Source organism: Qipengyuania sp. CAU 1752, assembly GCF_054482615.1.
Genome location: NZ_JBTLRE010000001.1, coordinates 2331939 through 2385899 on the forward strand (window position 1 = coordinate 2331939; position 53961 = coordinate 2385899).

The 53961-nt window shown below is 62.8% G+C and carries 59 protein-coding genes, 1 tRNA gene and 1 pseudogene (1 of these 61 cut by a window edge); 31 read left to right on the forward strand and 30 right to left on the reverse strand.

Annotation, left to right across the window (positions count from 1 at the left end):
- From ACXYL9_RS11395 to ACXYL9_RS11430, 8 genes and pseudogenes are all read right to left on the reverse strand, one after another.
- Positions 1-482, reverse strand: a pseudogene (locus ACXYL9_RS11395) (SO2930 family diheme c-type cytochrome); the annotation flags it as partial.
- On the reverse strand, positions 479-1693 hold the full coding sequence (locus tag ACXYL9_RS11400; protein WP_459039610.1) for a parallel beta-helix domain-containing protein: 1215 nt from the start codon (positions 1691-1693) through the stop codon (positions 479-481). The pseudogene ACXYL9_RS11395 and the gene ACXYL9_RS11400, both read right to left, overlap by 4 nt.
- A gap of 91 nt (positions 1694-1784) precedes the next feature.
- Positions 1785-2210 carry a hypothetical protein gene (locus tag ACXYL9_RS11405; RefSeq protein WP_459039611.1) on the reverse strand — a complete coding sequence of 142 codons (426 nt, stop codon included), beginning with the start codon at positions 2208-2210 and terminating at the stop codon, positions 1785-1787.
- The gene (locus ACXYL9_RS11410; protein ID WP_459039612.1) at positions 2207-3082 is read right to left on the reverse strand and encodes a DUF2391 family protein; all 876 of its coding nucleotides are present in this window, start codon (positions 3080-3082) and stop codon (positions 2207-2209) included. The genes ACXYL9_RS11405 and ACXYL9_RS11410 overlap by 4 nt, the downstream gene beginning before the upstream one ends.
- Positions 3082-4524, reverse strand: coding sequence for an NAD(P)(+) transhydrogenase (Re/Si-specific) subunit beta (locus tag ACXYL9_RS11415; protein ID WP_459039613.1), 1443 nt, complete (start codon positions 4522-4524; stop codon positions 3082-3084). The genes ACXYL9_RS11410 and ACXYL9_RS11415 overlap by 1 nt, the downstream gene beginning before the upstream one ends.
- Entirely contained in the window at positions 4524-4811 is a 288-nt protein-coding gene (locus tag ACXYL9_RS11420; RefSeq protein WP_459039614.1) for an NAD(P) transhydrogenase subunit alpha part 2, read from the reverse strand. The genes ACXYL9_RS11415 and ACXYL9_RS11420 overlap by 1 nt, the downstream gene beginning before the upstream one ends.
- A gap of 3 nt (positions 4812-4814) precedes the next feature.
- Positions 4815-5927, reverse strand: a complete 1113-nt coding sequence (locus ACXYL9_RS11425; RefSeq protein WP_459039615.1) for an NAD(P) transhydrogenase subunit alpha — start codon at positions 5925-5927, stop codon at positions 4815-4817.
- A 4-nt stretch (positions 5928-5931) separates the two neighbouring features.
- Positions 5932-6054 (reverse strand): aa3-type cytochrome c oxidase subunit IV, encoded by a 123-nt coding sequence (locus ACXYL9_RS11430; RefSeq protein ID WP_459039616.1) that lies wholly within the window; start codon positions 6052-6054, stop codon positions 5932-5934.
- Between the two features lie 190 nt (positions 6055-6244).
- On the opposite strand from ACXYL9_RS11430, the gene ACXYL9_RS11435 reads away from it, so the two are divergent.
- Positions 6245-7663 (forward strand): sigma-54-dependent transcriptional regulator, encoded by a 1419-nt coding sequence (locus ACXYL9_RS11435; protein WP_459039617.1) that lies wholly within the window; start codon positions 6245-6247, stop codon positions 7661-7663.
- A gap of 19 nt (positions 7664-7682) precedes the next feature.
- Entirely contained in the window at positions 7683-8444 is a 762-nt protein-coding gene (locus ACXYL9_RS11440) for an SDR family NAD(P)-dependent oxidoreductase (protein ID WP_459039618.1), read from the forward strand.
- Here the strand turns inward: ACXYL9_RS11440 and ACXYL9_RS11445 are convergent.
- Both ACXYL9_RS11445 and folP read right to left on the reverse strand, forming a co-directional pair.
- On the reverse strand, positions 8441-9655 hold the full coding sequence (locus ACXYL9_RS11445; RefSeq protein WP_459039619.1) for an alkaline phosphatase D family protein: 1215 nt from the start codon (positions 9653-9655) through the stop codon (positions 8441-8443). The genes ACXYL9_RS11440 and ACXYL9_RS11445 overlap by 4 nt on opposite strands.
- A gap of 74 nt (positions 9656-9729) precedes the next feature.
- Positions 9730-10854 carry a dihydropteroate synthase gene (folP, locus tag ACXYL9_RS11450; protein WP_459039620.1) on the reverse strand — a complete coding sequence of 375 codons (1125 nt, stop codon included), beginning with the start codon at positions 10852-10854 and terminating at the stop codon, positions 9730-9732.
- 270 nt (positions 10855-11124) lie between these two features.
- Between folP and ACXYL9_RS11455 the strand changes: the two genes are divergently transcribed.
- Positions 11125-11859, forward strand: a complete 735-nt coding sequence (locus ACXYL9_RS11455; protein ID WP_459039621.1) for a hypothetical protein — start codon at positions 11125-11127, stop codon at positions 11857-11859.
- Positions 11860-12015: 156 nt separating this feature from the next.
- On the opposite strand, the gene ACXYL9_RS11460 is transcribed toward ACXYL9_RS11455, so the two are convergent.
- Both ACXYL9_RS11460 and ACXYL9_RS11465 read right to left on the reverse strand, forming a co-directional pair.
- Positions 12016-13155, reverse strand: coding sequence for a DNA methyltransferase (locus ACXYL9_RS11460; RefSeq protein ID WP_459039622.1), 1140 nt, complete (start codon positions 13153-13155; stop codon positions 12016-12018).
- Between the two features lie 212 nt (positions 13156-13367).
- Complete coding sequence (locus tag ACXYL9_RS11465; protein WP_459039623.1) at positions 13368-14003, reverse strand: ribonuclease HII; 636 nt, start codon at positions 14001-14003, stop codon at positions 13368-13370.
- Here ACXYL9_RS11465 and ACXYL9_RS11470 point away from each other — a divergent pair.
- The 6 genes from ACXYL9_RS11470 (at position 14002) to ACXYL9_RS11495 (ending at position 18855) form a co-directional block, all read left to right on the forward strand.
- Positions 14002-15204, forward strand: a complete 1203-nt coding sequence (locus ACXYL9_RS11470; protein WP_459039624.1) for a PQQ-dependent sugar dehydrogenase — start codon at positions 14002-14004, stop codon at positions 15202-15204. The genes ACXYL9_RS11465 and ACXYL9_RS11470 overlap by 2 nt on opposite strands.
- Positions 15205-15264: 60 nt before the next feature.
- On the forward strand, positions 15265-15786 hold the full coding sequence (locus ACXYL9_RS11475) for a GNAT family N-acetyltransferase (RefSeq protein ID WP_459039625.1): 522 nt from the start codon (positions 15265-15267) through the stop codon (positions 15784-15786).
- Positions 15787-15847: 61 nt separating this feature from the next.
- Complete coding sequence (locus tag ACXYL9_RS11480; protein WP_459039626.1) at positions 15848-16396, forward strand: DUF1285 domain-containing protein; 549 nt, start codon at positions 15848-15850, stop codon at positions 16394-16396.
- Complete coding sequence (locus ACXYL9_RS11485) at positions 16393-16995, forward strand: CoA pyrophosphatase (protein WP_459039627.1); 603 nt, start codon at positions 16393-16395, stop codon at positions 16993-16995. The genes ACXYL9_RS11480 and ACXYL9_RS11485 overlap by 4 nt, the downstream gene beginning before the upstream one ends.
- A 62-nt stretch (positions 16996-17057) precedes the next feature.
- A complete protein-coding gene (locus tag ACXYL9_RS11490) occupies positions 17058-18239 on the forward strand; it encodes a CCA tRNA nucleotidyltransferase (RefSeq protein ID WP_459039628.1) in 1182 nt (393 codons plus the stop codon).
- Positions 18240-18465: 226 nt separating this feature from the next.
- Positions 18466-18855, forward strand: coding sequence for a hypothetical protein (locus tag ACXYL9_RS11495; protein WP_459039629.1), 390 nt, complete (start codon positions 18466-18468; stop codon positions 18853-18855).
- A 307-nt stretch (positions 18856-19162) separates the two neighbouring features.
- Here ACXYL9_RS11495 and parC read toward each other — a convergent pair whose 3' ends face one another.
- From parC to ACXYL9_RS11515, 4 genes are all read right to left on the reverse strand, one after another.
- Positions 19163-21472 carry a DNA topoisomerase IV subunit A gene (gene parC, locus ACXYL9_RS11500; RefSeq protein WP_459039630.1) on the reverse strand — a complete coding sequence of 770 codons (2310 nt, stop codon included), beginning with the start codon at positions 21470-21472 and terminating at the stop codon, positions 19163-19165.
- Between the two features lie 138 nt (positions 21473-21610).
- A complete protein-coding gene (locus ACXYL9_RS11505; protein WP_459039631.1) occupies positions 21611-21940 on the reverse strand; it encodes a 2Fe-2S iron-sulfur cluster-binding protein in 330 nt (109 codons plus the stop codon).
- Positions 21937-23013 carry a cysteine desulfurase family protein gene (locus tag ACXYL9_RS11510; RefSeq protein ID WP_459039632.1) on the reverse strand — a complete coding sequence of 359 codons (1077 nt, stop codon included), beginning with the start codon at positions 23011-23013 and terminating at the stop codon, positions 21937-21939. The genes ACXYL9_RS11505 and ACXYL9_RS11510 overlap by 4 nt, the downstream gene beginning before the upstream one ends.
- Positions 23010-24110, reverse strand: coding sequence for a cysteine desulfurase family protein (locus ACXYL9_RS11515; RefSeq protein WP_459039633.1), 1101 nt, complete (start codon positions 24108-24110; stop codon positions 23010-23012). The genes ACXYL9_RS11510 and ACXYL9_RS11515 overlap by 4 nt, the downstream gene beginning before the upstream one ends.
- A gap of 61 nt (positions 24111-24171) precedes the next feature.
- On the opposite strand from ACXYL9_RS11515, the gene ACXYL9_RS11520 reads away from it, so the two are divergent.
- Both ACXYL9_RS11520 and ACXYL9_RS11525 read left to right on the forward strand, forming a co-directional pair.
- A complete protein-coding gene (locus tag ACXYL9_RS11520) occupies positions 24172-24828 on the forward strand; it encodes an alpha/beta hydrolase (protein WP_011413405.1) in 657 nt (218 codons plus the stop codon).
- Between the two features lie 158 nt (positions 24829-24986).
- Complete coding sequence (locus tag ACXYL9_RS11525; RefSeq protein ID WP_459039634.1) at positions 24987-25667, forward strand: energy transducer TonB; 681 nt, start codon at positions 24987-24989, stop codon at positions 25665-25667.
- Positions 25668-25673: 6 nt separating this feature from the next.
- Here the strand turns inward: ACXYL9_RS11525 and ACXYL9_RS11530 are convergent, their stop codons facing one another.
- Complete coding sequence (locus ACXYL9_RS11530; RefSeq protein ID WP_459039635.1) at positions 25674-25889, reverse strand: hypothetical protein; 216 nt, start codon at positions 25887-25889, stop codon at positions 25674-25676.
- 62 nt (positions 25890-25951) lie between these two features.
- On the opposite strand from ACXYL9_RS11530, the gene ACXYL9_RS11535 reads away from it, so the two are divergent.
- Complete coding sequence (locus tag ACXYL9_RS11535; RefSeq protein ID WP_459039636.1) at positions 25952-27808, forward strand: DUF885 domain-containing protein; 1857 nt, start codon at positions 25952-25954, stop codon at positions 27806-27808.
- Here the strand turns inward: ACXYL9_RS11535 and ACXYL9_RS11540 are convergent.
- A complete protein-coding gene (locus tag ACXYL9_RS11540) occupies positions 27805-28248 on the reverse strand; it encodes a DUF4345 domain-containing protein (protein ID WP_459039637.1) in 444 nt (147 codons plus the stop codon). The genes ACXYL9_RS11535 and ACXYL9_RS11540 overlap by 4 nt on opposite strands.
- A gap of 78 nt (positions 28249-28326) precedes the next feature.
- Between ACXYL9_RS11540 and ACXYL9_RS11545 the strand changes: the two genes are divergently transcribed.
- On the forward strand, positions 28327-28707 hold the full coding sequence (locus tag ACXYL9_RS11545; RefSeq protein ID WP_459039638.1) for a DUF3597 domain-containing protein: 381 nt from the start codon (positions 28327-28329) through the stop codon (positions 28705-28707).
- 28 nt (positions 28708-28735) lie between these two features.
- Here ACXYL9_RS11545 and ACXYL9_RS11550 read toward each other — a convergent pair whose 3' ends face one another.
- Positions 28736-29092, reverse strand: coding sequence for a hypothetical protein (locus tag ACXYL9_RS11550; protein ID WP_459039897.1), 357 nt, complete (start codon positions 29090-29092; stop codon positions 28736-28738).
- Positions 29093-29236: 144 nt separating this feature from the next.
- Positions 29237-30856, reverse strand: a complete 1620-nt coding sequence (locus tag ACXYL9_RS11555; protein WP_459039639.1) for a phosphoenolpyruvate carboxykinase — start codon at positions 30854-30856, stop codon at positions 29237-29239.
- Positions 30857-31112: 256 nt separating this feature from the next.
- Here ACXYL9_RS11555 and ACXYL9_RS11560 point away from each other — a divergent pair, with 256 nt between their 5' ends.
- From ACXYL9_RS11560 to ACXYL9_RS11590, 7 genes are all read left to right on the forward strand, one after another.
- On the forward strand, positions 31113-31868 hold the full coding sequence (locus ACXYL9_RS11560; protein ID WP_459039640.1) for a response regulator transcription factor: 756 nt from the start codon (positions 31113-31115) through the stop codon (positions 31866-31868).
- Positions 31869-31904: 36 nt separating this feature from the next.
- A complete protein-coding gene (locus ACXYL9_RS11565; protein WP_459039641.1) occupies positions 31905-33494 on the forward strand; it encodes a sensor histidine kinase in 1590 nt (529 codons plus the stop codon).
- The gene (locus tag ACXYL9_RS11570; RefSeq protein WP_459039642.1) at positions 33494-33907 is read left to right on the forward strand and encodes an HPr kinase/phosphorylase; all 414 of its coding nucleotides are present in this window, start codon (positions 33494-33496) and stop codon (positions 33905-33907) included. Before ACXYL9_RS11565 ends, ACXYL9_RS11570 begins: the two co-directional genes overlap by 1 nt.
- A gap of 114 nt (positions 33908-34021) precedes the next feature.
- Positions 34022-34954, forward strand: coding sequence for an RNase adapter RapZ (gene rapZ / locus ACXYL9_RS11575; RefSeq protein WP_459039643.1), 933 nt, complete (start codon positions 34022-34024; stop codon positions 34952-34954).
- Between the two features lie 56 nt (positions 34955-35010).
- Positions 35011-35439, forward strand: a complete 429-nt coding sequence (locus ACXYL9_RS11580) for a PTS sugar transporter subunit IIA (RefSeq protein ID WP_459039644.1) — start codon at positions 35011-35013, stop codon at positions 35437-35439.
- Entirely contained in the window at positions 35436-35714 is a 279-nt protein-coding gene (locus tag ACXYL9_RS11585) for an HPr family phosphocarrier protein (RefSeq protein WP_459039645.1), read from the forward strand. Before ACXYL9_RS11580 ends, ACXYL9_RS11585 begins: the two co-directional genes overlap by 4 nt.
- A gap of 4 nt (positions 35715-35718) precedes the next feature.
- Positions 35719-36516: a TrmH family RNA methyltransferase gene (locus ACXYL9_RS11590; protein ID WP_459039646.1), complete on the forward strand. Its 798-nt coding sequence runs from the start codon at positions 35719-35721 to the stop codon at positions 36514-36516.
- A 197-nt stretch (positions 36517-36713) separates the two neighbouring features.
- Here the strand turns inward: ACXYL9_RS11590 and ACXYL9_RS11595 are convergent, their stop codons facing one another.
- Complete coding sequence (locus ACXYL9_RS11595; protein WP_459039647.1) at positions 36714-38165, reverse strand: DNA recombination protein RmuC; 1452 nt, start codon at positions 38163-38165, stop codon at positions 36714-36716.
- Positions 38166-38259: 94 nt separating this feature from the next.
- On the opposite strand from ACXYL9_RS11595, the gene ACXYL9_RS11600 reads away from it, so the two are divergent.
- Positions 38260-38661 carry a four-helix bundle copper-binding protein gene (locus ACXYL9_RS11600; RefSeq protein WP_459039648.1) on the forward strand — a complete coding sequence of 134 codons (402 nt, stop codon included), beginning with the start codon at positions 38260-38262 and terminating at the stop codon, positions 38659-38661.
- Between the two features lie 65 nt (positions 38662-38726).
- Here the strand turns inward: ACXYL9_RS11600 and def are convergent, their stop codons facing one another.
- The gene (def, locus tag ACXYL9_RS11605) at positions 38727-39305 is read right to left on the reverse strand and encodes a peptide deformylase (RefSeq protein WP_459039649.1); all 579 of its coding nucleotides are present in this window, start codon (positions 39303-39305) and stop codon (positions 38727-38729) included.
- A 62-nt stretch (positions 39306-39367) separates the two neighbouring features.
- Positions 39368-39964, reverse strand: coding sequence for a recombination mediator RecR (recR, locus tag ACXYL9_RS11610; protein WP_459039650.1), 597 nt, complete (start codon positions 39962-39964; stop codon positions 39368-39370).
- Between the two features lie 52 nt (positions 39965-40016).
- On the opposite strand from recR, the gene fmt reads away from it, so the two are divergent.
- The 4 genes from fmt to ACXYL9_RS11630 are packed head-to-tail and all read left to right on the forward strand — an operon-like array spanning position 40017 to position 43198.
- On the forward strand, positions 40017-40922 hold the full coding sequence (gene fmt, locus ACXYL9_RS11615) for a methionyl-tRNA formyltransferase (protein ID WP_459039651.1): 906 nt from the start codon (positions 40017-40019) through the stop codon (positions 40920-40922).
- Positions 40919-41296: a hypothetical protein gene (locus tag ACXYL9_RS11620; RefSeq protein ID WP_459039652.1), complete on the forward strand. Its 378-nt coding sequence runs from the start codon at positions 40919-40921 to the stop codon at positions 41294-41296. Before fmt ends, ACXYL9_RS11620 begins: the two co-directional genes overlap by 4 nt.
- Before the next feature lie 7 nt (positions 41297-41303).
- A complete protein-coding gene (gene truA, locus ACXYL9_RS11625) occupies positions 41304-42086 on the forward strand; it encodes a tRNA pseudouridine(38-40) synthase TruA (protein ID WP_459039653.1) in 783 nt (260 codons plus the stop codon).
- A complete protein-coding gene (locus tag ACXYL9_RS11630) occupies positions 42086-43198 on the forward strand; it encodes a zinc-binding dehydrogenase (RefSeq protein ID WP_459039654.1) in 1113 nt (370 codons plus the stop codon). Before truA ends, ACXYL9_RS11630 begins: the two co-directional genes overlap by 1 nt.
- Positions 43199-43207: 9 nt before the next feature.
- Here the strand turns inward: ACXYL9_RS11630 and ACXYL9_RS11635 are convergent, their stop codons facing one another.
- Complete coding sequence (locus ACXYL9_RS11635; protein WP_459039655.1) at positions 43208-44188, reverse strand: asparaginase; 981 nt, start codon at positions 44186-44188, stop codon at positions 43208-43210.
- 87 nt (positions 44189-44275) lie between these two features.
- On the opposite strand from ACXYL9_RS11635, the gene ACXYL9_RS11640 reads away from it, so the two are divergent.
- Positions 44276-44351: transfer RNA gene (locus ACXYL9_RS11640), tRNA-Val, on the forward strand.
- 18 nt (positions 44352-44369) lie between these two features.
- Here the strand turns inward: ACXYL9_RS11640 and ACXYL9_RS11645 are convergent.
- The gene (locus ACXYL9_RS11645) at positions 44370-44948 is read right to left on the reverse strand and encodes a TlpA family protein disulfide reductase (protein WP_459039656.1); all 579 of its coding nucleotides are present in this window, start codon (positions 44946-44948) and stop codon (positions 44370-44372) included.
- 16 nt (positions 44949-44964) lie between these two features.
- On the opposite strand from ACXYL9_RS11645, the gene argH reads away from it, so the two are divergent.
- The 4 genes from argH to ACXYL9_RS11665 all read left to right on the forward strand — a co-directional run bounded on the left by argH (position 44965) and on the right by ACXYL9_RS11665 (position 48700).
- On the forward strand, positions 44965-46341 hold the full coding sequence (gene argH / locus ACXYL9_RS11650; RefSeq protein ID WP_459039898.1) for an argininosuccinate lyase: 1377 nt from the start codon (positions 44965-44967) through the stop codon (positions 46339-46341).
- On the forward strand, positions 46341-46586 hold the full coding sequence (locus ACXYL9_RS11655; protein WP_459039657.1) for a hypothetical protein: 246 nt from the start codon (positions 46341-46343) through the stop codon (positions 46584-46586). The genes argH and ACXYL9_RS11655 overlap by 1 nt, the downstream gene beginning before the upstream one ends.
- Positions 46587-46670: 84 nt before the next feature.
- Complete coding sequence (lysA, locus tag ACXYL9_RS11660) at positions 46671-47933, forward strand: diaminopimelate decarboxylase (RefSeq protein WP_459039658.1); 1263 nt, start codon at positions 46671-46673, stop codon at positions 47931-47933.
- The gene (locus ACXYL9_RS11665) at positions 47921-48700 is read left to right on the forward strand and encodes a precorrin-2 dehydrogenase/sirohydrochlorin ferrochelatase family protein (protein WP_459039659.1); all 780 of its coding nucleotides are present in this window, start codon (positions 47921-47923) and stop codon (positions 48698-48700) included. The genes lysA and ACXYL9_RS11665 overlap by 13 nt, the downstream gene beginning before the upstream one ends.
- A gap of 15 nt (positions 48701-48715) precedes the next feature.
- Here the strand turns inward: ACXYL9_RS11665 and ACXYL9_RS11670 are convergent, their stop codons facing one another.
- The 3 genes from ACXYL9_RS11670 to ACXYL9_RS11680 all read right to left on the reverse strand — a co-directional run bounded on the left by ACXYL9_RS11670 (position 48716) and on the right by ACXYL9_RS11680 (position 51553).
- Positions 48716-49660 (reverse strand): winged helix DNA-binding protein, encoded by a 945-nt coding sequence (locus tag ACXYL9_RS11670; RefSeq protein WP_459039660.1) that lies wholly within the window; start codon positions 49658-49660, stop codon positions 48716-48718.
- Between the two features lie 66 nt (positions 49661-49726).
- On the reverse strand, positions 49727-50236 hold the full coding sequence (locus tag ACXYL9_RS11675) for a L,D-transpeptidase family protein (protein WP_459039661.1): 510 nt from the start codon (positions 50234-50236) through the stop codon (positions 49727-49729).
- Positions 50237-50263: 27 nt separating this feature from the next.
- Complete coding sequence (locus ACXYL9_RS11680; protein WP_459039662.1) at positions 50264-51553, reverse strand: adenylosuccinate synthase; 1290 nt, start codon at positions 51551-51553, stop codon at positions 50264-50266.
- A 130-nt stretch (positions 51554-51683) separates the two neighbouring features.
- Between ACXYL9_RS11680 and ACXYL9_RS11685 the strand changes: the two genes are divergently transcribed.
- Positions 51684-52499: an aldo/keto reductase gene (locus ACXYL9_RS11685; RefSeq protein ID WP_459039663.1), complete on the forward strand. Its 816-nt coding sequence runs from the start codon at positions 51684-51686 to the stop codon at positions 52497-52499.
- A gap of 1 nt (position 52500) precedes the next feature.
- Here ACXYL9_RS11685 and ACXYL9_RS11690 read toward each other — a convergent pair whose 3' ends face one another.
- Positions 52501-53607: an ATP phosphoribosyltransferase regulatory subunit gene (locus ACXYL9_RS11690; RefSeq protein WP_459039664.1), complete on the reverse strand. Its 1107-nt coding sequence runs from the start codon at positions 53605-53607 to the stop codon at positions 52501-52503.
- Between the two features lie 28 nt (positions 53608-53635).
- Positions 53636-53961, reverse strand: the end of a protein-coding gene (serA, locus tag ACXYL9_RS11695) for a phosphoglycerate dehydrogenase (protein WP_459039665.1). It continues 1258 nt past the right edge of the window; only the last 326 of its 1584 coding nucleotides appear in the window; its start codon lies beyond the right edge, outside the window; it ends in the stop codon at positions 53636-53638.

Here is a 53961-nt window from a genome sequence, read left to right on the forward strand (position 1 = left end):
ATAGGCAGACGCACCCCTGCCACAGCCAATCGGGCCTCGGTCTGTGCTTCGTTCCACTTGTACGGCAGGGCGAGCCAGCCCTCGGCCCGGTGCAAGAGCACGCGGGTTTCGATGAGGCGTCGCTGCGCGCCCTCTCCATAAGCAAAAGTCTTGATCAAGGCAGTGCCGATCGGGAACTGCAAAAGGCCCTCGCCATCCACCGTTAACCGCGCACCGGGGGGGAATGCGAGGAATCGCAGCTTCTCGGCTCCGTCGGAGTAAAGCGGGGTGTTGAGCCGGTAGGGTATGACCCGAACTGCGGTCCGATGCAGCCGCGTCTCGCCAACGAAGAAACCGTATTCCGACAGTGTTCGCGGCATTGCGTCGTCCAGCACTGCTGCAAAGTTTACCTGCCCGGACTGCTCACTCGGGACTGCACGCGCAGCAATCGAGCCCGCCAGTGCCAGACCGGCGGCACAAAGCAGGGCTAGCCCGTGTCTCATCCCTCCAGGCGCTTCAGCAATACTGCAGGAGCGCCAATGTCACCCAATTCCCAATTCTGGGCATAGGCAGGCAATTCCACTGGCGCAGGCTGGGCTTCAGCGAACGGCTGGCCCTGTTTCGTGAGGCCGAGAGTCCACGCGGCGATCTCGGATGTCGTCGACAAAGCGGGGGTATTGGCATCGGATTGGATTCCGTCCCACAGGATCGGCGGCAGCGCGCCGCCGAACATCTGTACCAGCGCTTCGCCGCCCTCGAGATCGGGCGCGTAGCCGCCACGGTCGACGTCGTTCTCCGCGATTACGACTTCGCGCGCATAAGGGTTGTATTTCGCGTCGTCGAATGCCTGATTGTAGGCGACGACCATGAATGGCGCTGTGGGGTTATCGCGCAGGATATTGCCTTCGACCCAGACCCTTTCATTGGCCATCACCATGATCCCGGTGCCGCGCCGCACGCCTGCGACCGGGTTGCCGGGAGGAGCGAAATTGGGCGTGGTATTGCCGACCACCAGATTGTTTCGAACCACCACATTGCCCCCGCCCATGACGGGCAGGTTTGGCAGGTCGAAAACCAGGATGCCGCCGGTATTGCGGGTCACGAAATTGGCTTCGACAATCGCATCGCGGCTGTTCTCGATCTCGATCCCGGCGACATTGTCGGTAGCAATGGAATTGCGCACGGTAATCTTCGATGATTGGCCGACATAAATGCCGGCATCGGACGCACCCGACACTTCGCAGCCGTCAACCAGTATGCCCGTGCTCTCGACCGGATAGATGCCGTAAGCACCGTTCTCGCGGCGCGGTCCGGCGGTCCAGGTCACCCGGATCTGGTGATAGAGGATGTTGTCCGCCCCCTTGGACTTGATCCCGTCACCCTTGGGGTTCTCGACCGCGAAATCGCGCAAGGTCACATTATCCGATGTCACCAGCAGTCCCTCACCCGAACCCTGTTGGCCGGTGAAATCGAGGACCGTCGCTTCCATCCCTGCACCGCGCACCGTGACGCCGTCGACATCGAGGCTGAGCCCGTCGGTCAGGACAAACCGCCCTGCCCCCAGGACGATATCGTCGCCCGGGGCCGCTAAAATCAGCGCTTCCTGCAAGCGCTCCTGCTCACCTTCACCGGGATCGACGGAAATTACTTCCGCAGCAAGCGGCGCTTGCGCCATCACCAGCGCGGTCGCGCCCACGAATATCGGTCTGATCATGCAACTCTCCCTCTGATTCCCGTTGTTAACTGAAACCGACGGAAATCGGAAATGGGTTAGCCGCGCTGAAGACAGTCTGGCGATGACGGGCCTACTGCTCGAATGAGAGAACCCGGTGCGAAACCTCGCCGCGCTCCTTGAGAGGGATGACGTATGTCACGTTCTCGCCCGGGCCAAACAGCGCGATCTCGACCGCGACCGAGTTGGGCAAGTCGGACATGAGGTCGACCCGCAAGTTGCGCACCGTCTGGGTCGAATCATTGGTCAGCTTGATCGGGACAAGCAACTCGCCATCGCGGGTCGAAGCCTTGTCCCATTGCGCCTCGATCGCCAGCCTGAAATCCTGCGCTGGCGAATTGGCTTGGATTACCAGGTAAACCAGCAAGGCTGCGATCAACAGGCTCGACGCAATGCGCAAGCCCCAGCCGATCCATGTCGGCGGCACCGGGCTCTGGTCGCCATCAGCATCGGCTTGATCATCTGCCGCCTGGCTCGTGTCACGCATGTCTTCGTTCATAGGATAAGCCTTCCCGCTGCCCCACCGAGAGTTGTGGCGTAAGCCATTGTGACAACTAGCGGAATCCAAACCGTTGGCGGATCGGACCACGCGATATAGCCGAACGCCCACAGCAACGCGAAGCTGACCAGCAATGCCAACGCATAGGAAAATGCCGTCTCGATATATGGCGTGTTGAAGATCTTGCGCTGCGAATAATCCTTCTCGTCGAACTTGGCGAGATTGACGACGAGGTAGCTGACCCCGAGCGACAGGATGACCGTTGCGATGAGCAACCACCAGTTCTGGTTCAGCGTAATGACCTTGGGCTCGATCGTCGGCGCAATGTTGAAGGCGAAAAGTACGCCGCCAAGGATACTGCCTACCACCACCGACATGTCGGACGAGAATGGCGACCGGTCCTTGTCGCTTGCGCTGTCGCCGCTACCGAGCTGGTTGCGAGCGACCGCCGCGCCCATCGAAGTCGGCACCATTTCCAGCGCCACAAGCTTGATCGTTATTTCAGGCGAGAGGCCGAAGTCGACGATGCCGGTCACCAGCAACGTCACCGCGCTCGCCACCGCCCCGATCCCCATGCAAACCAGCGCATCCCAGAAATAGCCGCTTTCCCATTGGGTCTGGCGAAAACTGGCATAGGCGCACAGGCCGACATTCACGAAGTAGCCGACCACCAGCATGGCCACGATACTCCATGGGTGCAGCGCGCGGCCATGTTCCCACATTTCAAGAGTATAGAGCAGCGGCAGTGAGACGAAGAGCGCCCCGGCAAAGCCGCGCGCCACGTCGCGTGTCTCGACCCGCCATGCCGGCTCGCAGTCCTCCCCGATCTTGATTTCCTTGTCGAGCGGGGTCATCGCAAAAGCTTGCGCCATCAGTCGAGAGCCTTGACGATTTCCTCGACCATCTTCTTGGCGTCGGACAGCAGCATCATGGTCTGGTCCATGTAGAAGACGTCATTGTCGACCCCGGCATAGCCGACACCGCCCATGCTTCGTTTGATGAAGAAGACCTGCTTGGCCTTGTCGACATCGAACACCGGCATCCCGTAAATCGGGGAACTCTTGTCGGTCTTGGCTGCGGGATTGACCACGTCGTTGGCACCGATGATGAAGGCGACATCGGCCTGCGCGAACTCGGAATTGATGTCTTCCAGCTCGAACACCTTGTCATAATCGACCGAGGCCTCGGCCAGCAGCACATTCATGTGTCCCGGCATCCGACCGGCAACGGGGTGGATGGCGAACTTCACCTCGACACCCTTTTCCTCGAGCACATCGGTCATTTCGCGCAGCGCGTGCTGCGCCTGCGCCACCGCCATGCCGTAGCCAGGGATGATAATGACCGATTCTGCCTGTTCGAGCATGAAGGCCGCATCGGCCGCGCTGCCCTGCTTGTAGGGGCGCGCTTCGCGAGCCTCGCCGTCTCCTGCTGCGCCGCCATCCGAACCGAACCCGCCCGCGATCACGCTGATGAAACTGCGGTTCATCGCCCGGCACATGATGTAGCTGAGGATCGCGCCCGACGAGCCGACCAGCGCGCCGGTAATGATCATCGCCGAATTGCCGAGCGTGAAGCCCATCGCCGCCGCGGCCCAGCCCGAATAGCTGTTGAGCATCGACACCACCACCGGCATGTCCGCCCCGCCTATCGGAATGATCAGCAAGAAGCCGATGACGAAGGCGAGCACCGTCAGCCCGATGATTAGCGGCATGGTCTCGGCTGGTCCGGCCATGGCAAACAGCGCGGTCAGGACGATAATCGCGGCCAGCGTGCCGAGGTTGATGACGTGCCGCGCAGGCAGCAGGATCGGCGAGCCGCTCATCCGGCCCGAAAGCTTGGCGAAGGCGATGACCGAGCCGGAGAAAGTGATAGCACCAATGGCGATACCAAGGCCCATTTCGACCTTGCTGACCGCGCCAATGCCGTCCCCGACCAACAGGCCGAATGCGCCCGGGTTGAGATAGGCCGCCCAGCCCACCAGCACTGCGGCCAGGCCGACCAGCGAGTGGAACGCTGCCACCAATTCAGGCATCGCAGTCATGGCGATACGCCGAGCCACGAGGAGGCCGAAGATACCGCCGACAAAAATGGCAATCCCGATCTCGACAATATTTGCGACGTCATGCGTCACTAGGGTCGTTGCCACCGCGATCAGCATACCGGCCATACCGAAGCGATTGCCCGTACGGCTGGTGGAGGGCGAGGACAGGCCGCGCAGCGCGAGGATGAAGAACACACCTGCGACGAGGTAGGCGAGCGCGACCCAGGGGTTCACTGACCCGCTATCGGCCGCCGAGGCGAGGAGAGGAAGCATCAACCCTTCTTCTCCTTCTTTTTGTACATCGCCAGCATCCTCGCGGTGACGGCAAAGCCGCCGAAGATATTGACGCTCGCCAGCGCAATGCCGACCAGCCCCAGCCACTTTGCAATGTCGCTACCCGCTTCCGCCGCCGCGATCAGCGCACCGACAATGATCACGCTCGAAATCGCGTTGGTCACCGCCATCAGGGGCGTATGCAGCGCCGGAGTGACCGACCACACGACGTAATAGCCGACAAAACACGCCAACACGAAGATCGACAGGATGGAAATGAAGTCCATGATCTATCCCAGCAGCCTTTCGTTCACGACTTTTCCGCCCTGCGTCAGTCGCACCGCGTTGCCGATCTCCTCGTCGAGCACGGGCTTACCCGCCTCTTTGTCCCAGAAAGCCGAGAGGAAGTTGTAGAGATTGCGGGCGAACAACGCCGATGTGTCGGGCGCCAAGCTTGCCGGAGTGTTGGCATAACCCATGATGGTGACACCATGACGTTCCACCAGCTCATCCGGCTGCGAACCCTCGACATTGCCGCCTTGCGCCACGGCGAGGTCGAAAATCACGCTGCCGCGCTTCATCGACGCAATCTGCGTGTCGCTGACCAGCCTAGGGGCGGCACGTCCGGGTATCAGCGCGGTGGTGATGACGATATCCTGCTTGGCGATATGGCCGCTGACCATTTCCGCCTGTGCTGCCTTCTGCTCGCCGGTCAGCTCGGCGGCGTAGCCACCCTCGCCAGAGGCCTCGAGTCCCTCGGCAAAGACGGGCTTGGCGCCCAGCGAGCGAATTTGCTCGGCCGTTTCGGGACGAACATCGGTGGCTGATACCTGCGCGCCGAGTCGCTTGGCCGTGGCGATGGCCTGGAGCCCTGCGACCCCTACGCCCATCACGAATACCCGTGCCGCTTGCACGGTGCCGGCGGCGGTCATCATCATCGGGAACGCGCGACCATATTGGTCTGCAGCCGCGATCACGGCCTTGTATCCAGCAAGGTTTGCCTGGCTTGAAAGCACGTCCATGCTCTGCGCACGGGTTATGCGAGGCATGAATTCCATCGCCAGCGCCTCGAAACCGGCCTTCGCATAGGCCTCGACCCGATCGCGCTGCTGGAACGGATCGAAAGTCGCTGCCACCCATGCGCCGGGCTTGGCATCGGCCAGCGTAGCGACATCGGGAGCCTGCACGCCAAGCACGATATCGGCATCGCGCACGACCTTTTCCGCCGGTCCGATCTCGGCGCCCGCTTCGGCGTAAGCCGCATCGGTGATCGCGGCAGTGTTGCCTGCCCCCGCCTCGACCGCGACACCAGCGCCCAATGCGATGAATTTTTTCACCGTTTCAGGCGTCATCGCAACGCGGGTTTCCCCGCCTGCGCGCTCCTTGAGGGCCGCAATCTTCAAAATATCATTCGGCGATCAGGATGACGACGATGAGAGCAATCAGCGCGATGATCGGAATCGCGATCTTGGTTGCTGAAATAAAACCGGAATAAGTCTTGCGTGCCGACTTGATGTCGTTAGCGGCCATGATGCTCAAATCCCTCGTTGCATGGGTGCGTTGTTGGCAAGTCCTATCGCCGACCCGCGCGCTTGCCAAGAGGATAGCAGACCCGGCACCGGGCAGTGGGCTCCAAACGATCCCAACAGCCTTAATCGGACCTTTACTCCTCGTCCTTATCCCATGGGCCTGTGCCGCACCGGGACGGTTTCGGGGAATCATGGCAGAAAACGACACACCACTGTTGATGCTGATCGACGATGAGCCTGCGCAAAGCCGGCTTATTTCAGCGCTCGCCGCGCGCGAGGGTTGGCGCACACTCGTGGTCAAGGATGCCGAGACCGCCATTGCCACGCTTGGCACACGGCAGGGAATGCAGCTTTCCGCAATCATTCTCGACCAGTGGGTTCCAGGTGACGATGCCTGCCAGTTGATCGAGGAACTCAAGAGCCGTCGCCCGGCGCTGCCCCTGCTGATGCTGACGCAAAGCGCCAGCCCGCTGCTGGCAGTTGAGGCGATGCGGGCAGGTGCAACGGATTACCTGATCAAGCCAGTCGCGCCCGAACGCCTGATGCGCGCCCTGCGCAGCGCAACAAAGCTCGAAGCGCCCAAGGCAGAACTCCAGCCGCTGACCGAGAAAATGCCGGTGGTGCTGGACTTCGACGCCATGATCGGAACCGCACCAGCATTCCGAACCGCACTGGCGCGTGCCGCCAAGGCGGCCCGTGGGCATGGTCATGTCCTGATCGAAGGCGAAAGCGGAACCGGCAAGGAAATGTTGCTGCGCGCAATGCATGCAGCCAGTCCCCGCGTGAAAGCGCCATTCCGCATAATCAATCTCACCGGCATACCTGCCAATTCGGTGGAATCGGCCCTGTTCGGCCATGAACAGAACGCCTTTCCCGGCGCGTTCGATCGCCAGGTCGGCGCGCTTCAGTTTTGCGACGGTGGTACGCTGGTGATCGACGAAATCGACCGGCTTACTCCGGACCTCCAGGAGCGCCTCGCCACTACTCTGGCAGAGGGCATTGTGCGTCCGGTTGGTGCCAATCATGGGTTCAAGATCGATATCCGGCTGCTTAGCGCGAGCAATCTGCCGCTGGCAGATGTTGCCAAGACCGGTCATTTCAGTGCGGCCTTGCTCGAACAGATCGGTGCTACACATATCGCCTTGCCGCCGCTGCGCGACCGGGCCGGCGACATCCCCGCGCTCGCCCGCCATTTCCTTGGTCGTATCGGCGAACAGCCGGGTCTCAAGCACCTCTCGCTTGCCGATAGCGCGCTCAACCTGCTGTCAGCTTTCGACTGGCCAGGCAATGTCCGCCAGCTCCAAGCCGTGCTGTTCCGCGCTGCCGTGTTCTGCGAGGAAGAGGCTCTGACAGCCCGCGATTTCCCGCAGATTTCGGAGATCGTCGGCGAACTGGTCGAGGGTGGGCTTTCGCTGCCCGAAGCGGTCGGCGTGATGCTCTATACCGAAGACGGGAATCTGCGTCCGCTGGAAGAGATCGAAGCTGACGTGATCCGGCTCGCAATCGGCCATTACCGCGGCCGCATGACCGAGGTCGCGCGACGGTTGGGAATCGGCCGTTCGACGCTGTATCGCAAGCTGTCGGATCTCGGCATCGACAACGCTGCCTGACGCGCCTAGCGCGCTGATCATGACAACCACCAATGAGTTCGCCGGGCGCGCAGCGCTCGTGACCGGAGCCGCGTCAGGGATCGGCGCCGCCTGCGCGCGCTGGCTGGACAGGCATGGGATTGGCACGCTGGTGCTCTTGGACACCGACAAAGATGGCCTCGAGGCACTCGACCTCTCGTGCAAGATCATCCCTGTTACCGGTTCAGTCGCCGACCGCAGTCTGTGGCAGCGGCTCGCGCAGCAGGTTCCGGAATTGCACTACGCCGTGGCCAATGCAGGTGTCGGCGGAAGCGGCACGATTACAGAGCATAGCTGGGAGAGCTGGCGGCAGGTGATGGACGTCAATTGCGACGGCGTTTTCCTGACGCTGCAATATGCCATGCTGGCGATGAAGAGGGCCGGCGGCGGTAATGCTGTCGTCACGTCTTCGGTCACCGGAATCAAGCCGGTGGCCGGGATCGGAGCCTATGGCGTGGCCAAGGCCGGTGTAGCACACCTGGCCCGGATCGCCGCGCTCGAGGGTGCGCCCGACAAGATTCGCGTCAACGCCATTGCACCGGGCGGGGTCGACACGGCGATCTGGGAAGGCTCGCCCGAATTCCTTGCCTCGGTCGCCGAGCATGGCCGCGAGGCGACGCTCAAGGGCATGGCGGCGGGCACCCCGCGCGGCCAGTTTGCGACGACTGAAGAAATCGCCGCCCAGATCGGCTTCCTGCTAGGCGAGACCAGCGCCAACATCACCGGCGCGGTGCTCACCAGCGATGGCGGCTGGTCGCTCTAGCGCACCCCGCTCGCGGCTGCTGGCTGTTCTTCCATGATCAGCGGACCATCGGAGATCGGCGGAGCCCAGAACACGGCCTCGCTCGCACGAACTTCGCCCTGGTTGCCGCGTAGTTGCAGCGTCACGGCCTGCGCGTTCCAGTCGATTTCCACCAGCCCGAAATTCTCTTCCGAGATGAAGTCGGTCAGGCGCAGCGGGTCAGGCTCGCGCGCGGTGTTGCTGGCGGTGCTGGCGAAGGAATAGTTGAGCGAGCTGCTTGTCAGCTCCCACAGCGTCTCGTCGGTGCCGGGGAGCGTGGCGGAATAGGCCCCGCCCGCATGGCGGTCACCGCTCAGGATGACCAGCCCGCTCTCCTCGCGACCAGCGAGCAGCGAATAGAGTTTCTGCCGTTCGAGCGGCAGCGCCTCCCAGCTTTCATAGTCATGCGCGTCGGTCAGCACCTGGATCGAGGAGACGAGGATGCGCAGGTCGGCCGGCCTGGCCAGTTCCTGCTCCAGCCACTGCCACTGCGCTTCGCCAAGCATGGTCTTGGCTGGATCGTCGCTCTGCACATAGGGTCCGAGCGGGGCGCGCTCGTCCTGGTAGTCCATCCGCTGGAGATCGGAGCGGAAGAAGCGCGTGTCGAGCATGATGATCTGCGTACGCCGACCGTCGCTGCCGAACATGCGGCTTTCATAGACGCCGGGCCGCGCCTTCACTTCCGGCGAGGCATCCCAGAACGTCTCGTAGATTTCTTCCGACCATTCGCGGAAAGCGAAGGCCGCGCCGCCATCGTTGAACCCGAAATCGTGATCGTCCCAGGTCACCATCATCGGCACGCGCGCACGAAACGCGGCCAGTTCGGGCGTATCGGCCATGACCGCATAGGCTTCACGCAGCGAAGCCAGCGAAGCATCGCCCGACCAGTTCTGGTCGCCGTAATTGTTGTCGCCGATGAACAGGAACAAGTCCGGATTGGTGGCCGCGATCTGCGCCCACATGTGCTGGCTGCGGCTCTGGTGGTTGCAACTTCCCACAGCAATGCGGGTCAGCGTCGCGGCGGTCGAGGGCAGCGGCACGCCAATCGGCGCAGTCGGCAGCGCGACCTGCTGGCGCAGCTGCGAATAGTATCCCTGGAGGAAATCACCCGGCCCGGCGTGGACGGTGGTGTCCTGCGCGGCCAGCGGAGCGGCGAGAGCGAGCGGCAAGGCGGCGGCGAACAGCGAACGCATGAACAGTCCTTTCGAAACGTCGGTCTGGCAGTGTCTTATGGCGTGATGGTCGTCCGCGTCCAGCCGCCCTTTCATCATTCGGCCATGTCGGAAAAGTCGGTCAGCGCCGCATCGCGCAGGCCGCGCCAGACATTGCGCGCCTGCACCGTCTCGGCGACATCGTGGACGCGCAGCAATTGCGCGCCTGCATCCATGCCCGCAACCGCCAGCGCGATACTGCCGCCCAGTCGCTGGTCGGCCGGTGCCTCGTTGGAAAGCGCGCCGATCATCCGCTTGCGGCTGGCGCCCAGCAGCAGCGGCTGGCCGAGCGCGTGGAACAGCGGTAGCGCGTTAATCAGCGCGGTGTTGTCGGCCAGGCTCTTGCCGAAGCCAAGGCCGGGATCGAGCAGGATGTTCTCGCGCGCAATGCCCGCAGCCACTGCCGCATCGCGGCGCGCGCGAAGGGCATCGAACACGTCGAAGACGACGCTGGCATAGTCGCCGCCCATGAGAGATTCCTTGGCGTGCAGGTCCTGCCCGGTCCCTGGTGCGTGCATCAGGATGACCGGACATCCGCGCGCGGCCACGGTCTGCGCGCTGCGCGGATCATATTGCAGGGCCGAGACGTCGTTGACGATATGCGCGCCACTATCGAGCGCGGCCTCCATCACCCCTGCCCGGCGACTGTCGACGCTGATCGCGGCGCCCATGGCGGCACAATACTCGACCGCCGGGATGACGCGGCGGATCTCTTCCTCTTCCCACACCTGCTCGGCACCCGGGCGCGTGCTTTCGCCGCCGATATCGATCAGCCCAGCGCCTGCCTCCAGCATGGCCGCCGCATGGGCCTTGCCAGCTTCCAGACCTTCCGCCGCGCCGCCATCAGAGAAACTGTCGGGCGTGACATTGAGAATGCCCATCACCTGCGGCTGGTCGAGCCGAATGGTCCGCGCGCCGAGTTCAAGCGGCGGATGCGCCAGCGTGAGATTGGACCACTGCGCCTCGGCCTCGGCCCCCAGCGCATCGGGCAAATACCCCATCACCTGCGCGATGCCTTCGGGCGAGCAGGTCCAGCGTTCGGCAACCCTGCCCTCTCGGCGCAGGATCACGGCAAAGCGATGGGCATAGACCATGCCGCCGGCCAGCCGGATGGCGTCGCCTTCCTCGGCCTGCGGACCCGGCGCAAAGCCGATCGGGCGGATATAGATGCTGTCAGTCATGCCCACTCCGTAGCGCAAACCCTACAGGATGGAACACATGGAACACGGTCCTGGGGGAGAAATATTGGGAGGCAAAGGAAAGCGGAAGGTTCGGCCGACGCTCGCATGAATCTTCGAGAATTCATGGCAGGGACAATATCCAGCATTCTCTCAGTAGGACAGTTCCCAAGCGTCTGATCGATTGGCAGAAGTCACGTTTCCGGTTCCGCGAGCGGACTTTCCGCTAACGACCCAGTTGCCGACGTAGCCGCCCACGCATACTCTGCAGATATGAACCGTGCGAACCTCTCAATTCTTGCAATGTGTTTGTCAGCCGGTTGCATACCGGCGCCCCAATATGACCGTGAGTTCGAGGCGCAATTTAACCAAGGCGAGAGAAGCGCAGTTGAGAGTTTCGCATCTGGATATTTCCCTGAATCATACGGTGATCCAATCGTAGACGAGTGTAATCCCGACGCAGGACCGTGGCCCCTCATCGATGAATTCGAGGAAGAATGGTATCCAGAGAAGTGGATGGCTGCTCGAGAACCCTCATTTTTTCTGTTCTCGGAACAAGATGCGCCACCTAAGTTTGTCCTCCGTTTTAGCTTTATCCCGAGCTTCTCACCCTCCATCTTCGTTCGCGTTCAGGAGGATGAGGGCGTTTATACCCTTTTTGCGAAGCGAATGGATGGAGTTGGCGGCTATGAGCCGGGGTCTATCGCAAGCTCCAAGAAAGTCAGGCTCTCCGAGCAAGAGGTAGCTGATCTGCGGCAGTTGCTCAAAGAGGATGCATTATTTGAAGAAAACGCTGAGGGATGTTCGTATGGCTTTGATGGCGCAACGTGGCTCTTCGAGCTGGTTGACCACCAAGGCTATCGCTTCGTGAAGCGCTGGTCTCCGACCGAGGGGGCCGGACGCAGGCTCGGCCAGCGCCTCATTGGGTTGGCTGGCTGGAACATGGGCGAGGTGTGCCTTTATCCGTTCCCATATCCCATGGCAGACGTAGGGGTCTTTTGCCGATAGGGGTCGGATGGCGTGCGGTAAATGACTTAGGCCGAATGTCCGCTATCCACCCAGTTCAAGAAGTTAAAGCTGCAAACTCTGGGTGCTAAATGCGGACTCTACATCTGCGGGCCAAAGATAACCCAATTCGCAGTCCCGACAGGTTGTGCGGAAGCCTCAATCCTCCACCGCCAGCAGGTACAACTGCCGCACGGCATCCAGCGGCTTGGCAACGCCCTCGTCGTCATAGTGCCAGAAGGTCCAGCCGTTGCAGCTGGGCGCGCCCTGCAATTCCTTGCCGAGCCCGTGGATCGAGCCGACCTGTTTGCCCAGTTCGAGCGAACCGTCGGCGCGCACGGTGGCGGTCCAGCGGTGTTTCTTGTCGAATACTTGCGTGCCGGGCTTGAGCATCCCCGCCTCGACCAGCGCGCCGAAGGCGACCTTGGGCGCGGCGCGCTTGGACTGCATGGTCCTGAGCGCGCTTTCGTCGAGCGGCAGTTCCTTGTCGATCCGTTTCAGCGCCACGCCGCGATAGGCGGCCTCGCGCTCGCAGCCGATCCATTCGCGGCCCAGCCGCTTGGCCACAGCGCCGGTGGTGCCGGTGCCGAAGAACGGGTCGAGCACGACATCGCCCTTCTCGGTCGTGGCCAGCAGCACGCGGTAGAGCAGCGCTTCGGGCTTTTGCGTCGGGTGCGCCTTGTGGCCGTTTTCCTTCAACCGCTCGGCCCCGTTGCAGATCGGGATCACCCAGTCGCTGCGCATCTGCAGCTCGTCATTGAGCGTTTTCATGGCGGTGTAGTTGAACTGGTACTTCGCCTTCTCGCCCTGGCTCGCCCACAGCAGCGTCTCGTGCGCATTGGTGAAGCGGGTGCCGCGGAAATTGGGCATCGGGTTGGTCTTGCGCCAGACGATATCGTTGAGGATCCAGAAGCCCAGGTCCTGCAGGATCGCGCCGACGCGGTAGATGTTGTGATAGCTGCCGATCACCCACAGCGCGCCATCGGGCTTGAGGATACGCTTGGCCTCGGTCAGCCAGTCGCGGGTGAAATCGTCATAGATCTTGAAGCTGTCGAACTGATCCCAGTGATCGGTGACGGCATCGACATGGCTGCCGTCGGGCCGGTTGAGATCGCCGCCCAGCTGCAGGTTGTAGGGCGGGTCGGCGAAGACCAGGTCCACGCTGGCATCGGGCAGCGAACGCATCGCCTCGATGCAGTCGCCCGCCAGGATCTGCCCCAATGGCAGCGCCTCTTTCGGCACAGCTGCCGGTTTCACCGCGCGCCGGGCGCGCTGCTTCGTGGTCTCGAGGACCCCCATGTTCTTCCCCCGTCTGGTACTTATCCACAGGGTGAGTCCAACCGGACTCCACGTCAAGCGGTAAGTATGGGGCCAATATGGTTAACGCCTGGTAAGCTCAGGAAGAACAGAAAGAGTCCGGCACAAGATGTTGAGTTAACGCCCCGATCCGAGACTCGATATGCTGGGGTGTGGCGCAAAGGACTCGCTTGCGAGCCGAGCTGACAAAGCCGTCAGAGCAGGCACATCTGCGCAACCGGGGCAAAGCTGCGACGGTGCATCGGGGTCGGTCCGTGGACCCGCAATGCCTCCATGTGCTCGGCCGAGCCATAGCCCTTGTTGCGCTCCCACCCGTAATGCGGATGCGCACGCGCCGCCTCCACCATCATCCGGTCGCGCCATTCCTTGGCTATGATGCTGGCCGCCGAGATCGCGGCTTCCTTGCCATCGCCGCCCACGATCGCGCGGGCCGGCCAGCGCCATTTGTCGCAGCGACCGTGCGGGGTGAGATTGCCGTCGATCAGCACCTCGTCCGGTTCGCGGCCCAGTGCCTCCACCAGCCGCCCGACCGCCAGGCTCATCGCCAGCATGGTCGCGCCGAGAATGTTGAGCGTGTCGATCTCCTCCACATCGACCACCCCGACGCCCCAGGCGCAGCACTGGCGGACCTGCCCGTCCAGCTCGCCGCGCCGCTTGGCGCTGAGCTTCTTGGAATCGTCGAGCCCTTGCGGAAAGTCTCGCCCAAGCACCACCGCTGCTGCTACCACCGGGCCAGCCAGCGGTCCGCGCCCGGCCTCGTCAACGCCGAGGACACACGGATCGGCCCCGCCAGGGGATACGAACGATGGATGAGGAGTTGAAGCAAACATGACCAGATTTAACGCCGTGAAACTCGCCCTCTTGTCCCTTCCCGCCGCCGCGCTCGCAAGTTGCGGCAGCGCCTATTCGGGGGATAGCTCCGAGGCAAGTTCGACCCCCGGCCCGACCGCGATGCAGGCCACCGAGCAGGTCGGCCCCTTCGCGGTGACCGATATGGGCACGTTCAACGAGCCGTGGGCGGCCGCCTTTGCCCCCGGAACGCCGATGCTGTTTATCAACGAGAAGCCCGGCACGATGAAGTTTGTCGACACCAGGACGGGCAAGCTGGGTACCGTCAGCGGTGTGCCGAAGGTCGATTACGGTGGCCAGGGCGGGTTTGGTGACATTGCCTTCCTGCAGTCGGAGGCATCTGCCACGCTCGATCGCCGGACGATTTTCCTCAGCTGGGTCGAGGCTGGCAACAGCAACACCCGCGGCGCGGTTGTCGGCAAGGGTACGTTGGTGTGCCAAGTGACCGATGCCTGCGCCATCGAGGGCCTGCGCGTGATCTGGCGACAGGCTCCCAAGGTTACCGGGCGCGGCCATTTTTCGCACCGGATCGCTTTCTCCCCCGATGAGAAGCACCTGTATGTCTCCAGCGGCGACCGGCAGAAGCTCGATCCGGCTCAGGACACTACCAATACGCTCGGTACCATTGTCCGCCTCAATCTCGACGGCACTGCCGCAGCGGGCAATCCCTTTGCCAGCAAGGGCGGCCCGACCGACCAGATCTGGTCTTACGGTCACCGCAATGTTCTCGGCATTGCTTTTGCACCAGATGGCAGCCTGTGGGACCTGGAACACGGCCCCGCCGGTGGCGACGAACTGAACAAGGTGGAAAGCGGCAAGAATTACGGCTGGCCCGTGGTCTCGCAAGGCGACCACTATGATGGCCGCCCGATCCCCGCTCCTGCCACGCGCCCCGACCTGGCCCAGGCCGCTATCGGCTGGACCCCGGTAATCGCACCCGGCGATTTCATCTTCTATACGGGCGACCTGTTTCCGCAGTTGAAGGGGGATGCCCTGATCGCCGGCCTCAAGAGCGAGGCGCTGGTCCAGGTCGATATCGAGGGCAACACGGCAGCGGAAGCTGCACGTTTTGCCTTCGGGAAGCGGTTGCGCGAGGTCGTGCAGGGGCCCGATGGCGCGATCTACCTGCTGGAAGACGGCGAGAAAGGCCGCTTGCGGCGCCTGACGCCAAGCAGCAGCTAGGCTGCTGACAAGCGGAAATTGATCGACTTGGCTCGCTGGCACTCGTAACCGGCGCGCGCCATGGCAAGCATCATCCCTCTCGACGCGGTCGACCCCGAGCTGGTCGAGCAGTTGCTAGACGAGTCCTTTGGTGAGGACCGCAAGGCGCGCACCGCCTATCGTATCCGCGAAGGATGCCACTGGCTCGAGGGCCTGAGCTTCGCCGCGCTCGACGATGACAATTACCTCGCCGCGACGATCCAGCTCTGGCCGGTGGCGCTGGCGACCCCCAAGGGGCGCGGCCACCCGCTGCTTATGGTCGGGCCGGTGGCGGTCCTGCCCGGCCTTCAGGGCCAGGGCTTTGGCAAGGCGCTGATGGCCGCTTCGCTCGGCGCAATCGACGCCATGGCGCACGACCGCGCCCAGGCGCTGCCACAGGTGTTGATCGGCGACCCGGAATATTACGGCAATTGGGGTTTTTCAGCCGAGCATACCGGAAAATGGCACTGCCCCGGCCCGTTCGAGCGCGAACGACTACTGTTGCGCTGCGAGAACCCGGCCGTCCTGCCGGACGAGGGAATGCTGGGACCCTGGGCAGGCTGATCAGTCCACTCGTTGCGCGGGGGATATTGAGGCAGCCGACGCATTCTGCCATGCCGTGTCGATGCCCTACCAACCGCCCCCCGAACTGGCCGAATTGACGCTGGGCGAGATCGCCGAGCAGGTCGCCGCGCGCAAGCTGCCGCCGGTCGAGCAATGGGTGCCCGAACGCATGGGCGATAGCGGGATGCGCATCGCTGCCGACGGGACGTGGCTTCACGATGGCACCCCGATTACCCGCCCGGCGATGGTTCGTGCCTTTTCAGGGCTGCTGATCCGCGACGCAAACGGCGCGCACTGGCTGCTCACGCCATTCGAGAAGCTCTCGATCGAAGTCGAGGATGCTGGCTTCATTGCCGTCGATATGGCCGAGCGCGAGGGCGCGCTCGCCTTTCGCCTCAACACCGACGACCTTGTCGTCGCCGGACCCGACCATCCACTCGCTGCACGCGGTGATACCGAAACCCCTGCACTGTATCTTGGCGTCCGCAACGGCGTGGAAGCGCGCCTCAACCGCAGCACCTACGAGCAACTGGCCGAACACGCGCTTGCCCATGGCGACGACTGGACAGTGACCAGCCAGGGCGAGAGTTTCTCGCTGTTGCCGACATGAGCGACAGCCTGTTCGACCGCCTGCAGCGCGTGTTCGACGACGGACACGGCGCGCCGCATCCCGACCTCATCACCGATGCCCGCTTCGCGACCGGCACGCCGCGCGATGCCGCCGTACTGATCCCGGTCACCGACCGACCAGAGCCTGGGGTGATCCTTACCCAGCGACCCGACGCACTGCGCAGCCATCCCGGCCAGGTCGCCTTTCCCGGGGGAAAGATCGACAAGGGCGAGACACCGGTCGAGGCTGCCCTGCGCGAAGCCGAGGAAGAGCTTGCCATGCCGCGTGACAAGGTGCGGATCATAGGTACGACCGACAATTACGTCACCGGCACGGGTTTTGACATCACCCCGGTACTGGGTGTCATTCCGCCCGATCTGCCGCTGGTGCCCAATCCGGGGGAGGTAGAAAGCTGGTTCGAGGTTCCGCTGGCGACGCTGTTCGACCGGTCCAATTACGATCGCAATTCGGTACTCTGGCGCGGGGCCCAGCGCAGCTATTATGAAATGCATTACGAAGGCTATCGTATCTGGGGCGTTACCGCCGCCATCATTGCCAATCTGTCTCGGCGGCTCGAACTGACTGAGTTGTTCGATTGAGCCGGGAATATTGGGTTGAGTAAGTCCGTCCACTGGTGAAAGGCGACAACGCACACGAGACCATGAGCAAGACCCGCACCCTCCCTCCTGCCGACTGGACACAGCGCCCCGACCTGGCGCTTCTTGTCGACGTGCTCGGCAACGACTCGATACGCTGGGTCGGCGGAGCGGTGCGCGACACATTGCTGGGCGATGAGGTAAAGGACGTCGATGCCGCCACCCCGTTGCTGCCCGACACCGTGTCGCAGCGACTCACAGAGGCTGGCATCAAGGTTGTCCCGACGGGGATAGAGCATGGAACGGTGACCGCCATCGTCGAAGGCGGACCGGTCGAGATTACCACCCTGCGGCGCGATGTCTCGACCGACGGCAGGCGCGCCACGGTGGCCTTCGCCAGCGAATGGCGCGAAGATGCAGCGCGAAGAGATTTCACCATCAACGCGCTCTATGTCGATCCGGCGACGCTCAAGATTACGGATTATTTCGGCGGAATTGACGATCTTGAAGCAAGGCGGGTTCGATTTATCGGCGATGCTCGCGAGCGTATCCGCGAGGACCACTTGCGGATCCTGCGCTATTACCGCTTCCAGGCGCGGTTCGGGTCGGCACTCGATCCAGAGGCCGAGGAAGCCTGTGCGGAACTGGCCGAGACGCTGAAGGGACTGAGCCGCGAGCGGGTTGCTTCGGAACTCCTCGCCCTGTTGGCCCTGCCCGATCCCTATCCCACCATCGAGCGCATGCGCGAGCAAGGTGTCTTGCCGGTCATCCTGCCCGAGGCGGGTCATTCCGAACTGGCGCGAACGCAGCTATTGATCGGGATCGAGGCGCAATACGGCGTCGAGCCCGACCCGCTTCGGCGTCTGGCGGCGCTGATCCCGGCGGTGCCCGCACTGGCAGAAAACGTTGCCGCGCGCTTGCGACTGTCCCGTGCGCAGCGCGACTGGCTGACCTGTCTCGCAGGGAGGGGAAGCGAGGACGGCAAGGCGCCCTTTGCGCTGGCCTACCGAGTAGGCGTTGAACAAGCGCGCGACCGGTTGCTGCTTTCCGGCATCGATCCTCGCGCCGTTGCCCAGTGGCAAGTCCCCGATTTTCCCCTGAAGGGCGGAGAGATCGTTGCCCGCGGTGTTCAGGCGGGACCCCAAGTCGCGCGCATCATGCAGACAGTCGAAGCCCGCTGGATAGAAGCGGATTTTCCCGATCGCGAGCAAGTGCTCGAAATGTTGCAGGAAGAGCTGTCACAATAGCAAGCTCTACCAGCCGTGCATCAGCCGCGACGAATCGTGCCGCTCCGGGTTGTCATGCCGCACAGCGGTCTTTTACGTCAGCCATCCGTTTTTTACGGGATCGCACATATCCGCGCTCAGGCGCGGCAGACAGACACTAATCTGGTCCGCGTCATCCGCAGCAGCGCCCTTTTTGGGTGCCTGGACGGATCGCGTGATCCGGAACTGCACACGGAGACTTTCCGAAATGAAATTCGCTACCCTTACCGGCGCTGCTGCTGCGCTCGCTTTCGCTACCAGCGCATTTGCCGCAAATCCTGAAGCTGCAACTGGCCACGAACATCACGACATGGGCGAAGAAGCGACTGCCGACGCTTCCGCCGAAGCACCGGAGATGAGCCCCGAAGCGAAGCGTGATGCCGCGCTGGTCACCGGAGCCGACGTTGTCACTTACGACGACCAGCCGCTCGGCACCGTCTCCAGCATCGATGGCGACAACATTGTCCTCGGCCTCGAAGTCGGCCCGGTCACTTTCAAGCGCGACTGGTTCATGGTCAACGAAAAGGGCGCCCTTGCTGCTCGCATGACCGCCGAACAGATCGATAATTTGCTCGCCCAGGCACAAGCTGCGAGCTAAAATTCAGTACAAATGGTTGGAGAAAAGGCCGGGCGATCCAAGGGGTCGTCCGGCCTTTTCGTGTTTACTGAACACTGCTCATGGCGCTGCTTCAGCCCCGCTTAAGGCGCTCACCTTTACATAAGGGGCATACCAACATTTCGGCTTGGGGCTCCGGCGCGCTCATCTCTCCCCTTTGAAAAGCGGGTCGGTGCCTCGAACAGCCTCGGGGAGGTTTTGCTCTTGCGCCACCACGCAGGGGCATGCCCTCCGGGTCGCAGGGAAGGGTCGTCGGCGCATTCGCGTCGGCGGCCCTTCTTCATTCCGGTCAGTCGAGCGTGTTGTCGCGCGGGAACCCCTGCGGAGGCAGACGTCCAGCACCGCCGCGAGCTACCTTCCACTGCCAGATATCGCTTTCAGTCCGGGTCCGGTCGCCCTTGCCGCCCATGGTCCAGCTCAAGCCTTCTTCCAGCACGAAAGTCTTGGCATCTGCCAGTCCTCCATCGCGATAGCGCTGCAATTGCACGCCCTGACCGCGCGCCATAATCGGCAGTTCTTCGAGGTTGAAGACAACCAGCTTGCGGTTGTCGCCAACAACGGCGACATGATTGTGCCCCTGTTCGATCGGGCGGATGACGCGCAGCTTTGCACCACCCTTGAGATTGACCACCTGCTTGCCCTTGCGGGTCTCCGCCACCAGGTCTTCCATCTCGGCGGCGAACCCCTTGCCGGTATCGGCCGCGAGCAGCAGTCGCCCTTTTGGCTGGCTCACCACCATCGCCACGATCTGCGCCTCGGCATCGATGTCGAGCGTGTTGCGGACCGGTTCACCAAAACCGCGCGCGCCGGGTAGCTTGTCCGCACCAAGGGTGAAGAACCTGCCGTTGTCGGCCGCTAGCAGGACCTTGTCGGTAGTCTGGCAGTGGACCGCAAAGGCTGGGCCGTCGCCTTCCTTGTATTTGAAGTCGCCGCAGCCATCCTTGCCCATGTCGACATGGCCCTTGGCCGCACGGATCCAGCCTTTCTGGCTCATGACCACGGTCACGGGTTCTTTCTCGATCATTGCATCCATGCTGAATTCGACCGTCGGCACGGCCTCGGCAATGGTCGTCCGGCGCGCGCCGAGTGGGGTGTCGAGCCCGTATTCCTTCTGCAGCGCCTTAAGGTCGCGCTTCAGCCGCGTGCGTTGGCGCGCGGGCGAGTCGAGGAGCTTTTCCAGGCTCTCCTGTTCGGCCAGCAAGGCGTCCTTTTCCTCGCGCAGCTGCATTTCCTCCAGCTTGCGCAAGGACCGCAGCCGCATGTTGAGGATTGCCTCGGCCTGTCGGTCGGTGAGGTTGAACTCGGCCATCATCACTGCCTTGGGTTCGTCCTCGTAGCGTATGATCTCAATCACCCGGTCGAGGTTGAGGAAGGCGATGATATAGCCTTCGACCAGCTCCAGCCGGCGGGCGATCTGGTCGAGCCGGTGCTGGGTTCGACGCTGGAGAATCTCGATCTGGCTGCGGACCCAGTTTTCGAGCAATTCCTTGAGGCCCATGACCATCGGCGTACGAGTGGCGTCGAGGACATTGAGATTGAGCCCGAAACGGGTCTCCATGTCGGTCAGCTTGTAGATCGATTCCTTCAACAGCTCAGGATCGACATTGCGGCTGCGCGGGATCAGCACGATGCGGATTGCCTCATCGCTTTCGTCGCGGACATCTTCCAGGATCGGCAGCTTCTTGTCGCCGATGGCGGCGGCGATCTGCTCGATCAGCTTGCCCTTGGCCACCTGGTAGGGGATTTCCGAAATCACGAGCTGCCACTGGCCGCCGCCGAGCCGCTCGATTCCCGCATCCCTGTCGGCAGCTTTCTCGGCCTCGGCGGCGTGGAAGCGCCCGCGCACGCGGAAACTGCCGCGCCCGGTTTCGTAGGCAGTCGAGATCGCATCGGCGCTGTCCACGATCAAACCACCAGTGGCGAAGTCCGGCCCCTGGAACAGCTCCATCAACCGCGCGTGTTCGACATGCGGATTGTCGATCAGTTCCAGTGTCGCCTCGACCACTTCGGCAACGTTATGGCTGGGAATATTGGTCGCCATGCCGACCGCGATCCCGCTGGCACCATTGGCGAGGATATTGGGGAACAGGCCGGGGAAAATCTCCGGCTCCTGCTCCTCGCCATTATAGGTCGGAATGAAGTCGACAGTGCCTTCGTCGAGCCCGTCCATCAGCCGCAGCGCGGTCTTGGTCAGCCGCGCCTCGGTGTAACGATAGGCTGCAGCATTATCGCCGTCGATATTGCCGAAATTGCCCTGCCCTTCGACAAGCGGATAGCGCAGCGCAAAATCCTGCGCCAGGCGGACCATCGCGTCATAGACCGCGACGTCGCCATGTGGGTGATATTTACCGATGACGTCGCCGACCACGCGGGCGCTTTTCTTGAACGCATCGGTCGGGTTGAGTTTCAATTGCCGCATCGCCCACAGCAGGCGCCGATGAACCGGTTTCAGACCGTCGCGCAGGTCCGGCAGCGAACGCGCCGTGATCGTCGACAAGGCATATACGAGGTACCGTTCTTCCAGCGCGGAATCGAACGGAGCATCGACAATAGCATCGAACGGATCGGGTTCGGTCAGGTCGGTATCAGGTGTCGCCATGCGGCTCGCCCTATCACCGCCATAGCCTGCGGAACAGCACGCAACGAGCGCCTATCCACGCCCGTTGATACGACAGAAGCCTATGTGGAAAGCGGCCCTGAAAGTGGCTGGGAACAGCAAGCCGGACGAAGTGGGCATTCAGCCCGCCTGCATATCCCGGCTCTCGGCAGGTATGGCTACGGTCAATCCATCCAGCGCTTCAGTCAATTCGATTTGGCACGACAGGCGGCTGGTCGCGGCAACGCTTGCGGCGAGGTCGAGCATGTCTTCCTCATCCTCACTGGCAGGGGCGAGTTTCGCAAACCATTCGCGCGCGACGATGACATGGCAGGTCGAGCAGGCCATCTGGCCCTCGCAGGTTCCCTCCAGCGGCAGTCCCGCAGCTTGGGCAACGCGCAACAGGTTGTCGCCCGTTTCGGCTTGCGCCTCTACCTTGTCGCCCTGCGCGGTTTCGAAGATGATCTTCATGCCTGTGCCTCGGCTGCGGCCTTGATCGATTTCGCGGCCTGCTCGATATCTTCCATCGTAGTGTAGCGCCCGAAGCCCAGGCGGATTGAACTCTTGGCCTGCTTTTTCGACAGGCCGATTGCTTCGAGAACGTGGCTGGTTCGGCCCGAACCGCTGGCACAGGCGCTGCCGGCAGAAAACATCACGTCGCGGCACTCGCTCATCAACCGGTTCACGTCCAAGCCCTTCTTGCGAATGTTGAGATTGCCGAAGTAGCGCGCATCCTCGCTGCCGTTGACCTCCCACCCGTCGAAAATCTCGCGGGCACGGTGCCACAGGTTGGCGACGTGGTCGGCATCGCGTTCCATCCGGTCTTTTGCCTCGTTGGCGGCCGCGCCCATGCCGGCGATGAGCGCCGGGCTGAGCGTGCCCGAACGCAGCCCGAACTCCTGTCCACCGCCCGTTTGTACCTCGTGCAGGTCGATCCCGTCGCGCACCCACAGCGCCCCGACACCCTTGGGGCCGTGAAACTTGTGCGCACTAATGGCGATCATGTCGGCTCCGGTGACTTCCATCTTGCCATAGGCTTGCACCGCGTCGCACAGATAGAGTGCGTTATTGGCCTTGGCCTTGCGGTGCCAATCGACCGTGGGCTGGATCACCCCGATCTCGTTGTTGACCTGCATCAGGCAGACCAGCCGGCAATCATTGGGCATGTCCTGCTTGGTATTGCACTGCCCGTCCCTGGCCACGTTCAGGCGGTGGTCCTGCCCCAGGTCGCGCACAGTATCGAGCACGGCGGCATGCTCTATGGCGGAGGCCGAGACGCTGCCGCCCATATGCGCGGTGCCGCGAATGGCGAGGTTGATCGCCTCGGTCGCGCTGCCGGTGAAGATAACCCGCCCGCCGGCCGGAAACAGCGCCGCGACGCGTTCTCGCGCCAGTTCAATGGCAGCCGCCGCCTGCCGCCCCATCCGGTGCGAGCTATGCGGATTGCCAAAGCCGGTGCCGTCAGGCCCGTCGAGCCAGCGCAGCATCTCGTCCCGCGCCTCTTGCGCGAGCGGGGTGGTGGCCTGGTAGTCGAGATAGATCATGCCAAGGATGTCCAGATTTCTGCAAAGCGTTCGAGTTCTCTCGCCGTGGTCGGCCAGCCAATACTCACGCGGATGGTGTTGGCGGCTATCGCCGGATCGAGTTGCATGGCTTCGAGCACGCGACTGACCTTCATCGTCCCACTCGAACATGCGCTGCCCTGGCTGACCGCGATGCCCGCCATATCGAATCGCATGACCTGCGCGCTTGCCCCCATGCCAGGCATCGACAACGCGCTGACATAGGGCGTCGGTTGCGAAAGTTTGTCTGCCAGCCAGGCACCGCCCTTGGCGCGCACTTCGCTGGCAAGCTGGTCCAGCGCAGTCAGGACCGCCGGATCGAAATAGGGCTCACCGCAAGCCTCCAGCGCCGCCGTCATGCCGAGCACGCCGGGAAGATTCTCGGTCCCGCGTCGATAGCCGCGTTCCTGTCCGCCCGAAGGTTCGAGCATGGCGTATTCGCGCACCAGCAGCGCACCGACCCCGACCGGGCCACCGAACTTGTGGGCCGAGACAATCGCCATGTCGCAGGGCGGTAGTTTCAGCTTGCCTGCACTTTGCGCGCAATCTGCGAGCAACAAGCCACCCGCGTCCCGAACGATGGATGAGATCGCCGACATATCCTGCCGGTTGCCGGTTTCAGAATTGATATGCTGGACGGCCACCAACGGACGCTCGCGCTGGACAGCTTCAGTCAGGATCTCGAGGTCGAGCGCCCCGTCGGTTCGCACCGGCAGCCTTTCCGCCGTCGGCGCTGCCTGCATTATCGCGTCATGCTCGACCGCACTGACCAGCCGGGCGCCAGCAGCAGCCTGGCCGAGTGCCAGCGCCCCCCCCTCGCTCGCCCCGCTGGTAAAGATCACTTCGCCGTCCCAGCCCAGCGCGGCTTTCACCCGCTCGCGCGCATCCTCCAACGCGGCGCGTGCCTTGCGCCCTTCCGCGTGGGGACTGCTTGGATTGGCCCAAAGCGCGTGGCCCTCCTCCATCGCTGCCTGTGCTTCGGGGCGCAGCGGGGTGGTGGCGGCATGATCGAGATAGATGCGGTCGGGAATCGTGAGATGGCCTATAGTTAGCGCGATTGCGATTTTCTCAATCGACACTATATAGCGCCCACTTCCGGCGCGTCACCCGCGCCGTGACTAGCTGACAGGTAACCCGTTCATGCCCACCGTGATCTTTCCCGGCCCCGAAGGCCGCCTCGAAGGCCGCTTCTCCCCTCCGCCGCGCCCACGCGCTCCGGTGGCGATGATCCTCCACCCGCATCCGCAAGGTGGCGGGACCATGAACGAGCAAATCACGCAGAAGCTCTACAAGACCTTCGTCGACCGCGGCTTTGCCACCCTGCGGTTCAACTTCCGCGGTGTCGGTCGCAGCCAGGGTAGCTTCGACAACGGTATCGGCGAACTTAGCGATGCCGCTGCGGCGCTCGATTGGGTGCAGTCGATCCACGAAGAGGCGCAGGTGACCTGGGTCGCCGGTGTCAGCTTCGGCGCGCTGATCGGGATGCAGTTGCTGATGCGGCGCCCGGAAATTCGCGGCTGGATCAGCATCGGTGCCCCGGCCAGCATGTACGATTTCTCGTTCCTTGCCCCCTGCCCTGCCAGCGGCATCTTCATCCACGGGGCGCAGGACACCGTCGTGCAGCCGAGCAGCGTCACCAAGCTGGTCGAGAAATTGCGCACGCAGAAGCATATCACCGTGCATCACGAGGAAATCCCGCGCGCGAATCACTTCTTCCAGAACGAGCAGGATGAACTGATGGCCTCGGTCGACAATTACCTCGACTTCCGTCTCGATCCGGCCTGCCCGATTACCTGACGATACAGTAAAGCTTTGAAATTCAACAATTCGAACTCGCCCGTCGCGCCTTTGGCACGGCGGGTGCTCGTTTAGGTGGCATCTTGCTACGCGATCATCCTTGTTCAGCTAATGTTATGTTGTAACATCTTAGCTTGTTCGAGAGAGGAGCAGGAGCAATGGGTTACGCAGACAGCAAACAGGTCGCCAACCGCGGGCCGGCAATCATCGGGGTCGCGGCGATTCACGCCGCCTTGGGATTAGCTATCGTGACGGGACTGGCCGGCGGGGTGGTCGAGCTAGCGAAGGACGATGACCTCACAGCGATATTCCAGCTCAAGGATCCCCCGCCGCCGCCCGAACCGCGCGTAGCCGAGGCGCCACGCAGCGCCCAGCAGCGCGAGGTGTTCATCCCGCCAACGCGCACCAACATCAAGACCAACCCACCCGTGATCGATAGCGCCCCTACTGCCAGCTCGTTCGGGTCGGAGCTGACTGGGCCGGTTGCCGGGCCGACGCTCGGCGGTGGCCTCGGCGCAGCGCTGCTGGAAATTCCCGCTACAGTCGATCCGGTGGCACCGCGCCCGCGCAACAGCGAGTGGGTGACCGACAATGATTATCGCACCAGCTGGATCAATCGCGGGTGGGAGGGGGTTGCTGCCTTCAGGCTATCAATAGGCACCGATGGCCGCGCCACGACTTGCACGATCACTCAATCGAGCGGGCATGAGGCACTGGACGATGCGACCTGTCGCCACGTGACGCGGCGCGCCCGGTTCGAACCGGCCAAGGACAACCAGGGCAAGTTGGTCACCGGCACATTCACCAGCGCCGTCCGCTGGCAGATTCCCGCTGACTGACCGATCTCAGCCCGGCGTATCGCTTGCCTGCGGCAGGCGGTCCGCCGGGGCCTGCCCATCGGCGTCGGGAATTGTCCAGATGAGCACGTTGCCGATCGCGATAATCGCAAGCAACACCATCAGCCCTGCCTGTTTGCGCACTCCGCGCCGCCACAGCACGAAGGCGCCGAGCAGCAGAGCGACGGCAGCAAGCATCAGGACGGAAAGCGCGAAATCGAGCATGATTTCATCTTCCTAGCAGCACGGATTTGACTTGCCCACCACACCGCGTCACATCGTCACGCATGACCCAGACACAGTTCCAGATCACCCGTCGCCAGGCCATCGCAGGCATCGGCGCAAGCTCCGCAGTCGCGCTTGGCGGATGCGTCACCTACGCCGCCGGTGAAACGGTCGCCGCTACGGGCAGCAAGGCGGCCACCGGTGCCCTGCTTGAAGATGTCGCCTATCGCCTCCTGGCACACGAGCCCGAACGCGCTACCGGACTCGGGGTAGACACCGGCCAACACGCCCATCTGCGTAGTCAGCTGGAAGATCAGTCGCCAGCTGGCCAGGACGCGTTTGCATCGACCCTGCGCGAAGACCTGTCGCGAATCCGTGCCTGGCCGCGCGACGGACTTGATGCCGAATCCATCACCAATCTCGAAGTGGTCGAAAGCGGCTATGCCACCGCGCTGGCCGGCTTTGCCCTGCCCTATGGCGATATACCTGTCGGCAGCTGGCGCACCGCGCCATATGTCGTGATCCAGAACGTCGGGAGCTATCTCGACTTGCCGCGCTTCATGGATTCGAGCCATCCCATCAAAGACGAGTATGACGCGGATGCCTTCCTCGCCCGCATGGAAGCAATGCCAGCCACATTCGATGGCGAACTCGAACGGATGCAGAGCACGGCAGCGCTTGGCGTCGTCCCGCCAGACTTCCTGATCGACAAGGCCATCGCGCAGATGGAAAGCACCATTGCTACCGCCGCCCGGGCCGAGCTGTTCACCAGCTCGCTATCGGAAAGATCGGCCGAGGCCGGATTGAAAAGACCGCCGGTCGAAGCTGCCGCCGAGCTCGAAGCCACGCAAATCGTGGCCGCGCTGCAGCGTCAACTTGCTGAACTCAAGCGTCAGCGGGCCGTCGCGACCGGCGCGCCGGGTATGCGCGAGCGTCCACATGGCGAGGAATGGTATCAGTGGGCCCTGCGCTCCAGCACCACTACCAATCTCACCGCTGATGAGATCCACCAGCAAGGTCTGGAGGAGCTGGCATCGCTGCACGGACGGATGGACCCGATCCTGCGCGAAATCGGCTATACGACCGGCTCGGTCGGTGAACGGATGCAGGCGCTGAGCCGCGATCCGCGCTACAAGTTCGCCGAGGGCGATCCCGGCCGCGCCGAGATCATGGCCTTCATCAAGGAGCGGGTGGACTGGATCAAGGCGCAGATGCCGCGGGCCTTCAACACGCTGGTCGATCCGAACATGGAAATTCGCCGCCTGCCGCCGGCCGAGGAACCGGGCGCACCGGGCGCCTATGGCGGTGCGGGAAGCAAGGATGGTACCATACCAGGGCGGATGTGGATCAATCTGCGGACCACTGACCTGCACCGCAAATATGATCTCGCCGACCTGACCTATCACGAGACTATTCCCGGCCACGTTTGGGAAGGCGAATATTCCAATCGGCTGCCGCTGATCCGCTCTATCCTGGCCTTTAATCCCTTCTCCGAAGGCTGGGGGCTTTATGCCGAACAGCTGGCCGACGAACTGGGCGCCTATGACGAGTTCAAGGTCGGCCGGCTGGGCTATTTGCAAAGCCTTGCATTCCGCGCTTGCCGAATGGTCGTCGATACCGGGCTGCATGCGAAGGGCTGGAGCCGCCAGCGCGCGGTAAATTTCTTCGTCGAGCGCAATGGCAGCAAGGCCGAAGAAGTCGCCAGCGAAGTCGACCGCTATTGCAGCTGGCCGGGCCAGGCGACCGGCTACAAGCTGGGCCATAGCCGCATCACCGACCTGAGGGCACGGGCCCAGTCCGAGATGGGTTCGGCCTACGACTTCAAGGGATTCAACGACGCGGTCATCCTCGGCGGCAACGCGCCGATGGATGTACTGGCCAAGAACGTCGAACGCTACATCGCCGTCGGCAAGGGCTAGGTTTCGCCGCCTGGCCCAAAGGCCCGTCGGTGCCATCCGTACAGGATCAATGGCAGCACGAGTTCAGTCACGCCCAGCACCTGGAACAGGGTGTTGGGCAAGCCAACTTGCGCGGCAGAAATAATCCGCGCGATCCCGCCAAGGAAGAATACTGCTAGCAAGGCGAAGAGCACGCCGCGACGCTCGTCCAGACTGCGCGAGCACCAGACCAGTGCCGCGCCGAACCCAAGGAACAAGGTCGCGTAGAACCTGTCCTCGCTATCCATCGTCGCATTGACCGGCATCGAACCGGGGATCGAGGCTGGTCCGATAGCGATGTGAGCGAGGGCAATGGCGATGCAAACCGCCCCGAACAGGGCGACAATCCAGGCCAGTGCGCGCGCCAGATCCATTTCGCTCATTCCCCACTTCACGGAACAGAACGCCAGCCTATCAGTCATTCAGGAGACGGGGAACGCAATCATTTCGCCCGCCCTGCCCCGGGCGGCGGGCCGACCACCACCAAAGGAGAGCGCAAGATGGGTATTTTCTCGAGCATCAAGAACGCAGTTTTCGGCAAGGACGACGACAAAAAGGCGACGACCGCACCGACTACGCCAAAGGGTTCCACCCAGGCCGGCGCGCGCGGCAGCAGCATACCGCAAGCCGCCCCGGTCGATGTCGAAGATCGGCTGTCCAGCAAGCCGGGTGCCGACAAGCTCAATTGGCGAACTTCAATCGTCGACCTTTTCAAGCTGATCGGCCTCGATCCGAGCTACGCCAACCGCAAGGAACTGGCGCAGGAACTCGGCCGCACCGACTATGAAGGCAGCGCCGACGACAATATCTGGCTGCACAAGGCGACCATGCGCGAATTGCAGAAGAACGGCGGCAAGGTCCCGGCCAGCATGACTGACTAGGTGCTGCCTGCCCAAGGGCTTCTGGCGGCTATTTCTTGCCGAAGAAGCCCTTGGCCATGTCGGCAATGTCGTCCATCGCACTGCCGTCGCCATCACGGTCGAGCATGCCCATGATTGAACTTGGGTCGTCCTTGATCGCGTTGGCGAACTGACTCAGCGAGCCTTCGCCGCCGATCTGCTCGACAATCTTGTTGAGCGTTCCGCTGTCCAGCCCGGTTTTCTGCGACGCAAGTTCGACGGTGTCGCCGTCCATCTGGTGGGTCTGCCCAAGCGTCGCAATAGCCTTTTCCGCGATAGCAGGATCAATACCCACCTTTTCGGCAAGGTTGGCCACATCATCGGGCGCGCCGCCGATATTCTTCAGCAATCCGTCTAGCAGGCTCATCATATTCCTCCACTGGCTACGACCCGATCGCCGCAGTCTAGGCGAGGACGCCGGTAACGCCAACCACAGCTGCAAATGAAAAGGCCCCGCCCGCGTTTTGTCGCGGTGCGGGGCCTCTCCTCTCCAGCCGGGTGTTCGGCGAAATCAGGCTGCCTGCGTCTCCGCGTTGGGAGCCGCCTGGCGCACTCCCTCATCAACATGCGGTGCGAAAGGCTCGAAATTGTCTACGAACAACTGCACCAGCTTGTCGGCGGTGCGGTCGTATTCGTCCTTGTCGGCCCAAGTGCTGCGCGGATCGAGGATCGTTTGGTCAATGCCGGCCTCGGCCAGCGCCGGAACGCTGACTGGCACGTCGAAGCCGAAGTTGGGGTCCTTGCGGAACTCGACATCGTCCATCTTGCCGTCGAGCGCGGCATTGAGCAGAGCACGGGTGGCCTTGATCGGCATCCTGCTGCCGGTGCCGTATTTGCCGCCGGTCCAGCCGGTATTGAGCAGCCAGCACTGCACCCCGCCCTTGGCGATCCGCTCCTTGAGCAAATTGCCGTAAACGCTGGGATGACGCGGCATGAAGGGGGCGCCGAAACAGGTGCTGAAGGTCGCCTCGGGTTCGGTCACGCCGATTTCGGTGCCAGCCACCTTGGCGGTATAGCCCGACAGGAAGTGATACATCGCCTGGTCTGGCGTCAGCCGCGCAATCGGAGGCAGCACGCCGAAGGCATCGGCGGTCAGCATAACGACATTCGACGGTACGGGTCCGAGATTTTCTTCCGAAGTGTTGGGGATGTAGTCGATCGGATAAGCGCCGCGGGTGTTTTCGGCGAGCGTATTGTCGTCGAAATCGAGTTCGCGGGTTTCCTCGTCCATCACCACGTTTTCCAGCACGGTGCCGAACATCCGGGTGGTGGCGTAAATTTCCGGCTCTGCCTCTTCGGAAAGGCGGATCATCTTGGCGTAACAGCCGCCCTCGAAGTTGAAGACTGCCGTGTCCGACCAGCCGTGCTCGTCGTCGCCGATCAGCGTGCGGCTGGCGTCGGCCGACAGCGTGGTCTTGCCGGTGCCCGACAGGCCGAAGAAAACGGCCGTCTTGCCATCAGGGCCGACATTGGCGCTGCAATGCATCGGCATCACGCCCTTGGTCGGCAGCAGGTAGTTGAGCACGCCGAAGACGCTCTTCTTCATCTCGCCGGCATAGCGGGTGCCGCCGATCAGGATCAGTTTCTCGCTCAGATTGACCGCGACCACCGTTTCGCTGCGGGTGCCGTGGCGTGCCGGATCAGCGCGGAAGCTGGGCAGGTCGATGATGGTGTATTCGGGATCGAAGCCAGCCAGTTCATCGGCCGTGGGCCGGCACAGCAGGGTTCGGATAAACAGATTGTGCCATGCCAGTTCGTTGATGACGCGGACTTTTACCCGATGCTCGGGCTGCGAGCCGCCGAACAGATCGGCGACATAAAGCGTGTCCCTCTCGCCCACGGCCTTGAGGAAGTCTTCCTTCAGCGCGGCAAATTGCTCCGGCGTGATCGAGGCGTTGTTGTCCCACCACACGGTGTCTTCGGTCTCGGCGTCGCGGACGATGAACTTGTCCTTCGCACTGCGACCGGTGTGTTTGCCGGTCTCGACCACCAGCGCGCCGTATTTCGACAGCCGGCCCTCGCCATTGTCGATAGCTTGCTCGACAAGCTGCGCGGTGCCCAGATTCGGGTGGATAGTTGCGGATGTCTGGATGCCCTGCTGGGCAAGGCTGGTCGACAGCGGAGCGGTCACGCTGATTTCTCCTGAAACTCGTGGTGGCCGGGGGGCCGAATTAGGGCGCGGCAAATTCAGTGCATAGGTATGCACGAAATGCGATGTCCCGATATAACGCGCAGGCGATTCCGTCAAACATTGAGCGCTGTACTTTCCGCGACGGCTTGGAATGAAGTTGCAATGCGTTGTTTCACCCGCTGCTTGGCGCTAGAAACGGCCGCATGCGATCTGGCGCAGTGCAGCCGCAGTTGGACAGTTAGTGGATGGGGCGAAAATGGCAGAACTGAGCGAGGCCCCAGAAGCCGGCGTCCGGCAGCGCCGCGTGATCGCGCTGGTCGATGATGATCGCAACATCCTCACCACGGTATCGATCGCGCTCCAGGCCGAAGGCTATGACACGCGCATCTACGCCGAAGGCGAGACCGCACTGAAGGCGCTGCTTGAAAACCCGCCTGACCTTGCCGTGTTCGATATCAAGATGCCGCGCATGGACGGGATGGAACTGCTGCGCCGCCTGCGCGAACATTCCGCCATTCCGGTCATTTTCCTCACCAGCAAGGACGATGAGCGCGACGAGGAAGCCGGGCTGGAGATGGGTGCCGACGACTATATCTCCAAGCCGTTCAGCCTGCGCCTGCTCCTGGCCCGCATCCGCGCCATTCTACGCCGGGGAGGACTGGACGAACTGACGCAGGAAGAGCGCGCACAGGTCGAGGAGGAACAGCGCGAAGTCTATTCCCGCGGCAGGTTGACCATCGATCCCGCCCGCCATCAGGTCTTGTGGGATGGCAAGCAGGTATCGCTGACCGTGACCGAATTCCTGATCCTGGAAGCGCTCGCCGCGCGGCCCGGCGTGATCAAGAGCCGCAACCAGTTGATGGACGCGGCGTACCCTGACGAAGTCTATGTCGACGACCGCACGGTGGACAGCCACATCAAGCGGATGCGACACAAGTTCCGCACCGTCGACCACGATTTTTCCGCCATCGAGACGCTCTATGGCGCCGGCTACAGCTTCTCCGATGGATAGAGCGTGCATGATGGCCAGCGGGGTCTTGCCGCGCTGATGGCAAATCCGCCGATTTCACAACGCCTGGCAAGGCCTTTCGAGCGCATGAGCCTGCTCGACCGGCTGTCCCTTACCGCGCGCATATTGCTCGTCAACATCCTGCCGCTGGTGATCCTGGGCGGCGGGATCTTCTATCTTGATACCTATCGCGCGCAATTGCTCGACGAACGCTACAAGCTGGCGCGTACCGAAGCGCAGATTGCCGCTGAAGCGCTGGCCGGGGTGACCAAGGAGCGGCAGGAGGCGCTGCTGGTCCAGATCGGCAAAGAACAACGGATGCGAATGCGCATGTTCGACGCCGAGGGGCGATTGTGGGCCGACAGCTTCGCACTTGCCGAACCCAGCTTCAGCATCGACGATCCGAGCGATGACAGCTTCGGCCTGCGATTTGCCCGCTTCCTCGACCAGATTGTCGATACCGTGGTCAGCGCGCGCCCGGTGCCCGAATATGTCGAACCTGAAGCGCAAACCGCAGATGCCTGGCCCGAGTTGGTCCGTGCGCGGCAGCAGGGGTTATCGCAGATCGAACTGCGGCGCGCCGCTGACCGGACCCCGATTATTACCGCCGCCGCGCCGGTGGGCCTCAACGGTGCCACCCTGCTGACCACACGTAACGCCAAGGATATTACTGAATCGGTCCGCACCGCGCGCTCCACCATCGGTGCCGGAGTCGGGTTCGCCCTGTTCCTCTCGATCCTCCTCTCGCTCTACCTCGCCCGCACCATAGTGCGTCCGCTGCAAACGCTTTCACGCGCCGCGCAGAAGGTCCGGTTGGGCCGCGAGCGCGAGGTCGAAGTGCCCCGCCTGCCCGAGCGCCGCGACGAGATCGGCGTGCTGGCGCGGGCGATCTCGGATATGACCGGTGGCCTGCGCAAGCGCATCGATGCAGTCGAACATTTCGCCGCCGACGTTGCGCATGAAATCAAGAATCCGCTCGCTAGCTTGCGCAGCGCGGTTGAATCGCTGGCCAAGGTCGACGACGAGAACCTGCGACGGCAATTGCTCGATATCGCAACCCACGATGTTCGGCGGATCGACCGTCTGGTCACGGAGATCTCCGATGCGAGCCGGGTCGATGCCGAGATTTCACGCGCCATATTCGAACAGATCGATATCGGCGCGCTGGTCGGCAATATCCTCGCCACCCGCGCCAACCGCGATCTCGACGGCGATCGAACGATATCCGTTACCATGCCGCCCCGCCCAGCCCTCGTGATGGGTGTCCCGGTCCGTATCGAGCGGGTGGTCGAAAACCTGCTCGACAACGCGGTGTCCTTCTCGCCCGCGGATGGCAAGATACTGGTCGATATCAACATTGACACTGACTGCGTTACCTTGAGCGTTGCCGACGAAGGTCCGGGCATCCCGGAAGAGGATCGGCTGAAAATCTTCAACCGGTTTCATTCGGACCGACCCGAATCCGAGGATTTCGGCAATCACAGCGGACTTGGCCTGGCGATCGCGCGGACAATCGCAGAGGCGCATGGCGGGATGTTGACCGCTGAAGACCGGCCCGACGGGCGCCCCGGCGCATGTCTTGTACTGTCGATGCCCGAGGCACGACGCGGCACCTCGGGTTCGTCCTGATGCTGTATCAGGCAACCTGCGTCGCTATCGACGGGAGGGCCGTGCTGATCGAGGGCCCCCCGGGGTCCGGCAAAACTTCGCTGGCGCTGGCCTTGATCGACCGCGGCGCGCTGCTGGTGGGTGATGACGGAGTCCTGCTCGACTTGCGCGAAGACGGGCGGCCTTGGGCCAATCCAGCCCCGCACACTCGCGGCAAGATCGAGATCCGCAATGTCGGGATTGCCGAGATCGAGCCGGTTGAGGCGCCACTGGCGCTGATTCTGGGATTTGATGTGTCGGCTCCACGCTTTGTGGAAACCGCGTCCTGCCGCAAGATCCTCGACGTCGACATACCGGTCCTCGCCTTTTCACCCCTGGGGCCTGTGGGTGCCCTGCGAGCCGAATACGCGCTGCGGCTGCACGGGCTCGACTGAGAACCAGTCCACCACCACGCACAGATTTGATGCACGCAGCTGCTTGCTCTTGGAACATCGCAGGACGATAAGGTAGCAGGGGGCGACAAGGGACGGGATGGTGAACAGATTTATATGACGAACCGTCAGGAAATCCTTCTCCTCACGGGCTTGTTGGGCGCCGGCAAGAGTACCAGCCTGCGGGTTCTGGAGGACCTGGGCTGGGAAGTGCTAGACAATTTTCCGATCCGGCTACTGCCTGCACTTATCGCCGACGTCACTGCGACCGCAAACGCAGCACCGCTCGCGATTGGCTTTGATTCGCGTACCCGCGGGTTCGTGCCGGACAATATCATCGAGCTGGCGAGATCGATGACGAAGCGTGATGATCTCAGCGTGACCAGCGTTTTTCTCGATTGCGCCAATGACGAACTGGAACGACGCTTCAACGAAACCCGGCGCTATCACCCGCTCGCCCGAGAACGATCGGCAGCCGACGGCATCCGCGCCGAACGCGAGTTGATGGAACCGCTCAGGGCCTGGTCCGAATGGGTCATCGACACTACCGAACTGACCGGCAACGAGTTGCAGCAGATCATGCGCGAAAGGTTCCACCGCGACGACCCGGCGGCGCAGTCGGTTACGGTAAGCAGCTTCGGCTTCGCGCGCGGAATGCCTCCGTTGGCGGACCTAGTTTTCGACATGCGGTTCCTGGAAAATCCCTATTGGGTGCCGGAACTGCGCGAACTGACCGGCCTTGACCCGGAAGTGGGCGAATACATCACCGCGCGGGGCGATTTCGACGACGTTTACAAGCGCATCCGCGACCTCGTGCTGTCATTGCTCCCGCGCTACCGCGCGCAGGGTAAGGCCTATGTCCATATCGCCCTGGGTTGTACCGGCGGGAGACACCGCTCGGTCTATACTGCCGAGACCTTGGCCGAGGCCTTGCGCGGAGCGGGATTTTCGCCCACTGTCATCCACCGCAACCTGGCCTCTCGGGCTGCTGACGAATTTGAAGGGCCGCCCGGCGCAGATGGTGACGACAGCGCGGCGCGAAGGACGTGAACACCCAGTCGGAAGGCCCGGCACAAGATGACCAGAAGCGAGCATCTACTTCCCCAATGATCGGACTCATACTCGTGACTCACGGCCGTTTGGCCGAACATTTCGTGGAAGCGATGGAGCATGTCGTCGGGCAGCAGGAAGCTGTCGAGACGGTCTGCATCGGCCCCCATGATGATGTCGAGAAGCGGCGCACGGAAATCGCCGAGAAGATCGCTGCTGTCGACAGCGGGAGCGGTGCTATCGTTTTGACCGACCTGTTCGGCGGAACCCCGTCGAACTTGGCCATTTCGCTGCTTGAAGCCGGACGGGTCGAGGTGATCGCCGGGATCAACCTGCCAATGCTTATCCGGCTGGCTGGCGCACGCAAGACGATGGACGTGGTGTCAGCTGTTGCTGCCGGACAGGAAGCGGGACGCAATTACATCACAGTTGCTTCGGAGTTTCTCGGCCAGAACGAAGCCTCACCGACGAAGAAGGCATCATGAGCGCCAGTTCGCGCGAAGTCACGATCGTCAACCAGCGCGGCCTGCACGCCCGCGCAAGCGCCAAGTTCGTCGGCGCGGTTGCAGCCTTGCCCGAGGGCGTTACGGTCAGCGTCCGCAAGGATGCGAACGAGGCAGCGGGCGGCTCTATCCTCGGCCTCATGATGCTTGGCGCGGCCAAGGGCGATACCATCTCCATCAGCGTTGCGGGCGACGGGCAAGAGGCGGTGCTGGAGCAGTTATCGGCGTTGGTCGAAGACGGCTTCGGCGAGGAATAGTGTGATGACCCGCCGGCAGATCACCGGCTTTTCCAATCCGACGGTCAAATATCTCCGCTCGTTGCGCGAGAAGAAGCACCGACGGCGCGAAGCCAAGTTTCTGGCTGAAGGGCTGCGTCTGCTGACCGATGCGCGCGAGTCGGGACGCATTCCCGAGATGCTGGTCATGGCCGAAGGACGCGATCCGCATCCGCTTCTTGCCGAGCTGGAAACCAGCGTGGAATCTGCCGGCGGCAGCGTCATCGAGACCAGCACCGACATCCTCACCAAGATCACCGGCAAATCGAACCCGCAGGCGGTGGTCGGCATGTTCGACGAATGGGACAGCTCGCTGGCCACCCTCGACCGCTCTGGTGCGCCAATCTGGCTGGTGGCGCAGGCGCTGCGCGATCCGGGCAATCTGGGCACCATGCTGCGCACCGGCGATGCCGTGGGTGCCGGCGGCCTTATCCTGATCGACGATTGTGCGGACCCGTTCAGCGTCGAAGCTGTGCGCGCCAGCATGGGCGCTGTATTTACCCAATCGATTGCCACGGCGCGTTGGGACGAATTCATCGACTGGCTGCGGCAGGGCCCGGGTCAGCTGGTCGCTGCTTCATTGCGCGACGCTGTACCTTATCGCGGCGCGCCCTATGCAGCGCCTTGTTTCATACTGGTAGGCAATGAATCGCAAGGTCTGCCCGAAGAATACGAGGCAGCCTGCGATCTGCGTGTCACCATGCCCATGCGCGGGCGAGCAGACAGCCTCAACGCGGCGGTTGCAGCCGCAGTGCTGGCCTATGAAGTGTTGGAATCGCTGTAACGCTAGGCAAGCTGGTTCAGACAGTTCCGCGAAGGGGTGCAATGTGCCACACCCCGGTGCTGTCGGTCAGTTGCAGTCTACGGATGGGCATGTCGTCCTAATAAAGCTCAGCCCTCTCCGCTTGCAGTGCAGGCTGAATAACATTTGTCTAAACTAGGACCTTCTAACAAAAAAATCTTACCGTGCGCGACGAGGTCTTATTCGGCCGCTTTCCCGGTTTCCTCGGCGAAGTTCATCAGCTTTCGCGGCTGCGAATTAAGCGGCAGCGCCTCGGTCATATCCTTTGCACTGGTGTCGACGTTGAGCTCTTCGAACCGCTCACCCGTGCGGCGCAGATTGGTGTCGAAGGACCCGACCAGCTTATCGAAGTGCTGGTTTGTCAGATGCAGGCTCTTGCGAAGCGCGCCCATATGGCCTGCCACGACACCAAGTCGGTCGTACAATTCCTTGCCCAATTGCGCGATTTCCTGCGCATCTGCCTGCACCCCGGCCTGCCGCCAGACCGTACTGACAGTCAGGGCAATCGACATGAAGTTGAGCGGGGATGACAAGACGATTTGTTTCTTGAGAGCGTAGTCGAGCAGGCCGCTGTCTTGCGTCAGGGCCGCGTAGAGGACGTGTTCGCCCGGCACAAACATGACGGTGAAGTCGGCCGATCCTTCGACGTGATCCTGGTACCTTTTGGCGCTCAGATCATCGATGTGTCCGCGCAATTCTCGGGCGTGGGTTTTGAGCAAGGCTTGCCGCTCTTCCTCGTTCTCCGCCTCGTTGGCGCGGGCATAGGTGTTGAAGACGTTCTTGACGTCGACCACGAGGCGCCGCCCCCCTGGGATGTTGATCACCGCATCGGGGCGCAAATTGTTGCCGCTCTCATCCTTGACCGTGGTCTGGAAATCGAAATCAGCCTTATCATGCAGGCCGCAGCTTTCGAGCAGGTTGGCCAATTGCAATTCGCCCCAATCGCCGCGCGCCTTGGTCGCGCCACGCAGCGTGGTGGTGATACGGTTGGCCCCGTCCAAAACCCGCTCCTGCCCTTCGCGGACCTGCCCGATGACGCCTTGCAGCCGTTCGAAATCGCTGATCCGCGTTTTCTCCAGCTCTTCCACCCGCTTGCGATATCGCTCCAGCGTTTCGCCGACCGGCCCAACCTTCTTTTCCAGCTCGGCGAGGCTTTCCTTGCTCAGATTGGCCAGATGGCTCTGTGCCCCTTCAAGGAACTTCGTGCGCGCTCCTTCAAGCATCTTGTCGCCGATTTCGTTGAACTTGGCCTGCAATTTCTCCTCGGCCTCGACCAGTCGCTTCATCTCGCGTTCGAACTGCTCTTCACGGTCGGCCAAGCGCTGCGCGGCAGCCTTCTCACGCTCCGTGCTTTCACTGCGAATGCGTTCGAACGCGCCCTTGAGCTCGGAATGTTCGGTGCCGAGCGTTTCCAGCCGCCGTTCCATCTCATCGGCTCTAGCGGCGCGGACAGTCGCGTTTTCCAGATCGACGATGGCCTTGCGAAACTTTTCGTCCAGTTCGCGGGCCTCGCCATCGCGCTGGTTGTGGCGCGCCTCCCAATCCTTGGCCGGGCGCGCTCCGACATACCAGCCTATCCCTGCACCAATGGCCAAGGCTACGAACACGAAGACAAATGCGAGTGTATCCATGCCCGGAACATAGTCGGAACGTCGACCGTCGCCAAGCCTGCTTCGGAACTATCCCCCATGCGGATCGCTGCCCCCTGCAGAAGGAGAATTCATCATGTCGATCAAGGAAATGATCAAGGAACACCCCGATGTAGGGGCCGACTGGAGCGAACAATTGGGCGAGGCCGTCAAGCATGCCATGTATTGCGCTGCGATCTGCAACAGTTGCGCCGATGCCTGCAGCGCAGAGGACGGCGACATGCGCGCCTGTATCCGCGCTTGCATGGATTGCTCGGACATCTGCACCGCGACCTACCGTGTGGCCACCCGCCGCACTTCAGGCAATGTCGGGATCATCGAGGCGATGCTGCGCACCTGCATTGCCGCATGCGAAGCCTGCATCGATGAATGCCAGAAGCATGACAATGCGCATTGCCGCCGCTGCGCGCAGATGTGCCGCGAATGCGCCGACGATTGCCTCAAGGCATTGAACATGATGCAACAGCGCGGCGGCTAAGCCGGTTCCGCCTGTCTGAACGAAAAAGCCCCGCATAACTGCGGGGCTTTTTTCTGGCGCCGCGATCAAGCGGCCTGGCGTATCTTCTTGAGCTTTTTCAGTGCCATCTGCCGCTTCAATCGGCTGAGGTGGTCGATGAACAGGATCCCCTCCAGGTGGTCCATTTCGTGCTGCAGGCAGGTCGCCAGCAGCCCCTCGAGCTGTTCCTCGTGCTGCTTGCCCGCAAGGTCCTGGTAGCGAACCGTGCACGCCTTGGGCCGGTCTACATCGGCATAGATCTCGGGGACAGAGAGGCAGCCTTCCTGGTAGGTACTCAATTCGCGGTCCGGATCGATGATTTCAGGGTTCACAAAGACCCTCGGATCGTTCTTGACTGGGTAGTGCTTATGCGCGCCTTCCCCGTCGCCGTGATCGTGACCGCATTCTTCCGGCTCGGCATCAAGGTCGGGCTCCTGCAGGTCGATTACCAGTACCCGCTTGGGCACGCCGACCTGGATCGCGGCGAGGCCGATGCCGGGCGCGTCATACATCGTCTCGAACATGTCATCGACGAGCGTTTTCAATTCGTCATCAAACGCCGTGACGGGCTGCGACACGATCTTGAGCCGGGGATCCGGCACTTCCAGGATTTCACGAATAGCCATGAGCGTAATTTAGGGGCTGCCTCGCCGCGCTGCAAGCCAGTGTTTGCGATCAGAGTGAGCGCTTATCCCACCGGACGCCGCGCCCGTAGCGCCTGGGCCAAGGTTCCCTCGTCGAGATAGTCCAGTTCGCCGCCCACGGGCAGGCCGTGCGCAAGTTGCGTGATCCGGACAGGAAACGCCTCCAGCCGCTCGGCAATGTAATGGCTGGTAGTCTGCCCCTCCAGCGTCGCGTTCATGGCCAACACAACCTCGTCGATCCCGCCCTGTTCGACCCGCGCGAGTAATGAAGCGATGTTGAGATCTTCCGGCCGCACTCCGTCGAGCGCCGACAGCTTGCCGCCGAGAACGTGATAACGGCCGGTGAACAGCCGCGCCCGGTCGAGCGCCCACAGGTCGGCAACATCCTCGACCACGCAGATGCCCTTCGCATCGCGGCGCGGATCGGCGCAAATGCCGCAGGGGTTCTGCGTATCGACATTGCCGCATACGTCGCACTCGACAAGCCGGTCGCGCACGCCTTCGAGCGCTTCGAGCAGGCCCGGCAGCGCCGTTTCGCGTTTCTTGACCAGCCACAGCACCGCCCTGCGCGCCGAGCGCGGACCAAGGCCGGGAAGCCGCGCCAGCGCCGATGCCAGCTGCTCGATCTCTTGCGATGCCATCGCCGCAAAGATAGGGGCTGGGCCACAGGAACGGAAGGCTCACGGTGTTCAAATGCGCATAATCTTCATGGGAACGCCCGACTTCGCCGTGCCCACCCTGCGCGCGCTCCACGCAGCCGGGCACGAACTCGTCGCAGCTTATACCCAGCCACCACGGCCGGCAGGGCGCGGCAAGAAGCTGCAACCCTCGCCCGTGCACAAGGCGGCCGAGGAACTGGGCATCGAAGTACACACGCCCAAGTCGCTCAAACAGCCAGCGGAGCAGGAGGCCTTCGCCGCGCTCGCTGCCGACATCGCGGTAGTGGCCGCCTATGGCTTGATCCTGCCGCAGGCAATCCTCGATGCGCCAGAGTCGGGCTGCCTCAATGTCCACGCCTCGATCTTGCCACGCTGGCGCGGTGCGGCCCCCATTCACCGCGCCGTGATGGCCGGTGATGCCGCCACTGGCGTCACTATCATGCAGATGGAGGCGGGGCTGGACACTGGCCCCATGCTGGCGACTTTACGCACTCCGATCGAAGACAAGACCACTGGCGAATTGACCGAGGAACTGGCCGAACTGGGCGCAGGCCTGATGGTCGAGACATTGCGTGAACTCGACAAGCACTTCCCGGTTACGCAGGACGATCGCGAAGCCACCTACGCCCCCAAGATCGACAAGGCCGAGGCGCGGATCGACTGGTCACGGCCCGCCGCCGAGCTGGTCAGGCACATCCACGGCCTCGCTCCCTTCCCCGGCGCCTGGTGCAATATGGATACCGAGAGGGTCAAGCTTCTGCGGGCAGAGGCAGTCGGTGCCACCGGCAAGCCCGGAGAGGTGCTCGACGACCAGATGACGATTGCTTGCGGAGATGCCGCAATCCGGCCATTGCGACTACAACGAGCTGGAAAACCTGCCATGGATCTCGCCGCATTCCTGCGCGGCAAACCGATCACTCGAGGGGAACTGATCGCATGACGCCGTTATCGCGCAACATCTTGCTAGCCATAGCCATTCTGAGCCTGATCGTCGGCTCGTGGGCCATCTTCGCTGGTCGGGCCATGATCGGCGCCGGCGGATTGACCACGGTGGGTTCGGTCGTGATCTGGTCATCGGTGGCTGCGCAACTTATGGCGCTGGTGGCTATTGCCTTCGCCCTGTTCCAAGCCAAGCGCGCAGCCTTTGCAGCGCTTGTTGCATTTGTCCTGATCCTGCCATTCGCAATTACTGCCATCATCCCGGCAGCATGGTGCATCGAGCAAGCTTGTGAAACGGCGCAACAGATCAACTGGCGGGGCCTGCTGCTCGTCATCTTGTTTGGCTTGCCGGCCTGGCTGTTGCGCAAGGTCTGAAACCCGCTTGCCACGTTTCGCGCTCACTCTCGAATTCGACGGGACCCCATTCCAGGGACTGCAACGGCAGAAGCACGGGCCGAGCGTCCAGCAATCCGTCGAGAATGCTGCGCAGGCGGTAACGGGCGAGCAGGTCACCCTGCACAGCGCCGGGCGCACCGATGCCGGGGTCCATGCGCTCGCCATGCGAAGCCATTTCGATGTCGACAGCGCGCTGACGCCGTTCCGCATGATGGGTGCGCTTAATGCGCACATGCGGCCGGATCCGATCGCGGTTACGCGTTGCGAAATCGTGCCGGATGACTGGCACGCGCGCTTTTCCTGCGTCGGACGCAGCTATGTCTATCGCATCGCCAATCGCCGGGCGCCGCTGACGCTGGAGAAGAACCGCGCCTTGCAGGTGCCGCAGGCTCTCGACCATGAGGCCATGCACCGGGCGGCGCAGGCGCTGGTCGGCCGTCACGATTTCACCACCTTCCGCTCCGCCCATTGCCAATCGCGCGATCCGGTCAAATCGCTTGCCCGGCTTGATGTAGAGCGCAACGGCGAACACGTCCTGATCCATGCCGCCGCACGCAGTTTCCTCCATCACCAGGTCCGTTCAATGGTCGGATGCCTGACGCTGGTTGGCCTGGGTCGATGGCCCGAAGAACGGATCGAACAAGTTTTGCTTGCCCGTGACCGGCAGCAATTGGGGTTGAACGCCCCACCCCATGGCCTCTACTTCGTGGCCGCTGACTACCCCGAAGATAATCCGCCCCAAAGAAATACACCCGAGGAGACGACCTGATGAGCACCACCGGCAAACAGCTATTCACCACCCTGGAAGCGGACGGCACGCTCACGGTCGAAATCGAGGAAGTCACCGTACCCCAGCCCAAGGGCAACCAGGTACTGGTGAAAATGGAAGCAGCCCCGATCAACCCGTCGGATCTGGCCATCCTGACCGGTGCGGCCGACCTCGAGAATGCCGAATACTCCAAGGGCAAGTTCGTCGCCAAAATGCCCGAACCGTTCAACACCGGGTCAAAAGCGCGCCATGGGCAGAAACTGGCTGCCGGTAACGAAGGTGCGGGCACTGTCGTTGCCACCGGCGACAGCGACATGGCCAAGGCGCTCGACGGACAGCGCGTCGCCTGCGTGCCCGGAAATGCCTATAGCCAGTACGTGATTGCCGATGCCGCCATGTGCTTGCCGCTGGGCGACCATTCGGCAGAGGACGGCGCCAGCGCCTTCGTCAACCCGATGACCGCGCTGGGCTTTGCCGAGAATGCCAAAATGGACGGACAGAAAGCCATCGTCCACACCGCTGCTGCCTCCAATCTGGGGCAGATGCTGGTCAAGATCTGTCAGGAAGACGGGCTCGAACTGGTCAACATCGTCCGCAAGGCCGAACATGTCGACTTGCTCAAGGGTCTCGGCGCGAAGCATGTCGTCAATTCGAGCGACGACGACTTCATGAAGCAATTGCGCGAAGCGATCGACGCCACGGACGCGTTCTACGGCTTCGACCCGATCGGCGGCGGGCAGGCCACCGACAACGTGTTCAAGGCGATGGAGCAGGTCGCGGTATCCAAGATGACCGAATATTCGCGCTATGGCTCTAACCAGCAGAAGCGGATGTTCATCTATGGCCGGCTCGATCTCGGACCGACCATCCTGACACCCAGCTATGGCTTCGGCTGGACGCTGTCGGGCTGGCTGCTGACGCCATTCCTGGCTCAGGCGGGCATGGAGACGATGATGCGTATGCGTCAACGCGTGCTCGACAACCTCACCACTACCTTCGCCAGCAGCTACAAGCGCCGGGTGAACCTGGAAGAAATGCTGAGCAAGGACGCGGTGACCGATTATCGCGCCATGAAAACCGGCGAGAAATATCTCGTTACGCCCTGGTCCTGATCAGGAGCGCTAGCCGCCGTCAAATGCCTGCTGGATCGCCGAGGGGTCTTCTATCCCTTCGGCGATCAGAAGTTGCAGCAATATCCGCGCCTTTTGCGGGTTGAGCGCCCGGGCGGCGACGAAACCCGTGGCATCGTCCTCCGGTTCGCGGTCGACCAGACCTTCACCGGCCCGGCTTGCGCGGACTACCGGCAGACCATCGGCGCGACGTTCGACCAGCAGCGCGCGCACGTCCTCGGGCATATTGCCCTCACCCACGCCCGCCAGCACCACGCCCCGCGTATCGCTGCCAATTTGCCGCGCGACCTGTTCGGCCCTCAGCCCGGCATGGACATAAACCACCGCCACTTCCGGCAGCGTCTCGTGCCATGCGAAACCAGCCTCGCTGCCGCTGCGCCAGGGGGCGCCGAACCATTCTAGCGATGACGGCGTCACCAGCCCGACCGATTCGCGTGGGAAACCGCGGAATGCATCGGCCCCGCGCGTACGCACCTTGGTTACGTCGCGCGCGCCAAACAACCGGTCACCCATCACCACCAGCACTCCGCGCCCGGCGGCATCGGCATCGGCCGCGACCCGCACCGCGTTGGCGAAATTGCGCAGGCCGTCATAGCCGACCGCATCGGCGGGCCGCATCGCCCCAACCAGCACCACCGGCTTGGTTGCGGGCAGTGTAAGGTCGAGCAGGAACGCGGTCTCTTCCAGCGTATCGGTGCCATGGGTGACGATCACGCCGCCACAGTCGGCATCGGCCAGCGCTTGCATGATGGCCGCGTGGAGCGGGTTCCAGACACTGCCTGCGATATCCGCGGAATCGATATTGGCGATCTGGTGTCCCGTCAGTTCCGCGTCGAGCCCAAGCGCGCCTACCTTCTCGAGATAGTCCTCGATCCCGATTTCACCCGAGCGATAATCATTGGCGATGGCGGAACCAGCGATACCGGCAATCGTACCACCGGTTGCAAGAATGCGAAGATTGGGTGCTGCCATGTCCGTGCCCCTAATCGCTGCCGAGCGATTGGCAATTGATTTTGAACGCCTGCGCGCTATGTGGGCGCTCTTCCCGCATTGCGGAGAGGGCGATTAGCTCAGTTGGTAGAGCATCTCGTTTACACCGAGAGGGTCGGCGGTTCGAGCCCGTCATCGCCCACCATTTTCATTTACCGGAAAACTAATCCACGCCCTCGTCGATCAGGCCGGCCGCTTCGGCGCTGCCCCAATCGTAATCGCCCTCGATGCGCCAAACTTCCCGGCCACTGGCGTCATAGAGGATGGTGATCGGCAAGCCGTCACCGAAATGCTCGAGCAGCTTGGCCTGCGGGTCGAGCCACGGTTGCAGTTTCGCGAACTTGGCGGCGGCGAAATAGGGCTCGACCACGTTTGCGCCTTGCTTGTCCTGGCTCACGGCCAGGACGCGCAGGCTCCCTTCGCGCTCTTGCGCCAGCGCATCGAGCAACGGCATTTCCTTCTTGCAGGGCGCACACCAGGTCGCCCACAGATTGACCAGCACCGGCTGCCCTTGCAGCGCGCCGAGATTGAGTTCGCGCCCGTCGGGCAAGTTCACGGTCACGGCAGGCATCAGCTCGCCGGCATAGCGGCGGTCGACTTCGCCAGCCAAGCTGCCCTTGTCGCCCGCCAATGCGCCCTCGCCTTGCGCGGCTTCCGGCGCGGCCCTATCGCACCCTGCAAGCATGAAAATGCCAGCAGGCACCAAAAGGAATGTGGCGAGCGTGAGCGATAAACGGGACACAGGTGGCTCCAACCAGATGTGGGGCGGCAGGTTCGCCGAGGGGCCTAGCGCCATCATGCGCGAAATCAACGCCTCGATACCGTTTGACAAGGCGCTGTGGCGGCAGGATATCGCCGGCAGCCGCGCACATGTGTCCATGCTGGCGAAGCAAGGCATCGTCAGCGAGGACGACGCCAAGGCGATCGACGACGGCCTCCAGAAGGTCGCCGCCGAGTATGAGCGCGATGGCGTACCCGAGGACTGGGACCTTGAAGACATCCACATGACCGTCGAGGCGCGGCTGACCGAATTGATCGGCCCGGTCGCCGGCCGGTTGCACACCGCGCGCAGCCGCAACGACCAGGTGGCGACCGATTTTCGCCTGTGGGTCGGCGAGGCCACTGCCCGTGCCCGCGACGGTGTCGCCGCGCTGCAACGGGCTCTGGTTGCCCGCGCCGACGAGCACTCCGCCAGCGTCTTGCCCGGCTTTACGCATTTGCAGACTGCCCAACCAGTCACGCTCGGTCATCACCTGCTGGCTTACTACGAGATGCTGCGCCGCGATGCCTCGCGCTTTGCCGACAATGCCGCGCGGGGCGACGAATGTCCGCTGGGGGCGGCTGCGCTGGCCGGCACGGGGTTTGATCTCGACCGCGATATGACGGCGCGAGCGCTCGGCTTCGCGCGTCCCACCGCCAACAGCCTCGACACCGTTTCCGACCGTGATTTCGCGCTCGATTACCTGCAGGCGGCAAGCCAGTGCGCGCTGCACCTGTCACGGCTGGCCGAGGAACTGATCCTGTGGGCGAGCCAGCCCTTCGGCTTCGTCCGCCTGCCCGACAGCCTTTCGACCGGCAGTTCGATCATGCCGCAAAAGAAAAACCCAGATGCCGCTGAACTTGTGCGCGGCCATTCCGGCCGGATTATCGGTGCCGCGACTGCGCTGATGGTGACGATGAAAGGCCTCCCGCTCGCCTATTCCAAGGACATGCAGGACGACAAGCCGCCTGTCTTCGAAGCTGCCGGCCTGCTCGACCTGTGCCTGGCGGCGATGGCCGGGATGATCGAAGGGGCAACATTCGACACCGACCGGATGCGCTCTGCCGCCGGGCTTGGCCATGCAACCGCAACCGATCTTGCAGACTGGCTCGTGCGCGAAGCCGATATTCCTTTCCGCGAAGCCCATCACGTCACCGGCGCGGCGGTAAAATTGGCCGATACCAAGGCGTGCACGCTGGAGGACCTGTCGCTGGATGATCTGCGCGGCATCGACGCTCGGCTGGACGAGCGGGTTCGTAAGGTCTTGACCCTCGATGCATCGGTTGCGGCGCGTAACTCCTATGGTGGGACCGCCCCCGTTCGGGTAAGGGAGCAAGTCGCCATGGCGCGGAAGGCGCTGGGCATGGAGTCGTGATGCGCGCAATCGTTCTTTCTGTCGCCCTGCTCGCATTTGCGGGTCTTGCCGCTTGCGGCCAGCAGGCTGATCTCAAGCCGCAGGCAGGACAAAACTTGCCGCCGGCCCCCTTCGGTATGGCACGGCAACCCACGCCCGCCGAACTGCTCGAACCCGATACGCTGGCCGCACCCGAACGCAGCGTCGAACTGCGGCGCCGTTCGGAAGAACGCGAGGATGATCCTTTCGATCTTCCCCCGGAGTGACCTGCGCCCGGGCGTAGCCCAGATAGCCAAATTAACAGCTAAGCTGTCTCGACTCCGCGTGAAGCGGGCGTCATGGGAACGCGCATGGACCATTTCCGCCTGATCGATGGCGTCCTGCACGCCGAGGATGTCCCGCTCCCGCAGATAGCCGAGGATGTGGGCACGCCCGTTTACGTCTATTCGCGCGCCACGCTGGAACGTCATGCACGCGTTTTCACCGAAGCATTGGCGCAAGTGCCGGACAAGCTGATCGCCTTCGCCGTCAAGGCCAACCCCAACCTGGCCGTCCTCAAGGTGCTGCAGCGCGCAGGTTTCGGCGCCGACGTGGTTTCCGGCGGCGAATTGCGCCGGGCGCTGGCGGCAGGGATGGCGCCAGCAAAGATCGTCTTCTCCGGCGTCGGCAAGACCCGCGCCGAACTGGCGCTGGGGCTCGAAAAGGGCATCGGCCAGTTCAATATCGAATCGCGCGAGGAAGGCCGAGAACTGGCTGAACTCGCTGCCGAGCTCGGCGAGAGAGCACCTGCATGCTTGCGAATCAATCCAGACGTCGATGCCGGGACTCACGAGAAGATTTCGACCGGCAAGGCCGAGAACAAGTTCGGGATTTCTCTCGTTCATGCCCGCGATGCCTATGCCGAGCTGGCATCACTCGACGGGCTGAACCTGCGCGGTGTGGCGGTCCATATCGGGAGCCAACTGGCCGACCTCGAGCCATTGGAAACAGCCTTTTCCAAGGTCGGAGATCTGGTGGCGGACCTGCGCGCGAGCGGCCACACGATCACCCATGTCGATCTCGGCGGCGGGCTGGGCGTGCCGTACAAGGCTGGCGAACAGCTCCCCTCGCCAGCCGAATATGGCGCAATGGTGGCCCGCGTGACCGGCGATTGGGGTGTGCACCTGACATTCGAACCGGGCCGCGTCATCGCGGGCAATGCCGGCGTGCTCCTGACCCGCGTGATCCGCGTGAAGCGCGGTGGCAATGGCCCTCCCTTTGTCATCGTCGATGCCGCGATGAACGATCTGGCCAGACCCGCACTTTATGGCGCGTGGCATGATTTTGACGCCGTCGAGCCCACGGGCGAAAGGATGGTCGCCAACATTGTCGGCCCGATCTGCGAAACTGGCGACACCTTTGCCCGCGACCGCGAATGCGACGCGCTGCCATCCGGTCGGCTCGCAGTGTTTCGCACTGCCGGCGCCTATGGCGCAACCATGGCGTCGAGCTACAACTCGCGCGGCTTCGTGGCCGAGGTACTCGTCGATGGTGGTCGCTTCGCGGTGGTCGCGGACCGCATCGAGGCGGGGGACATCATGGATGCCGAGCGGGTCCCCGAATGGCTGAAATAGGTTCGCTGCCGCTGTTTCATCGCATCGATGGCAAACGCGTCGTGGTAATCGGCGATAGAGCAATGGCAGAGGCCAAACGGCGGCTTGTCGAACGCGCAGGCGGCATACCCTGCAGCGAGGCCGAGGCGCACCATGCGGCCCTCGCCTTTGTCGCGCTGGAGGACGAACGCGCGAGCCGCGCAGCCTGCCAGAAGCTGCGCGCCATGGGTCTGCTGGTCAATGTCGCCGACAGACCTGAATTGTGCGATTTTACGACCCCGAGTATCCTGGACCGCGAACCGGTCCTAGTCGCCATCTCGACCAGCGGTGCATCGGCGGGTTTGGCCAAGCACGTCAGACTGCGGCTCGAACGGCTGTTGCCGCAATCCCTGGGCACATTGGCAGCGAAGTTGCGCGGCGCGCGCGATGCGATGCGCTCGCGCTGGCCCGATGCCGATAAACGTCGTCGCGCTGTTGACGCAGGGATGGCTGAAGGCGGTCCACTCGACCCGCTCGATCCGGATTCCGCTGCCCGGCTCGATCAATGGCTCGCGGGAGCCGACGATACGGAAGCGAGTGAACCGTCCGTGATCCAGTTGCAGAGCGACGACCCTGAAGACCTGACCCTGCGCCAAGCGAGGCTGTTGGGCATAGCCGATGTGGTGCTTCACGCGGCCGATATACCGCCGGCCATACTCAACCGTGCCCGCGCCGATGCACTGCGCCGCGAATTGCCAGGGGATGCGGACGGCTACGAGGGACTCGTGATTGTAATTGAGCGCGTCTGAACCCTCCGGGTTCGTTCACACCGGCAATGCAACCCCCACGCCGACTTCGGCGAAGTACTGCGCCATCGCCTCGGCCGCCTTGTCTGTCAGCGCGATGAAAGCGCGGCGGCGATCCTGCTGGTCCTCGACCCTTTGCAGCAATCCAGCCTCGGTCATCTGGCTGATCCAGCGCAACGCCGTTGTCGGTGGTACACCGCTGGCGATACACAGCGAAGTGACCGAAACGCGCTTGCCCTCTGCCCTTGCCGCTGTGAGATCGAGCAGGATATCCCATGCCGGGTCAGCAAACAGGTCGTCGGAGAAAAATTTCGCCCGCGCCTGACGCTGGGCAATGATGGCCCGCACGAGCTGTGGATCGGGCAGACGCGAGCGTGTGTTTTTGTGAGACCGGTCAGCACCCTGGTCGCGATAGGCGATGGCGGGAGATTCGAACCGAAATGCGCTGGACGTCTCCGGATTGCTGGGTTCACGACCTTCGATCCGTTCTGCAAGCCGGCCAACCTGCTCGGCCAGCCGTACCAGTTCCAAGCGGTCCCTTTCCGACAATTCGCGCACCCCTTTCGCGCCAAGTGTCGATAAAATTGTACCAATGGCAATTACGCGCTCACCCCTATTGGGTTCAACCAGGACCGGAACATCGCCATGGGGAAGGCTGGCGTAAACATCTTCCAGCGAACCCAGGGTGCAGCTTACCAACAGCGATCGCCCCGACCGCGCCGTGCGGTCGGCCAGGGCATCGAGCAGGTCAATTTGAGCAGCATCCGGGGTCGGACAATCTACGATCGTCAGGTCGCAGGCTGGAATCTGACCGCAGTCGAGCGCAGCCTCGTGGATAATTTGCAGCCCGGCCGCGCGCGCATCCTGCGCGATCTCGGCCCGCAACCAGGCACGCGATGCCAAGACGGCGCAGTCGGCCCGGAAAACGCTGCTGTCGCCATACTCGAAATTGGCCTGCCCCATTGCTCTCCCCTTGTTTGGAACAAGAGTAGAACGTCCAGTTCTCGAGTCAAGCCATGCGGCAGTGGGTCAGTATCGGATCTCTATTGGTGTTCCGTCGGGTACCGCTCGCCACAATTCCTCGATCTCGGCATTGGTCAACGCGATGCAGCCGTCGGTCCAATCACCGCTCATGCGAAAATGGCGTGGCAACCCGTTGGGTTGGCCATGGAGGAAGATGTCGCCACCCGGATCGCGTCCCTGGGCCTCGGCGAAGGCACGATCGGCAGCGTTCGGATAAGAGACGCGCAGCGATAAGTGAAATGCGCTGTCGGGATTGCGGGTATCGATTGTGTAGCGGCCTTCGGGCGTGCGCTCGTCGCCCTCGAATTGCTTGTGACCGACAGGCGCATCGCCAAACTGCAAGCCGGTATAGCGGCGAACCACCGCACCTTCGCGAAAAAGGGTGAGCGTGCGGTCTGACTTGTCGACCAGCAGGAAATCGACCTCCGGCATGGCGGCGGGAAGAATTCCCGGACTCGTCGTGGGCGCGCACGCGGCGAGCAGCAGCAGGAACGGCAGGATCAGCAGACGGTTCATCGCCGCAACCTATCCTCCACTACCCGTTCAATCCAAGAAAGGATCGCGGACCAGGATGGTGTCGTCACGTTCGGGACTGGTCGAAACCAGCGCCACCGGCGTCTCGATCAATTCCTGGATGCGCTGGATATACTTGATCGCATTGGCCGGAAGGTCGGCCCAGCTCCGGGCACCGGCGGTGCTTTCGCTCCAGCCCTCAAGCTCCTCGTAGATCGGTTCGACCGCTTCCTGGCTGGCGGCATGGCTCGGCAGATAGTCGTAGACATTGTTCTTGAGCCGGTAGCCGGTGCAGATCTTCACCGTTTTCATGCCATCGAGCACGTCGATCTTGGTCAGCGCGATGCCGGTCACACCGCTGATGGCGCAAGTCTGGCGCACCAGCACGGCATCAAACCAGCCGACCCGGCGTTGGCGCCCGGTGACTGTGCCGAATTCATGGCCCCGTTCGCCAAGCCCCTGACCGATCTCGTCATCGAGCTCGGTCGGAAACGGCCCGCTGCCAACACGCGTGGTATAGGCCTTGACGATACCCAGCACGAAGCCGGTGGCGTTGGGCCCCAACCCGCTACCGCTCGCCGCAGTGCCGCTGACAGTGTTGGAGCTGGTGACGAAGGGATAGGTGCCGTGGTCGATATCGAGCAGCACGCCCTGGGCGCCTTCGAACAGGATCTTGGCCCCGGCCTTGCGGACCTTCTTCAGCCGCTTCCATACCGGCTGTGCAAAGCGCAGCACAAAGGGTGCGATTTCTCGCAGATCGTCGAGCAAGGCGGCACGGTCGACCGGGGGTTGGTCGAAGCCGGCGCGCAGCGCATCGTGGTGCGCGCACAGCCGGTCTAGCTGCGGTTCGAGGTCGTCGAGATGTTCGAGGTCACAGACCCGGATCGCCCGGCGCCCAACCTTGTCCTCGTAAGCCGGACCGATACCGCGCCCGGTGGTCCCGATCTTGCCCTTGCCCGCCGCGGTTTCGCGCAGGCCATCAAGATCGCGATGCAATGGCAGGATCAGCGGACAATTGTCGGCAACGGCGAGATTGTCGTCATCGATCCGCACGCCCTGTCCTTCGAGCTTCTCGACCTCGGCCTTGAGCGCCCAGGGATCGAGCACCACGCCATTGCCGATGATCGACAGCGTGCCGGATACGATGCCGCTCGGCAGCAGGCTTAATTTGTAGGTGGTACCGCCTACCACCAGCGTGTGGCCGGCGTTGTGTCCGCCCTGGAACCGCACGACGGCATCGGCACGGTCGGCCAGCCAATCGACGATCTTGCCCTTACCTTCATCGCCCCACTGGGCGCCGATCACGGTGACGTTGGCCATTCTCTGTTTACGCTCGCATGTCTGACGGGTGCTGGAAACGCAGCGGGCGTTAGGGCCAGCCGGGGCGCAGGGCAAGCATTTCACCGGAAACAAAGCCCGAGTTTCTCATTGACCCAGTGAAGGAGAATTTATGACTGACTATCCGCTGCTCACGCTCAACGACGAACGCCAGCTCCCGCAATTGGGGTTCGGGACCTACCAGATCCCGGACGAAGACGCTCCGCAGGCGGTCAAAATGGCGCTCGAAACCGGCTATTGGCTGGTCGATACCGCCGCCATCTACCAGAACGAACGCGGCGTCGGCGAGGGCATCGGGGAGTGGTCGGACATCTTTCTCCAGACCAAGATCTGGAACGAGAGTCAGGGTTACGACCGGACGCTGAAAGCTGCAGAGAAATGCCTCGAACGCCTCGACCGCGACCATGTCGACATGCTGCTGATCCACTGGCCCTGTCCGGACAAGGGCGAATTTGTGGACACCTGGAAGGCGCTCATCGAACTGCGAAATCAGAGCAAGGCCAAGTCGATCGGGGTCTCCAATTTCCGCGAAGAAGATCTCAAGCAAATCGTCGACGAGACCGGCGTCGTCCCGGCTCTCAACCAGATCGAATTGCACCCGACTTTCCAGCAGCGCGCATTGCGCCGGATTCACGAGGAGATGGGTATCGTCACGCAAAGCTGGTCACCACTGGGCCAGGGCCAGGGCCTGTCGGAAGGCACGATCAAGGATTTGGCCGAAGAAACCGGTCATCCTGCCAGCGCCATCATCCTGCGCTGGCATATCCAGCACGGCCTGTGCCCGATCCCGAAGGCCTCGAGCCGTGATCATATCGAGGCCAATTTCAAGGCACTCGATTTCACGCTTTCGGACGAACAGATGGATCGGATCGACGCGATGGATGATGCCAACGGTCGGATCGGACCCGATCCGGCCAAGTTCTGCTAGGCTAGAGCGTGCGCGGCGCGTGCCCGTCGAGGACATGGGTGCAGCCCAGCGCCGCGGGATCGTCTTGGGGGCCGACGGCCTCGCGGGTGCGCCAGCCTTCGCTGCGCAAGCGGGCAGCGGCATCGCGATCATGCCCCTGCGGCAGAAACACAGTTTGGCGCTGCGCTTCGTCGGGCAAGGCGGGCAGCAAGGCATCGAGATAAAGTGAAAACCCGGTCGCAGCCTCGTCCGAACCCTTGATCCAGTAAGTCCCGCCACGGCCCAGGGCGCTACGAGCGCCGTCGGCATAAAGGGTAAAGCCGAACCAGCTCTGGTATTCGAAACCATGCCGTTCGGTTGGATCGAGCGTCAGGCGGGCGCGTTCGCCAAGCCGTTCCGCAACCTCTTCGAGTCCTTCGATACGGCTCGCCAGCGCGCCGCCTGCATCCAGTGAACGCAGCTTCTCCAGCGCATCGGCAAAGGGCCCGGCTGCGTGAATCAAGGGCAGGTATGCCTCGCCACCTGCCTGAAGCAGGCCCCCGGCATCCTTGGTGTCCAGCTCGCGCCTAACCCTTTCGGCCTGATCGGGGCCAAGTGGATAGGCTTTGGCCGCCAGCACATCGACCAGATCGGGCAGCGTGAAATCCACCGAGATTCCGGACGCGCCCATGGCTTCGACCGCTTCGATCGCCAGCATCACCACCTCGCCCGCGGCAGCGGCGCTGTCCGACCCGATCAGTTCCGCGCCCAATTGCAGGCGTTGGCGCGAGGGATCGAGCTGGTCGGCGGTGATGGTAGCGACCTCGCCGGCATAACACAGCCGCAGCGGGCGGGCCGCGTCGGCCAGCGCGGTGGAAGCGATCCGGCCCATTTGCGGCGTCATGTCGCTACGCAGCGCCAATGTGCGCAGGCTCTGCGGATCGACGAAGCGGAACATGCGGCTGGTGCTCACGCCGTCCATCCGTCCGGCCAAGGCACGTTCGAACTCGATCAGCGGCGGGCGAACGCGGTCATAGCCATACAGGTCCATCGCCCGCAGGCCTGCGCGCATGGCATGGGTGGCCTTGCGTGCCTCTGCTGGAAGGCGGTCCTCCAGGCCGATGGGGAGCAGGTCGTCAGTGTCGGTCATAACGCGCCGCGCCCTGCCCCATCCGCACTCAGAATGCCAGTGGCTTGACGACCCGCACGCCCTCGACCTTGCAGGCCTGGTCGACGACCTGCGGAGTGATCGGCTGGTCCACACTTAGCAGCAGGACCGCTTCCCCGCCTGCCTCGCGCCGGCCTAGGTTGAAGGTGCCGATATTGATGCCGTTCTCCCCCATAAGCGAGCCGATGCGACCGATGAAGCCGGGGGCGTCGTCGTTGACGATGTAAAGCATGTCGCCTTCCAGAGTGGCCTCGATACCGATGCCGAAAATCTCGACCAGCCGGGGGTTGCCGTTGCCGAACAGCGTGCCGGCTACCGAACGGTCGCCGGCATCGG

Excerpts from the sequence above, each read along its gene's own strand:
- ACXYL9_RS11560 (WP_459039640.1), top strand. The coding sequence starts at position 31,113 with ATGGCAGAACTGAGCGAGGCCCCAGAAGCCGGCGTCCGGCAGCGCCGC.
- ACXYL9_RS11690 (WP_459039664.1), bottom strand. The coding sequence starts at position 53,607 with ATGACCGACACTGACGACCTGCTCCCCATCGGCCTGGAGGACCGCCTT.
- ACXYL9_RS11525 (WP_459039634.1), top strand. The coding sequence starts at position 24,987 with ATGGGTTACGCAGACAGCAAACAGGTCGCCAACCGCGGGCCGGCAATC.
- parC (WP_459039630.1), bottom strand. The coding sequence starts at position 21,472 with ATGGCGACACCTGATACCGACCTGACCGAACCCGATCCGTTCGATGCT.
- ACXYL9_RS11595 (WP_459039647.1), bottom strand. The coding sequence starts at position 38,165 with ATGGATACACTCGCATTTGTCTTCGTGTTCGTAGCCTTGGCCATTGGT.
- ACXYL9_RS11455 (WP_459039621.1), top strand. The coding sequence starts at position 11,125 with ATGAACCGTGCGAACCTCTCAATTCTTGCAATGTGTTTGTCAGCCGGT.
- ACXYL9_RS11630 (WP_459039654.1), top strand. The coding sequence starts at position 42,086 with ATGAGCACCACCGGCAAACAGCTATTCACCACCCTGGAAGCGGACGGC.
- ACXYL9_RS11665 (WP_459039659.1), top strand. The coding sequence starts at position 47,921 with ATGGCTGAAATAGGTTCGCTGCCGCTGTTTCATCGCATCGATGGCAAA.
- ACXYL9_RS11620 (WP_459039652.1), top strand. The coding sequence starts at position 40,919 with ATGACGCCGTTATCGCGCAACATCTTGCTAGCCATAGCCATTCTGAGC.
- folP (WP_459039620.1), bottom strand. The coding sequence starts at position 10,854 with ATGACTGACAGCATCTATATCCGCCCGATCGGCTTTGCGCCGGGTCCG.
- ACXYL9_RS11470 (WP_459039624.1), top strand. The coding sequence starts at position 14,002 with ATGACCAGATTTAACGCCGTGAAACTCGCCCTCTTGTCCCTTCCCGCC.
- ACXYL9_RS11520 (WP_011413405.1), top strand. The coding sequence starts at position 24,172 with ATGCCCACCGTGATCTTTCCCGGCCCCGAAGGCCGCCTCGAAGGCCGC.
- ACXYL9_RS11420 (WP_459039614.1), bottom strand. The coding sequence starts at position 4,811 with ATGGACTTCATTTCCATCCTGTCGATCTTCGTGTTGGCGTGTTTTGTC.
- ACXYL9_RS11580 (WP_459039644.1), top strand. The coding sequence starts at position 35,011 with ATGATCGGACTCATACTCGTGACTCACGGCCGTTTGGCCGAACATTTC.
- ACXYL9_RS11505 (WP_459039631.1), bottom strand. The coding sequence starts at position 21,940 with ATGAAGATCATCTTCGAAACCGCGCAGGGCGACAAGGTAGAGGCGCAA.
- ACXYL9_RS11445 (WP_459039619.1), bottom strand. The coding sequence starts at position 9,655 with ATGCGTTCGCTGTTCGCCGCCGCCTTGCCGCTCGCTCTCGCCGCTCCG.
- ACXYL9_RS11540 (WP_459039637.1), bottom strand. The coding sequence starts at position 28,248 with ATGACTGATAGGCTGGCGTTCTGTTCCGTGAAGTGGGGAATGAGCGAA.
- ACXYL9_RS11485 (WP_459039627.1), top strand. The coding sequence starts at position 16,393 with ATGAGCGACAGCCTGTTCGACCGCCTGCAGCGCGTGTTCGACGACGGA.
- ACXYL9_RS11415 (WP_459039613.1), bottom strand. The coding sequence starts at position 4,524 with ATGCTTCCTCTCCTCGCCTCGGCGGCCGATAGCGGGTCAGTGAACCCC.
- ACXYL9_RS11675 (WP_459039661.1), bottom strand. The coding sequence starts at position 50,236 with ATGAACCGTCTGCTGATCCTGCCGTTCCTGCTGCTGCTCGCCGCGTGC.
- ACXYL9_RS11585 (WP_459039645.1), top strand. The coding sequence starts at position 35,436 with ATGAGCGCCAGTTCGCGCGAAGTCACGATCGTCAACCAGCGCGGCCTG.
- ACXYL9_RS11435 (WP_459039617.1), top strand. The coding sequence starts at position 6,245 with ATGGCAGAAAACGACACACCACTGTTGATGCTGATCGACGATGAGCCT.
- ACXYL9_RS11400 (WP_459039610.1), bottom strand. The coding sequence starts at position 1,693 with ATGATCAGACCGATATTCGTGGGCGCGACCGCGCTGGTGATGGCGCAA.
- ACXYL9_RS11670 (WP_459039660.1), bottom strand. The coding sequence starts at position 49,660 with ATGGGGCAGGCCAATTTCGAGTATGGCGACAGCAGCGTTTTCCGGGCC.
- ACXYL9_RS11480 (WP_459039626.1), top strand. The coding sequence starts at position 15,848 with ATGCCCTACCAACCGCCCCCCGAACTGGCCGAATTGACGCTGGGCGAG.
- ACXYL9_RS11460 (WP_459039622.1), bottom strand. The coding sequence starts at position 13,155 with ATGGGGGTCCTCGAGACCACGAAGCAGCGCGCCCGGCGCGCGGTGAAA.
- ACXYL9_RS11410 (WP_459039612.1), bottom strand. The coding sequence starts at position 3,082 with ATGGCGCAAGCTTTTGCGATGACCCCGCTCGACAAGGAAATCAAGATC.
- ACXYL9_RS11465 (WP_459039623.1), bottom strand. The coding sequence starts at position 14,003 with ATGTTTGCTTCAACTCCTCATCCATCGTTCGTATCCCCTGGCGGGGCC.
- ACXYL9_RS11430 (WP_459039616.1), bottom strand. The coding sequence starts at position 6,054 with ATGGCCGCTAACGACATCAAGTCGGCACGCAAGACTTATTCCGGTTTT.
- ACXYL9_RS11550 (WP_459039897.1), bottom strand. The coding sequence starts at position 29,092 with ATGAGCCTGCTAGACGGATTGCTGAAGAATATCGGCGGCGCGCCCGAT.
- ACXYL9_RS11570 (WP_459039642.1), top strand. The coding sequence starts at position 33,494 with ATGCTGTATCAGGCAACCTGCGTCGCTATCGACGGGAGGGCCGTGCTG.
- ACXYL9_RS11600 (WP_459039648.1), top strand. The coding sequence starts at position 38,260 with ATGTCGATCAAGGAAATGATCAAGGAACACCCCGATGTAGGGGCCGAC.
- lysA (WP_459039658.1), top strand. The coding sequence starts at position 46,671 with ATGGACCATTTCCGCCTGATCGATGGCGTCCTGCACGCCGAGGATGTC.
- ACXYL9_RS11680 (WP_459039662.1), bottom strand. The coding sequence starts at position 51,553 with ATGGCCAACGTCACCGTGATCGGCGCCCAGTGGGGCGATGAAGGTAAG.
- ACXYL9_RS11440 (WP_459039618.1), top strand. The coding sequence starts at position 7,683 with ATGACAACCACCAATGAGTTCGCCGGGCGCGCAGCGCTCGTGACCGGA.
- ACXYL9_RS11565 (WP_459039641.1), top strand. The coding sequence starts at position 31,905 with ATGGCAAATCCGCCGATTTCACAACGCCTGGCAAGGCCTTTCGAGCGC.
- ACXYL9_RS11405 (WP_459039611.1), bottom strand. The coding sequence starts at position 2,210 with ATGAACGAAGACATGCGTGACACGAGCCAGGCGGCAGATGATCAAGCC.
- ACXYL9_RS11635 (WP_459039655.1), bottom strand. The coding sequence starts at position 44,188 with ATGGCAGCACCCAATCTTCGCATTCTTGCAACCGGTGGTACGATTGCC.
- def (WP_459039649.1), bottom strand. The coding sequence starts at position 39,305 with ATGGCTATTCGTGAAATCCTGGAAGTGCCGGATCCCCGGCTCAAGATC.
- fmt (WP_459039651.1), top strand. The coding sequence starts at position 40,017 with ATGCGCATAATCTTCATGGGAACGCCCGACTTCGCCGTGCCCACCCTG.
- ACXYL9_RS11530 (WP_459039635.1), bottom strand. The coding sequence starts at position 25,889 with ATGCTCGATTTCGCGCTTTCCGTCCTGATGCTTGCTGCCGTCGCTCTG.
- argH (WP_459039898.1), top strand. The coding sequence starts at position 44,965 with ATGTGGGGCGGCAGGTTCGCCGAGGGGCCTAGCGCCATCATGCGCGAA.
- ACXYL9_RS11475 (WP_459039625.1), top strand. The coding sequence starts at position 15,265 with ATGGCAAGCATCATCCCTCTCGACGCGGTCGACCCCGAGCTGGTCGAG.
- ACXYL9_RS11685 (WP_459039663.1), top strand. The coding sequence starts at position 51,684 with ATGACTGACTATCCGCTGCTCACGCTCAACGACGAACGCCAGCTCCCG.
- recR (WP_459039650.1), bottom strand. The coding sequence starts at position 39,964 with ATGGCATCGCAAGAGATCGAGCAGCTGGCATCGGCGCTGGCGCGGCTT.
- ACXYL9_RS11655 (WP_459039657.1), top strand. The coding sequence starts at position 46,341 with ATGCGCGCAATCGTTCTTTCTGTCGCCCTGCTCGCATTTGCGGGTCTT.
- ACXYL9_RS11495 (WP_459039629.1), top strand. The coding sequence starts at position 18,466 with ATGAAATTCGCTACCCTTACCGGCGCTGCTGCTGCGCTCGCTTTCGCT.
- ACXYL9_RS11535 (WP_459039636.1), top strand. The coding sequence starts at position 25,952 with ATGACCCAGACACAGTTCCAGATCACCCGTCGCCAGGCCATCGCAGGC.
- ACXYL9_RS11545 (WP_459039638.1), top strand. The coding sequence starts at position 28,327 with ATGGGTATTTTCTCGAGCATCAAGAACGCAGTTTTCGGCAAGGACGAC.
- ACXYL9_RS11590 (WP_459039646.1), top strand. The coding sequence starts at position 35,719 with ATGACCCGCCGGCAGATCACCGGCTTTTCCAATCCGACGGTCAAATAT.
- ACXYL9_RS11510 (WP_459039632.1), bottom strand. The coding sequence starts at position 23,013 with ATGATCTATCTCGACTACCAGGCCACCACCCCGCTCGCGCAAGAGGCG.
- ACXYL9_RS11490 (WP_459039628.1), top strand. The coding sequence starts at position 17,058 with ATGAGCAAGACCCGCACCCTCCCTCCTGCCGACTGGACACAGCGCCCC.
- rapZ (WP_459039643.1), top strand. The coding sequence starts at position 34,022 with ATGACGAACCGTCAGGAAATCCTTCTCCTCACGGGCTTGTTGGGCGCC.